38 protein-coding genes, 3 tRNA genes and 1 pseudogene (1 of these 42 only partly in view) are annotated in these 57,671 nt (G+C 37.7%); 35 read left to right on the forward strand and 7 right to left on the reverse strand.

The features are described 5' to 3' along the window. From H628_RS0106155 to H628_RS0106165, 3 genes are all read left to right on the forward strand, one after another. Window positions 1–564, forward strand: a 564-nt coding sequence (locus H628_RS0106155) for a Rib/alpha-like domain-containing protein (protein WP_027825673.1), incomplete at its 5' end; no start/stop codon positions are given. Between the two features lie 104 nt (window positions 565–668). Then, on the forward strand, window positions 669–1,337 hold the full coding sequence (locus tag H628_RS0106160; RefSeq protein WP_027825674.1) for a type 1 glutamine amidotransferase: 669 nt from the start codon (window positions 669–671) through the stop codon (window positions 1,335–1,337). A gap of 84 nt (window positions 1,338–1,421) precedes the next feature. Next, the gene (locus H628_RS0106165) at window positions 1,422–2,678 is read left to right on the forward strand and encodes an ATP-binding protein (RefSeq protein WP_027825675.1); all 1,257 of its coding nucleotides are present in this window, start codon (window positions 1,422–1,424) and stop codon (window positions 2,676–2,678) included. A 131-nt stretch (window positions 2,679–2,809) separates the two neighbouring features. On the opposite strand, the gene H628_RS0106170 is transcribed toward H628_RS0106165, so the two are convergent. Then, a complete protein-coding gene (locus H628_RS0106170) occupies window positions 2,810–3,373 on the reverse strand; it encodes a DUF4811 domain-containing protein (protein ID WP_027825676.1) in 564 nt (187 codons plus the stop codon). Continuing rightward, window positions 3,373–4,848, reverse strand: a complete 1,476-nt coding sequence (locus H628_RS0106175) for an MDR family MFS transporter (protein WP_027825677.1) — start codon at window positions 4,846–4,848, stop codon at window positions 3,373–3,375. Before H628_RS0106175 ends, H628_RS0106170 begins: the two co-directional genes overlap by 1 nt. A 154-nt stretch (window positions 4,849–5,002) precedes the next feature. On the opposite strand from H628_RS0106175, the gene H628_RS0106180 reads away from it, so the two are divergent. Beyond that, window positions 5,003–5,452 (forward strand): MerR family transcriptional regulator, encoded by a 450-nt coding sequence (locus H628_RS0106180; protein WP_236692251.1) that lies wholly within the window; start codon window positions 5,003–5,005, stop codon window positions 5,450–5,452. 408 nt (window positions 5,453–5,860) lie between these two features. Here H628_RS0106180 and H628_RS0106185 read toward each other — a convergent pair whose 3' ends face one another. Then, complete coding sequence (locus H628_RS0106185) at window positions 5,861–6,811, reverse strand: nucleoside hydrolase (protein ID WP_027825679.1); 951 nt, start codon at window positions 6,809–6,811, stop codon at window positions 5,861–5,863. Between the two features lie 149 nt (window positions 6,812–6,960). Between H628_RS0106185 and H628_RS0106190 the strand changes: the two genes are divergently transcribed. Further along, a complete protein-coding gene (locus H628_RS0106190) occupies window positions 6,961–10,857 on the forward strand; it encodes an LPXTG cell wall anchor domain-containing protein (RefSeq protein WP_027825680.1) in 3,897 nt (1,298 codons plus the stop codon). A gap of 156 nt (window positions 10,858–11,013) precedes the next feature. Next, window positions 11,014–13,311 (forward strand): glycoside hydrolase family 68 protein, encoded by a 2,298-nt coding sequence (locus H628_RS0106195; RefSeq protein WP_027825681.1) that lies wholly within the window; start codon window positions 11,014–11,016, stop codon window positions 13,309–13,311. Window positions 13,312–13,964: 653 nt separating this feature from the next. On the opposite strand, the gene H628_RS0106200 is transcribed toward H628_RS0106195, so the two are convergent. Further along, window positions 13,965–15,074 carry an endonuclease/exonuclease/phosphatase family protein gene (locus H628_RS0106200; RefSeq protein ID WP_027825682.1) on the reverse strand — a complete coding sequence of 370 codons (1,110 nt, stop codon included), beginning with the start codon at window positions 15,072–15,074 and terminating at the stop codon, window positions 13,965–13,967. Between the two features lie 147 nt (window positions 15,075–15,221). On the opposite strand from H628_RS0106200, the gene H628_RS0106205 reads away from it, so the two are divergent. The 12 genes and pseudogenes from H628_RS0106205 (at window position 15,222) to alr (ending at window position 31,979) form a co-directional block, all read left to right on the forward strand. Then, window positions 15,222–16,127, forward strand: coding sequence for an ABC transporter ATP-binding protein (locus tag H628_RS0106205; RefSeq protein ID WP_027825683.1), 906 nt, complete (start codon window positions 15,222–15,224; stop codon window positions 16,125–16,127). Continuing rightward, window positions 16,124–17,359 (forward strand): ABC transporter permease, encoded by a 1,236-nt coding sequence (locus H628_RS0106210; protein WP_027825684.1) that lies wholly within the window; start codon window positions 16,124–16,126, stop codon window positions 17,357–17,359. The genes H628_RS0106205 and H628_RS0106210 overlap by 4 nt, the downstream gene beginning before the upstream one ends. 167 nt (window positions 17,360–17,526) lie before the next feature. Beyond that, a pseudogene (locus H628_RS08055) lies at window positions 17,527–17,607 on the forward strand (YSIRK-type signal peptide-containing protein); the annotation flags it as partial. A 105-nt stretch (window positions 17,608–17,712) separates the two neighbouring features. Continuing rightward, a complete protein-coding gene (locus H628_RS0106215; RefSeq protein WP_027825685.1) occupies window positions 17,713–24,699 on the forward strand; it encodes a MiiA motif-containing surface protein in 6,987 nt (2,328 codons plus the stop codon). A 90-nt stretch (window positions 24,700–24,789) separates the two neighbouring features. Next, window positions 24,790–25,239, forward strand: a complete 450-nt coding sequence (locus H628_RS0106220) for an 8-oxo-dGTP diphosphatase (protein ID WP_027825686.1) — start codon at window positions 24,790–24,792, stop codon at window positions 25,237–25,239. Beyond that, complete coding sequence (locus tag H628_RS0106225; protein WP_027825687.1) at window positions 25,232–25,729, forward strand: DUF4145 domain-containing protein; 498 nt, start codon at window positions 25,232–25,234, stop codon at window positions 25,727–25,729. Before H628_RS0106220 ends, H628_RS0106225 begins: the two co-directional genes overlap by 8 nt. A gap of 98 nt (window positions 25,730–25,827) precedes the next feature. Beyond that, window positions 25,828–27,096, forward strand: coding sequence for a C40 family peptidase (locus H628_RS0106230; protein WP_081662461.1), 1,269 nt, complete (start codon window positions 25,828–25,830; stop codon window positions 27,094–27,096). A 140-nt stretch (window positions 27,097–27,236) separates the two neighbouring features. Further along, on the forward strand, window positions 27,237–27,494 hold the full coding sequence (locus tag H628_RS0106235) for a type B 50S ribosomal protein L31 (RefSeq protein WP_006585238.1): 258 nt from the start codon (window positions 27,237–27,239) through the stop codon (window positions 27,492–27,494). 98 nt (window positions 27,495–27,592) lie between these two features. Continuing rightward, window positions 27,593–28,960 (forward strand): UDP-N-acetylmuramoyl-tripeptide--D-alanyl-D-alanine ligase, encoded by a 1,368-nt coding sequence (locus H628_RS0106240; protein WP_027825689.1) that lies wholly within the window; start codon window positions 27,593–27,595, stop codon window positions 28,958–28,960. 9 nt (window positions 28,961–28,969) lie between these two features. Beyond that, entirely contained in the window at window positions 28,970–30,433 is a 1,464-nt protein-coding gene (gene cshA, locus H628_RS0106245) for a degradosome RNA helicase CshA (RefSeq protein WP_027825690.1), read from the forward strand. Between the two features lie 69 nt (window positions 30,434–30,502). After that, a complete protein-coding gene (acpS, locus tag H628_RS0106250; RefSeq protein ID WP_027825691.1) occupies window positions 30,503–30,880 on the forward strand; it encodes a holo-ACP synthase in 378 nt (125 codons plus the stop codon). Continuing rightward, window positions 30,852–31,979 carry an alanine racemase gene (alr, locus tag H628_RS0106255; protein ID WP_027825692.1) on the forward strand — a complete coding sequence of 376 codons (1,128 nt, stop codon included), beginning with the start codon at window positions 30,852–30,854 and terminating at the stop codon, window positions 31,977–31,979. Before acpS ends, alr begins: the two co-directional genes overlap by 29 nt. A 69-nt stretch (window positions 31,980–32,048) precedes the next feature. Here the strand turns inward: alr and cbpA are convergent, their stop codons facing one another. Continuing rightward, entirely contained in the window at window positions 32,049–32,735 is a 687-nt protein-coding gene (gene cbpA, locus H628_RS0106260; RefSeq protein ID WP_027825693.1) for a cyclic di-AMP binding protein CbpA, read from the reverse strand. Between the two features lie 169 nt (window positions 32,736–32,904). On the opposite strand from cbpA, the gene pth reads away from it, so the two are divergent. From pth to lysS, 10 genes are all read left to right on the forward strand, one after another. Next, window positions 32,905–33,462: an aminoacyl-tRNA hydrolase gene (pth, locus tag H628_RS0106265; RefSeq protein ID WP_027825694.1), complete on the forward strand. Its 558-nt coding sequence runs from the start codon at window positions 32,905–32,907 to the stop codon at window positions 33,460–33,462. Next, on the forward strand, window positions 33,463–36,909 hold the full coding sequence (gene mfd / locus H628_RS0106270) for a transcription-repair coupling factor (RefSeq protein WP_027825695.1): 3,447 nt from the start codon (window positions 33,463–33,465) through the stop codon (window positions 36,907–36,909). A 13-nt stretch (window positions 36,910–36,922) separates the two neighbouring features. Then, the gene (locus H628_RS0106275; RefSeq protein ID WP_027825696.1) at window positions 36,923–37,165 is read left to right on the forward strand and encodes an RNA-binding S4 domain-containing protein; all 243 of its coding nucleotides are present in this window, start codon (window positions 36,923–36,925) and stop codon (window positions 37,163–37,165) included. Between the two features lie 67 nt (window positions 37,166–37,232). Then, window positions 37,233–37,607: an FtsB family cell division protein gene (locus H628_RS0106280; protein ID WP_027825697.1), complete on the forward strand. Its 375-nt coding sequence runs from the start codon at window positions 37,233–37,235 to the stop codon at window positions 37,605–37,607. Beyond that, entirely contained in the window at window positions 37,607–37,954 is a 348-nt protein-coding gene (locus tag H628_RS0106285) for a S1 RNA-binding domain-containing protein (RefSeq protein ID WP_027825698.1), read from the forward strand. The genes H628_RS0106280 and H628_RS0106285 overlap by 1 nt, the downstream gene beginning before the upstream one ends. A 24-nt stretch (window positions 37,955–37,978) precedes the next feature. Continuing rightward, window positions 37,979–39,217: a tRNA lysidine(34) synthetase TilS gene (gene tilS / locus H628_RS0106290; RefSeq protein ID WP_027825699.1), complete on the forward strand. Its 1,239-nt coding sequence runs from the start codon at window positions 37,979–37,981 to the stop codon at window positions 39,215–39,217. Window positions 39,218–39,303: 86 nt separating this feature from the next. After that, window positions 39,304–41,388, forward strand: a complete 2,085-nt coding sequence (gene ftsH / locus H628_RS0106295) for an ATP-dependent zinc metalloprotease FtsH (RefSeq protein WP_027825700.1) — start codon at window positions 39,304–39,306, stop codon at window positions 41,386–41,388. Window positions 41,389–41,430: 42 nt separating this feature from the next. Beyond that, window positions 41,431–42,309: an Hsp33 family molecular chaperone HslO gene (gene hslO / locus H628_RS0106300; RefSeq protein ID WP_027825701.1), complete on the forward strand. Its 879-nt coding sequence runs from the start codon at window positions 41,431–41,433 to the stop codon at window positions 42,307–42,309. A gap of 80 nt (window positions 42,310–42,389) precedes the next feature. Beyond that, on the forward strand, window positions 42,390–43,415 hold the full coding sequence (gene dusB, locus H628_RS0106305; RefSeq protein WP_027825702.1) for a tRNA dihydrouridine synthase DusB: 1,026 nt from the start codon (window positions 42,390–42,392) through the stop codon (window positions 43,413–43,415). Between the two features lie 26 nt (window positions 43,416–43,441). Beyond that, window positions 43,442–44,965 carry a lysine--tRNA ligase gene (lysS, locus tag H628_RS0106310; protein ID WP_027825703.1) on the forward strand — a complete coding sequence of 508 codons (1,524 nt, stop codon included), beginning with the start codon at window positions 43,442–43,444 and terminating at the stop codon, window positions 44,963–44,965. A 62-nt stretch (window positions 44,966–45,027) separates the two neighbouring features. Here lysS and H628_RS07410 read toward each other — a convergent pair whose 3' ends face one another. Then, window positions 45,028–45,327, reverse strand: a complete 300-nt coding sequence (locus tag H628_RS07410; RefSeq protein ID WP_236692252.1) for a DUF2785 domain-containing protein — start codon at window positions 45,325–45,327, stop codon at window positions 45,028–45,030. A 202-nt stretch (window positions 45,328–45,529) separates the two neighbouring features. Here H628_RS07410 and H628_RS0106320 point away from each other — a divergent pair. The 7 genes from H628_RS0106320 (at window position 45,530) to rpoC (ending at window position 56,948) form a co-directional block, all read left to right on the forward strand. Beyond that, window positions 45,530–45,604 (forward strand) — tRNA-Gly (locus tag H628_RS0106320). Between the two features lie 42 nt (window positions 45,605–45,646). Continuing rightward, window positions 45,647–45,720 (forward strand) — tRNA-Pro (locus H628_RS0106325). Between the two features lie 59 nt (window positions 45,721–45,779). Continuing rightward, window positions 45,780–45,851, forward strand: a tRNA-Gly gene (locus H628_RS0106330). Window positions 45,852–45,963: 112 nt separating this feature from the next. Continuing rightward, a complete protein-coding gene (locus H628_RS0106335; RefSeq protein WP_027825704.1) occupies window positions 45,964–46,854 on the forward strand; it encodes a YczE/YyaS/YitT family protein in 891 nt (296 codons plus the stop codon). Between the two features lie 102 nt (window positions 46,855–46,956). After that, on the forward strand, window positions 46,957–49,419 hold the full coding sequence (locus tag H628_RS0106340; RefSeq protein WP_027825705.1) for an ATP-dependent Clp protease ATP-binding subunit: 2,463 nt from the start codon (window positions 46,957–46,959) through the stop codon (window positions 49,417–49,419). A gap of 228 nt (window positions 49,420–49,647) precedes the next feature. Beyond that, complete coding sequence (gene rpoB, locus H628_RS0106345) at window positions 49,648–53,286, forward strand: DNA-directed RNA polymerase subunit beta (RefSeq protein ID WP_027825706.1); 3,639 nt, start codon at window positions 49,648–49,650, stop codon at window positions 53,284–53,286. A 14-nt stretch (window positions 53,287–53,300) separates the two neighbouring features. Next, window positions 53,301–56,948, forward strand: a complete 3,648-nt coding sequence (rpoC, locus tag H628_RS0106350) for a DNA-directed RNA polymerase subunit beta' (protein ID WP_027825707.1) — start codon at window positions 53,301–53,303, stop codon at window positions 56,946–56,948. A 46-nt stretch (window positions 56,949–56,994) separates the two neighbouring features. Here rpoC and H628_RS0106355 read toward each other — a convergent pair whose 3' ends face one another. Continuing rightward, window positions 56,995–57,671 carry the 3' portion of a prepilin peptidase gene (locus tag H628_RS0106355; protein ID WP_051237981.1) on the reverse strand. It continues 22 nt past the right edge of the window, so only the last 677 of its 699 coding nucleotides appear in the window; its start codon lies off the right edge, out of view; its stop codon occupies window positions 56,995–56,997.

The raw sequence follows: 57,671 nt of genomic DNA on the forward strand, positions 1-57,671 counted from the left end.
GGTAGTCAAACTTCTGACACTCCAGTTCCTGCACCAGTTAAACAAAGCAAAGATGCTGATACCTACAAGCCTGAAGTTAAGCCAATCAAGGTTGTCCCAGGTCAAACTCCAAATCCTGAAGATGCTATTGGCAACAAGGATAAATTACCTGCAGGCACTACTTATACTTGGAAGGGTAACCAAGCACCTGATACTTCAGTACCTGGTACTGGTTCAAGTACAATTGTGATTACTTATCCTGATGGCTCAAAGAGCGAAGTTCAAGTTGATGTTGAAACAGCTTCAGAAACTAAGAGTAGCGAAGATAAGGCTGCAGCTAACGTAACTCCTGCTGAAACTAAGGTAAATAAGCTTAGAGCTAATAAGCATGCAAATGTTGCTAGCGCTAAAGTAAATAAGGCAAAGCGCGCTTTGGCTAGTCAAGCTAATAAGAAGTTAGCAATTAACAAGCAAAAGCACTTGCCTCAAACAGGTAATCACACTACAGCTTTACAAGCATTAGGCTTAGCTGTAATTGCTTTGACTGGTTTGGCATTTTTCGACAAAAAGAAAAAGCAAGATTAGTAAGAAAATAAAAATCGAATGATTAAGTTCATTCGATTTTTTGTTTATTTAATTGATGCTATAATTACCGTATCTTAAGTAACTACAGATAAGAAGGGCACAAGATGCGAGTTAATGTTTTACAACATACCCCAAATGAAGGACCAGGTGCAATTGCTAGTTGGTGCTATGATCGTGGACATGATATGTATGTCTACCATCCCTACCAATTTGGTAAATTGCCGAGCGCTGAAGAAACCGATATGTTGGTGATCTTGGGCGGTCCGATGAGTCCAAATGATGACTTAGACTGGATTAAGGCTGAAAGAACGCTAATAGCCAAGCTGATTGCCAGTGATACGCCAATTTTTGGTGCATGTTATGGTGCACAACAAATTGCAATGGTCTTAGGCAGTGAGGTTCATAAGGCTCCTCATAAAGAAGTCGGCTGGGCTCCAGTTTATTTAAAGAGTCATGCAATTAACAGCTTGCCAGAAAAGATGTTAGCCTTGCACTGGCATGAGGAAATGTTTGAAATTCCAGATGGAGCGCATTTGCTTTTTTCTAGTGACTTGGTGGAAAATCAAGGCTTTGTTTTTGGTAGTCACGTTCTTGGTCTACAATTTCACTTTGAACCTTTAGCTGATAATGTGCGCGAAATGGTGGTCAATGATGGTGACTACGCCTTGGACCATAATGATTTAAAGCAAACTCCAGCTGATATTTTGAAGCAAAATGTACCAGCTGAAAATAAGACTATTATGTATCAATTGCTTGATTTTATAGCAAAATAAGCGCAAAGAAATTTACGCGCGCGCGAAAAGCGGACGATTAGCTAATCGCCCGTTTTTTGATATAATTGATATGAGGTGTTGTATATGCGAGAAAGCAAAAACCTAGAATTTAAAGAACAGATTACAAATACTTTTTTAAAAACTGTTAGTGCATATGCAAATTATGGAACAGGAAAGATAATATTTGGTAGAGCCGATAATGGTGAAATTGTTGGAATTGATGATCCAGTTAATGCATGTTTAAATATTGAAAATAAAATAAACGATTCGATTAAGCCTAATCCTAATTATGATTTATCAATTGATGAGAAAAATAAATTAGTTATTCTGACTGTTAATAAGGGGACTGATGCACCTTATTTTTATAAATCTAAAGCGTATAAGAGAAATGATAGTGCAACTGTTGAAATTGATTCAGTTGAATTGTCTCGTTTAATTCTTGTAAGCAAAAATATTTCATTTGACAGTCTGATTTCTGCAAAGCAGAATTTGAAATTTGATACACTACAAGAAGCTCTAATTAGAGAGCTAGATATCAAAAAGATAACATCTGATATCTTAGTTACTTTAAATTTGAAAAAAGCAGACAGCGGTTATACTAATGCTGGTGCCTTGCTAGCAGATCAAAATGATTTTCGTGGGATTGATCTTGTTAGATTTGGTGAAAATATTAATGTTATGCTCGATAGACAGAAATATGAACATATTTCAATTCTGAAAGAATATCAATTAGCACTTGAAAAGTATCGTCAATATTATCAACGTGAAGAAATTCATGGATCAAAACGAATTATTATTGAGACAGTTCCAGAAAAGGCTTTTAGAGAGGCGATTGCTAATGCTTTAGTCCATCGAACTTGGGATGTTAATGCTCAAATTAAAGTTTCAATGTTTGATGATCGAATTGAAATTACGTCTCCAGGAGGGTTGCCTGAAGGAATAAGTAAGCAGGAATATTTGGCAGGACAGATTTCAATTTTAAGAAATCCAATTATTGCTGGAATCTTTTTCAGATTAGGTCTAATTGAACAATTTGGTACAGGAGTGCAACGGATTTTTAGTGAATATCAAAATAGTATTGTAAAACCACAATTTTTAATTTTTGATAATTCAATTACAGTTAAGCTTCCAATTTTACAAACAGAGCCAGTTGACCTGAGTGAAAATGAACAAAAGCTTTATCAACTGCTAAAAGATAAAGAGTTGAGTTCAACCGAACTAGTAAAAAGTAGTGGATTTGGTAAGACCAAAGTCTTAAAGCTGCTTAATTCTTTAATATCTGCTGGATATATTACAAAAGTTGGAAAAGGGCGCAGTACCAAATATCGAGTAGCAAAATAAGCGCAAAGAAATTTACGCGCGCGCGAAAAGCGGACGATTAGCTAATCGCCCGCTTTTTCGTCCAAATTGCGAACGAAAAAAGACTAGGAAATTCCTAGTCTTTTTACATGGATTTTTTAAAGGAGTTAACCTTATTTCTTCTGCATTTGTGCCTGCATTTGCTTTTTCTGCATTACAATCATTTGCTTCTTTAACTTAGTAACTTGGTCATTTGAGAGTACCTTCCAAGTATTTGGCACTTCAAAAGTATTTACCCGCTTTTTTAACTGGTTTTCTTTACCTAAAAAGCCAAAGAGTAGTTGATAAAACTTATTTTTGAATTGATAGCGAGTTTCCTTGGTTACAAGCTTAGCAGTAGTGTAGCCTTTTTTTACGATATTTTTAGTCTTGGTATTAGCTTGAGTATGCTTGCTTTTACCATTGTAAACATAAACTTTAGGACCTTTACTGCCGACGTGTTTATAAACTAAAAGATTTAGTTGGCCAACGTTAGCAGTTGGCTTGATTTTTTGTACTTTAGTAGTGGTTTTTTCACTCATTCCAAAATGAGCATTTTCATTGGCCATGATGCCAATTCCGCTAACTAAGGCGAGTGCTAAACCGAGGTAAGCAAAGAGGTAGTGAAATTTAGTAATTGGAATAACATTGAAAATAAAGTAAATTACTAAGCCGATAATTAATAAAAGAACAGCCATTATCTTACCTCCTTACTATTAGTGATTTCATCTTTTTTAGCGATATTGCCTTTTTGTAAAAATAGTGCAGCAAATAGTAGTAAAACTGCAAATACAATTGCAACCATGAAGGCAGCTTTGTAGCCTAATATCACAGCGTCAATAGCCTTATCTTTATATGCTAAAGGATTTTGAGTTAATAGACTCTTAGCCGGAGTATTGGAATTAGCAACATTGGTCAAGACTGAGGTTAAAATTGCAGTTCCAATTGAACCAGCCACTTGGCGGACGGTGTTGTTAACAGCAGTACCATGCGTCATTAAGTTAAGTGGCAAAGCATTCATCCCAGCTGTAGTTACTGTCATCATCATCATCGCCACTCCAAACATTCTAACTGCATAAAAGACCGTGATGTAGATAGTAGGAGTATTAGGACCGATGAATAAGAAGGCGCTTGTACCGAAGATTAACATGACTGCCCCAGTGATAACCATTTGTTTAGCACCATATTTATCAAATAAACGACCGGTGATTGGTGACATAACACCCATGGCAATTGCGCCAGGTAGCAAGATTAATCCTGATTGAAAGGCGCTTTTACCAAGGACATTTTGAATATAAAGGGGCAAAATCATTTCAGCAGCTAGCATTCCCATATAAGCCAAACTACTGATGATTGTACCTAAAGTATATTGACCAGTTTTAAAAACATTCAAATTCAAAAATGGTTCTTCAAGCTTAAATTGGCGAACTGCAAATAAGGCGACAATTGCTGCACCAATGATTAGGGATGCAACTACAGTGGTGTCATCCCAGCCCTTACTACCAACTTCAGCAAAACCGTAAAGCATAATTCCAAAACCAGCAATTGAAGTTACAACTGACCAGAAATCAAGCTTGGGGCTAGTGTTAGGCAAGACATCTTTCATTAAGAAAAAGGCAGCAATAATAACTACTAATATAATCGGAATAATCATGCCGAATAAATCACGCCAAGTGAAGTGATCAACGATATAACCTGATAAAGTTGGGCCAATTGCCGGTGCCATTCCGATAGCCAGACCCATTGTTCCCATGGCAGCTCCACGCTTTTCAGGTGGATAAATCATTAAGATGATTGACTGCATTAATGGCATTGAGACTCCAGCTCCGACAGCTTGAACCAATCTACCTGCAAGTAAAACTTGGAAGTTAGGTGACCAGTAAGCCAGCATTGTCCCTAATAAGTAAATAATTAAGGCACTAATGTACATAAACTTAGTCGATAACTTGTTAATTAGATAGGCACTGACCGGAATCATAATTCCGTTAACTAAGGTAAATCCGGTAGTTAACCATTGTACAGTGCTTGCATCAATGTTGAAAGTTTTCATCATTGATGGGTAAGCAGTGGCTAATAAAGTAGCCGTTAAAATTGTGACGAACGAACCTGTAATCAGCACGGTCATCAATAAAGCACGGTTATATTTGTTACCGTGAATATCAGTTGAAATCATTATTTAACCCCTTTCCTCTTTGTAAAAGACTTAACTTAATTGTTAAATTATCTGACAATTAAAGATTGTAAGTTGAATCAACACATTTGTCAAATAATTTTACAAATATGTCAAAATAAATTAGAATTAAGCTATAATATTTATATTAAGAGATATGAAAGATGGTGACACCATGTTTAACCCGCATACCAATTTTTTGGGAGTAATTAAAAAAGTTCAGCTCAGTATTGGTGACTTAAGCGACGCGATTGGAGTTAGCCAAAGACAGTTGCGCTATTGGGAAGAAAAAGGTTATATCAAGCCGATTGCAGATAATGAAAAAGGGGTACGAAGATACAATTTTTTGATGGTCGGTAAATGTATTATGATTAAGAGCTTTTTAGATGAGGGCTATACTTTGGCTAAGGCTTATGAAAAGACAATTAATGAAACGCAAAAACGTAAAGTCTTAAGCAAGTTTCTTTTTAATCAAAGTAATAACCTAGAAGTTACGGTAACTGATGAAGAGCACTTATATGGTGAGATTGACTTAGGGGTTAAATGTGAAGGTAAAGAACTCTATGGCATTGTCAATGCAGATGGGGTTAAATACGAATTACGGTAAGATAAAAAATAAGATCAAGATTTCCTAGATTTAGGATTTCTTGATCTTTTCTTTTGCTTATTTAAACAAAAAAGGTAGTTCTTGCGAACTACCCACAAACGTCGACGATGGATTGAGTAACCAACTCATCCTTTGCACGTCAATCTTGTTTTTTTATCACAACTACATTATAACATGATGCACGTCTAGAGATTAACCATCTCAATTGTGCTAGGAAGGAGAAATCCTTACTATGAACTTTTACTTGTTTTTTATCATTGTGGTACCTCCAAAGTACCTGAAAAAACTCTTGAAAAGATTTTTAGAAATAATTCTTAAATAATCAAGAGCACTTGTTTGAGAAAATTTTATTCTCAAAATAAGATCAAGATTTCCTGAATTTAGGATTTCTTGATCTTTTTCTTTTGCTTATTTTTTAAATAATTCTTCTAAGCTGTCACAAATGTCGTGGCTCACTTTATCAGCGTTAATATCAATTGCTACTTTAACATTTGGCTTAGCTTTACGTAAATCTTCTAAACGGCCAATTGTTCTACCGCGGCTAGGTCCTTCAGTTTCACAAGTTAAATGCATTGGCAAGAAGGTAAACCATTCTGGGTGAATTGCTGCACAAACCGCAGCTGGATCGTGAAGGCTACCACCATGTAAATATGGTGAATATTTATCATAAATGTGGATGTAGTAGTCAACAATATCAGCGTACTTTTCGCCAACTGTAGTTTGAGTTTCACGCCACTTTTGCGTATCAGCTAAACCGATTGGCGTTTTCATTGTGACATCAAGGCCAACCATAATCACAGGAGTGCCACTTTCAAATAAAATCTTAGCTGCAAGAGGGTCTTGGTTAATATTAGCTTCAGCATAAGGGCTAACATTACCGCGAACAGTCAAGGCTCCACCCATGATGACAACTTGGCCGATTTCATCTTTAAAAGCAGGATATTTTTGTAAAACTAAGGCTAAGTCAGTCATTGGACCAGTAGCGATAACGAGTAAATCCTTGCCATACTTCTTAGTTGCTTCAATGATGAAGTCAATTCCACTAGTAGTTTCAACTTGGCGAGTAGCTGCTGGGATACTTACTTGCCCAATTCCGTTTTCTCCGTGGATATCAGCGCTAACTTCCATTCGGTCGAAGTGGTCTTGGTCAATGGCGTGATTATTTCCCAAAAAGACAGGGATGTCAGTTTTACCTAACATTTGTAAAAGAGCTAAGGCATTCTTAGCTCCTTGTTCGGTGTAGACGTTACCGTAAGTGCCAACAACTCCGATTAAGTCGAGCTCATCTTTTGCAATGGTGTAGGCTAAGGCCATTGCATCATCAATTCCAGTATCAAGGGATAAAATTACTTTTTTCATGGTGAAGTCCTTTCTAAAAAACATCTATTTTAATCATACTATGTTTGGTACATTTTTGCCGTAGAAGTTGAATGTGCAAATTTATTCTTAACTTTTGATAAGTGCTACAATATATTATTGTAAGGGTTTGCATATATGGAGGCAAAGCTATGAATAAAAATAAGTATAGGAATATTTTGATTAGTACAGTTGCGACCGGAGCAGCATTTACTATCGGCTCGCAGCTTAAGACAAACAATGTATATGCAGCTACCACTGATGAAAGTACAAGTCAAAGTACTGATACAGTAGCTACTGCCCAAAAACGTGTGAGTGATGCCCAAGCTAAAGTTGCAAGTAGTCAAAAGGCACTAGACGAAGCGAATCAAGCTGTTAAGGACAAACAAGCAGCCTTAACTAGTGCTCAAGCCAGTTATAATCAAGCGCAAACAGCTACTGCAGCAGCTAAGGCAGCCTTAACTAAAGCCCAAAATGACAAGGAAAATGTGGACAGCGCTAAGGCTAAATTAACTAGCCAAATTAGCACTGATCAAGCAAATGTAACTGCAGCTAATGATAAAGTTACTAACTTAAAAGCAACAGTTAGTCAAAAACAAACTGAATTGACCAATGCAAAGCAAGCAGCTGATGAAAAGGCTACTGCTTTAGCTAGTGCACAAACAGAACTTAAAAATGCTCAAGCAGCCTTAGCTAGTGCACAAGCAGGTCAAAAAGATCTTGCAAGTAAAGAAGCAGCTTTAACTCAAGCAAAAGACAAGCAAAGTAGTGCTTTGCAAGCTTTAACAGCTGCCCAAGCTAAACAAAATAAAGCTGCGCAAGCAGTAACTGATTTACAAAAAGCAGCAGATGCAGCAAAAAGTAAACAAGTTGCTGCCCAAGCAGCATTAACAGCAGCCAAAACTACAGCTGATGAAGCAAATAGCAAGTTAAGTGCAGCTAAAGCTAAATTGGCTAAAGTAACTAGCGATTTACAAGCAGCTAAAGCAAATATTGCTGGTAAAAATTTAGCTGATTTACAAGCCGCTGCCAAGGCAGCCCAAGCAGAAGTTACAAGTGCCCAAACAGCTTTAACAGCTGCTCAAAGTGACTTAACCGCTAAAACTGCCGCCAATAAGGCAGCTCAAGCTGATTTAACTAGTAAAGAAGCTGCCCAAACAGCTGCTCAAGCAGCATTGAAAGAGGCTCAAAAAGAACTTGCGGCAGCTGAAGACAGTGCATCTGACTTTAATTTACCAACTATTAGCTTTACTGATGCTCAAAAGCAAGCTACTCAAGACTTAATTAATGTTGCATTAGCAGATTCTAATAGTGGTGATTCTAAGTATCAGGGCAAGATGGTTATGAATGAATTCTTCAATCCCGGTTATCGCAGTCCTGCCTTTAAGGCTGCCTTTGACAAGTGGGCAGATGCAATGACTACTGGCTTAGAATCATCTTGGGTGGATACGACTCAAGCAGATCAAAATGAAACTGTTGATGTGGCTAATCTAACTGACGACCAAGCTATGAGACTTAGCTATTTCTTGTCTTATCTCTATAACCAAGTTAGAGCAGGCTTAGGCATTACAAAATATGTTGGCGTCACTCAAGTATCAAAGGGTGCCGTTGAATTAGCTAAAAAAGTAGCCATCCAATCTACTGCAGATAACTGGGATAAAACTACTCATGATGGCTATGCTATCCAAAAAGCCATGGAATCAGTGGGCTTTGCCGGTGTTAATGTAATTGGCGCTCCAAAGACTCTAGGAGATACTAGCCAGCCACTTGAATCTGCCGGTTTTAATATGCCAATACCAACTACAATGGCTCAGCTTAAAGAAAATATTGTTGGAGATGTGTTTGGTATGATTTTCAACGATAAAAAATCCAATATGGGACACACCATGTCTTTGACTGGAGTTAGCGGCGTTGATAATACTAATACTGCAGCAAATCACCCAACTTATATCGGCTTTAGCTCTCAAAAGCTAGTTGGTGAAAATGCTGGCTGGGATTACCTCCACTTCGTTCAAGTAACACCATTTCTTTATATTCCAGATAATTATAATAACACCTCAGATTCTGCTAGATTAGTGACTGAAGGAGTAACTGTAGGAAAAAGCAATCCATTAGAAGATAGCTCTGCCCAAAAGACTTTGGTTGCCAAGCAAGCAGCACTTGCCGATGCTCAAATTAAGCTTAATAACGCAAATGAAGCTCTTAAAGCTGCTAAAGATACTGCAAGTGATGTAGCTAAAGCTCTTAATGCAGCCCAAAGCAGTGCAGATGCAGCTCAAAGTGACTTCACGACTAAACAAGCTACTGCTACTACGGCTAGCCAAGCAGTTAGCGATTTCCAAGCAAATAGTCAAAAAGTTAATGACTTAACTAGTCAAGCTCAAAATGCTCAAACTGAAGTCTCAGATTCACAAGCTAGTGCAACAGCTGCTCAAAGTGATCTAGATGCTAAGAAATCAGCAGCTGAAACTGCAGACCAAGATGTTGCTGCAAAACAAGCTGCTTTAACTAATGCTCAAACAGAACTTACTCAAGCAACTGCTGCAAGTGATGCTGCAAGTAAAGCTAGTCAAGCTGCCGATAGTGCAGTTAGCGCTGCCCAAGCTGCTGTTGATGCGATTAAGAATCCAGCAGCAAGTATTGAAAGTTTACAAGCTGCAGTCACTGCCGCAAATGAAAAAGTTGTTAACGCGCAAGCAGCAGTTAAAAGTGCAAATGCCGCAGTTAGCGCTGCTACTGAGTCTGTAAGTAATGCTAATACTGCTTTAACTACTGCTCAAAACGCTGCTAAGACAGCAAGTGACACTTTAGCTAATGATCAAGCCCAGCTTGCCAAGCTTGATAATATTGATCAAGTCATTGCTGATGCTCAAGCTAAGGTAAATGAAAGTGAAAAGCAAGCCCAAACCGCGCAAGCAGCAGTCGAAGCTGCTCAAAGCGACTTAACTAATGCTCAAACTGCAGCAACTACTGCTGAAAACAACAAAAAGCAGGCAGATCAAGAACTGAAAAATGCTCAAAGTGCTTTAGCTGCAGCTCAAGTAGTTGATGATACAGCTAAAAAGCAAGCTAAACATGATAAACTTGCTGGGATTTTAACTCAAATTAAAGATTATCAAACTCAAATGGCTGGTTATCTTAAGGCTGCTCAAGCAGCAAGTGCCAAGTTAAATGAAGTGTTGACCAAGTTGCAACATTTGTTAGCTGATGGTAAATCAGCAGTTAGCGCTAAAGATAGTGCAGCTTTAGCTAAGGTACAAAAAGATGCTAGTTTAGTCGACATTGATGGGGATGCTGAAGTAAGTACTATTAAGGCTGCCTTGTCTGATGCTAAAGTAGCTGCTAAGAAGGCCAATGAAGCTGCTACTAGTCTTGCTCAAAATCAAATGTTTATCATGCTAATTCAAACTGATTTGCAAAGTGAGATTGATAGTTTAACTAGTGAAATTGAAACTGACTTAGCCACAATTAATAATCAAAAGGGGCAAATTGCTGATTTAGCTAAGCAAGCTGAAAAGGGTGAAGAGCAAGCTAAGAGTATTAGTGATCAAATTAAGGCTTTGAAGATTGAAACAACGGAGCATACTGAACCAGCTAAGTCTGAACCGGCAACTCCTGAGACCCAGCCTACAACTAAGCCTGAAGTTGAAACCAAACCTGCTACGACTAAGTCAGTAGCAACTTCAACTGAAAGTGAACCAACTAGTGCTAGTCAAGCTGAAATTAGTGCTAAGAGTGATAAGGCCGAAACACTAAATACAGAAAGTCAAACTAGTGAAGTTACTAAAAACAAATATGTAAAAAATGTAAATGATAAAAATGGCTCAAATGGTCAATCAAAGATGGTAATTGAAGCAAAAGTAAGTGAAAATACAGATAAATTACCAATTATTAATAATTCGCCAAAGACTACTGTAAGTAAGGCTAAGAGTATGCGTAATCATCAACAATTACCACAAACTGGTAATAAAGTTTCACTTTTAACAGTGCTTGGAATGATTTTAACGAGCTTTGGATTTATAGTTGGATTTATGCATAAAAAGAACTAGTAAAAATAGCTTAAATAAGGGCTTCTGATAGATTTCAGAAGTCCTTTTATTATGCTCAAAAGTAAGTAAATAATATGTACATGTGAAATATTGACAAAAATATTTTCGGGGGGGGTAGAATGCACTCTGCAAACAGAAAGATACTTTGGAGGAAATATGGACAAGAAACTAAAAAAAGCCGCAGTTAGTTTAGCGACTTTGGCAGCTACTACTGTTTTAAGTGTTGCACTTAATCAAAAAACAGTAAGTGCCGATGAACTTAACCAAGCTGATGGTCAAAAAGATACCAATAATTCAACAGTTGATAATACTCAAAACATTGAAGGCAAAGTTGCTGAAGCTAAGCAAACAATTGAGAATGCTCAAACTCCAGAAGAAGCTGCAAAAGCACAAAAAGTGGTTGCGCAATCAAAAGTAGCTTTGACTACAATGAATGCCTTGAATGCAATTAAATCCATGAGTGCGTCTACTCCTGATGAAAATTTAAACGATGGTTCACTTGCTCCAGCTAACCACCCAATTAGTGCTGGGGACCCTTCAACTTATAATGCCGATGGTTTAAAGCCAGAAGCAGCTGAAGCTGTAAAAAATGCTGGTATTGATCCAAAGACTTTGACTGATGAACAAAAATTAGCCTTGAATCGAGTAGATTACAGTCACAAGGATGAAACTGGTGCAACTAAGATGACCTATAGCGATTTCCAAAAGATTGCGGAAACCTTAGTAACCAAAGACTCTCGCTATGCAATTCCATATTTTAATGCAAAAGAAATTAAGAATATGCCAGCTGCATATACTAAGGATGCTCAAACCGGTAAGATGGAGCATCTTGATGTTTGGGATTCTTGGCCAATTCAAGAAGCTAAGACTGGTTATGTGGCTAACTGGAATGGTTATCAATTAGCCGTTGCTATGATGGGGATGCCAGGCTATAACGACAATCATATTTACCTTCTTTACAACAAGTATGGTGATAACGATTTAGCTAATTGGAAGAATGCTGGACCAATTTTTGGCTATAATGCAACTGACTTATTGCAACAATGGTCAGGTTCAGCTGTTGTTAATAAAGACGGCTCTATTCAACTCTTTTACACTAAGGTAGACACTTCTCAAAGAGCTAATAATCAAAAGATTGCAAGTGCAACTCTTTACTTAACTGTTGAAAATGGTGAAGTTAAGATTAGTAAGGTTGCTAATGACCATGTAATCTTTGAGGGTGATGGCGTTAACTACCAAACTTATGACCAATGGCGTAAGACAAATACTGGTGCTGATAATGTAGCAATGAGAGATGCTCATGTTGTCGAAGATGAAGCGGGTAATCGTTACTTAATTTTTGAAGCAAGTACTGGTAAGCAAGGATACCAAGGCTTAGACCAAATTTATAATTGGGATAACTATGGTGGCGATGATGCATACAAGATTAAGTCACTCTTTAGATTATTAGCCAACCATGATATGGAATCTCGAGCTAGTTGGGCTAATGCTGCAATTGGTATTATTCGTTTAGACGATAATGAAACTAATCCACAAGTTGCTCAAGTATTTAAACCATTAGTAACAGCTAATATGGTTAGTGATGAAATTGAACGACCAGATGTTGTTAAATTAGGTGATAAGTACTACTTATTTGCTGCGACTAGACTTAACAGAGGCTCAAATGATGATGCTTGGATAGCAGCTGATAAGGCAGTTGGCGACAATGTTGCGATGATTGGTTATGTTTCAGACAGTTTAACTGGCGGTTTCAAGCCTTTGAACGAAAGTGGTGTTGTTTTAACTGCATCTGTTCCAGCTAACTGGAGAACAGCAACTTATTCATACTACGCAGTTCCAATTCAAGGCCAAAGTGATAAAGTTTTAATTACTTCATACATCACTAACCGTAACCATGTAGCAGGTGATAAGTATGAATCAACTTGGGCACCAAGTTTCTTACTTCAAATTAATCCAGATGGAACAACTAAAGTCTTAGCTAAGACCACTAACCAAGGTGACTGGATTTGGGACGAAACTAGCGAAAACGATAATATGCTTGGTGATGAAAATACTGCAGCTTTACCAGGTGAAAAGAATAAGCCTATTGATTGGGACTTAATTGGTTATGGCCACAATGGCAGCTACGGCTACAAGTATGACTACGATTTGGGTCCAGTACTATACAACGAAGATCCTAAGAATAATTATCAATATAACTTAGGACCAGTATTGTACAATGAAGATCCAAAATCAAATCAAGATTCACATTCTCAAGGTACTAAGACTCCTGAAAAGACTAACTTTAAGCCAGAAGCTAAGAAGACTGTATATCCTAAGCGTCTTAACAAGTATAACTATGCTAAGAAGCTTCCTCAAACTGGTGATTCATCACAATTGGCAGTTCTTGCTGGATTATCAGCAATGCTTGCAAGTGTAATGGTTGCGCTTGGCTTGAAGCGTAAAGAAGACTAATTAAAAAATCTAAGAATCCAAGTATATTAAGATTAAAAATATTTACAGCAAAAACGGAAATCTACATTATAGTTGTAGGTTTCCGTTTTTCGTGTTCAAATTATAAAAATGGGGCTGGGGCAAGTAAGGCATTCAGCTGGCTGATAAGACTTGCCATTCAATAATTGACTGCCGTATTTTTTCTAAGCTATAATCATTTAAGGAAAGTGATACAAATCTAATTGGTATCGTTTCCGGTTTTATGATATGTTTTACAACATTACCGTCGTAAGTTATAATTTATTTAACGAAAGCGAAAAAAGAGAGTAGCCTGCCAGCTACTCTCTCTCCAAACCTAATTGGTATCGTTTCCGGTTATGTTACTTTATTAATAATATGCAACAATTACCGTCGCTTTACCACGTTACGACGGTTTTTTGTTGCTTTCTTTTTTTATTGTTATTTTGCAGATATGTTAATACCTGAATTATAGTACTAATAATCTGCAAAAAGTCAGAAAGTGACAAAATCCAGTCCTCCCTTCTTTAGAAAGTTAATAGGAATAATGTAATACATACAAATCCCCTCCTTCCTAAAGAACCGGAAGACAACGCCTTAACATAGGTTTGCTCTTATAATTTTATTTGATTCACTAAAAGCAAACGAGCGTTTTCTTATTTTAAACTAAAGCTCAATTTCACCGGATTGTGATCCGCATAAGCGAATTGAGTATCGATGTTGTAGCTAACAGCTTGGACATTAGGCGAAACCAAGAAGCCATCAACGATGGTGGTATAGGTTACGCCTTTTTTGTATGGAATATCGCTACCGCGGCAGGTTGGCACATCATCCGCATTTTGTGCAGTAATCATTCTCATGCCACTATTTGCTAGGTCTTTTTGACTTAAGACAGCTAGCCAGTCGTGCTCTTTTTGCTCTGACTTAAAATGCGCAACATATTTGGCACCAAATGCATGGTTAAAGTCGCCACCGCAGATGACGTAGTTGCCTTTTTGAATTTCAGTTTTCATAACGTGATTGAGCAGGGCAAGTTGCTTTTTCTTAGATAAACCGCCCTTGTCATAAGCGGACATGTGGCTGTTAATTAAGACCAGCTCTTTGCCATTTTTGACAGGTAAGTGCATAACGTTGAAGCAACGGTCGGGGTCAACGAACTTTTCAATTAAGTTTGAGCTGACAAAGTATTTCCGGCGCTCGCTACTATCAATGTGGTATTTACTTAATGCCAAGATTCCACTCCGAGCAAAGCCATGGGGATTGTTCAGGGGCAAGGCAATATAAGCACTGTGGAAATTCTGGGCAAAGCTGCTACCCATATCATCGAAGGTGTTTTCCGCCATTTTAACCTGGTTAACGCCAAAAGAGCGAGTTGAATTAGTATCTATTTCTTGGAAAAAGGCAAAGTCGGGATTTTGCTTTTTGATTGTGGCAATTGCACCTTTAGTATCAGCTAGTTCACTCGCTTTTGAAACTGCGGTTCCGTATTTTCCTCGCGTTTTGGCCCCATTTTTCATTTCACCAGTATCCATGAAGAAACTGTACTTGGGATTATAAGCACCAAAGCCGACATTATAGGTGGTTAGAGTGTAAGTCTTATCTGTAGCTAGGGTTTTAGCTTGGTTATTTTTGATATGGATAACTTGGTGGTCAGGGATGCGGTAGTAATTAGCCTGCATGTAAATCGCATAGCCGAGTAAAGTGATAATAATGATTGCTAAAAGTCCTAGTAGACTTCGAATTGTATACTTAATTACTTTTTTCATAGTATTCTCCTCAATGGAGCTTATTATACCTATAAAGTTTCTTAGAAAAAAGTATTTGTGGCCATGTAATGGATATCATTACCACCTTCAGCTACATTATTGTTAAACTTAAACTAGAAAGAAATATATGGAAAGAAGGGGAAGAATATGGCTGAACAAACACATTTGGTAATTGACCAAGTTAAGAAAAGCTACCGCACTAAGGAAGTTCTTAAGGGCATTAGTTTTGATTGTAAACCTGGCCAAATTACTGGTTTAATCGGAAAGAACGGTTCTGGTAAAACTACTTTGTTTCACTCAATTTTACATTTCTTAGATTACGAAGGCAAAATCACACTCAACGGTCAGGTTTTTTCTAGTGCGGACTACAATATTGTTGGCTATTTGCCAGAAGAGCGAAGCTTGATGCCAAAACTGACAGTTTTAGAGCAAGTTCGCTATTTGGCTAGTCTTAAAGGAATGAGTAATAGCGATATTAAAGCTGCCTTGCCAGCTTGGATGGAGAAACTGCAAGTTGTTGGTAAGATGAGTGATAAGATTAAGTCTTTGTCTAAAGGAAACCAGCAGAAGATTCAAATGATTGCGACGATGATTCATCAACCTCAGATTTTGATTTTAGATGAACCATTTAGTGGACTTGATCCCGTTAATGTCGACTTGATGAAAGATATTATCTTAGACCAGGCTAAGCGTGGAGCTACGGTTATTTTTTCTGACCATAATATGGATAATGTTGAACGGCTCTGCGATAAGGTGGTTATGATTAATCATGGGCAATTGGTCTTAAATGGCACAATTCAAGAAATTAGAGATAGCTATCCAAAAGAATATCTCTATCTTAAAAAAGCTGGTTTAAACCGTGAGCAAGTGGCAAGCTTGCCAGGTTGTGAATCATTTGTGCAACGCCACGATGGAGTCTGGGCAATTAAGTTAACAGATGAAAAATATGGCCCAGAAATTTTTGACTTGTTATCACATGGAGAATATATTCAAACCTTCAGTCAAGAAGCACCAACTTTAGATCAAATATTTAAGATGGAGGCGGCAAAATGAAAAAGATTTGGTTAGTTACAAAAGAAACTTTTATTAGACAGACCAAAGGAATTACCTTTATTTTGTCAGTTCTAGCTCCAGTAATATTTATAGCAATTTTTTTTGGCGTTATCTTTATTAGCCAGAAGCTAAGTGGTAGTGATAATCAAGTTGATAATGCCATCGTTATTAGTAAAAATTATGCTCCCGTTGTCAAAGATATTAGTAACTTTGAAGTGAAATCTGAAGCTGCAGCTAAAAAAGCTTTAGCAGATGAGGACATTAAAGGATATGTCAAAGTCGATGTTTCAAAGTCTGGTCAAATCTCTGCTTCCTGGCTTGGAAAAGAAGCTATGGATAGTGAAGATAAGGCTAACTTAATGGCTAGCTTGCAAAAATTGCAACAAAGTCTTAACATCCAAGCAGCTGGTTTAACAGCGAAACAGCTGAAAACTTTAAATCAGGGTGTAAAATTTAGTGAAAAGATTAGCGAACATAATGGTTCAGCGAAAGAGGCTACTCAGGCAGATTTAACAGCTAAGCAAGCTAAGAGCATTGCTGCTAATGTCTTTATCTGGCTAACTTACTTTATTTTACTTACTTATATTTCTACGATGGCGCAAGAAATCGCCACTGAAAAAGGCTCTAAGATTATGGAAATTATCTTCTCCAGCATGCGTGGTGGGGATTACTTCGTTGGTAAAGTTTTAGGAGTTTTAGGAGTATTTTTACTTCATGTCTTGGCATATGTTGCTTTGCTAGGCGTTGCAGTTATTGCCGGGCCAAAAATTGAAATGTTTGCAAGCTTTTTCAGGAGTAATCAAGAACTAATTTCGCAAGTAATGAACAACCTTCTTAGCTGGAATTTGGTCTTATTACTACTTTCAGTGATATTATCAATTGTCATCGCAGCCTTTTGTGGTGCCTTAGCTAATAGAGTAGAAGATTTACAAAAAGTTCTTGCTCCAATCATGTATCTGGTAATTATTTCTTTGGTTGCAGCGCCAAGCTTGAGCAGAGGAGATAGCATGTTTGCTCAAGTAATTAGCTGTTTACCTTTATTTTCAGGTTTTATCTTGCCAGGCCGGATTGCAGAAGGTGTGTCTGGTACGCCAGAGTTAGTGATTGCAACGATAGTTTCAGTAGTAACTTTGGCACTAGCCATTTACTTTGTCAGAAAAGCTTATCCAAAGCTGATTTTGCAAACTGATGATGGCAGTATTATTAAGAAAATTAAGCGTTTAAGAGGATAGAAAAAGCTGGTCAAAATGACCAGCTTTTTTGCTACGGCCTACACATGCATATTGGTGGAACCGCTGTCAATAACATGGTATGCTAAGCGTGTAAGCGGTTAATTGGAGTTCATACATATGAGGTGAGAGTTATGAAATTTTAAAAAATAAAAAATAATTTTCAAGAAATCAAAAAACGTCAAAATTGGTCATTTAGGAAGACTTCTATCGGACTATGTTCAGTCTTACTTTCTACCACTTTAATTTGGGGAATTACCAATATCCAGCATAATTCTGCAGTTGTTAGAGCAGAAGAGTCTACAAGTAGTGGAGAATCACTATTTACCAGTAAGCAGAATATTCCCGGAGCCCAAATGGCAACTAGTTATGTGGGAATTAGTTCTGCCGATGGTTCAACACTTAATTTAAATGATGGAAGTGCAATTACAATTACCTATCCTAACTTAGATGGCACTTCTACCAAAACTGATTCACTTCCAATTAGTGGGCTAACTTTAAGTCCCTATGGCTCTAAGAACTTTACTTACTATATTTATAGTAAAGAAAGTCCTAGCAGAATTTTGGTGGATTTGAATTATAACATTACCCAAGGGACTAATACGGTAATTGTAGCTTCATATTCATCTAAATTAGGTAACGGGGTAAACTACAACAACTTCAAGGTTTACCAAGCTCCAGAATTAACTGAAGCAGCTAAGAAGGGGATTAGCATTAAACCTGGTGAAAGCTTACCTGATCCTTCAACCGTAATTGCCAACTATAATACAGTTAAAAAAGGAGCAATGAAAATAGAATGGCAGACCACTGATACCAAGACTCCAGGAGACAAGACTGCTCATTTGAATGTTATTTATAATGGTAGCGGTTCTTGGGGGATGCGCGGTGAAGGTGGTGCTACCTACACTAGAACTTTAGATGTCCCTCTATCTGTTTACTCAGCTAAAGAGCCTAAAGATAAAGTCCCAGTACCAAAAGCTGTTCAAGGTAAATTAACTGATGAATACAAAGAACAAATTAAGAAAAATGTTGAAGCAGTTAACCCTGGCGCAACTGTAACTGTTGATGATCAAGGTAATGCAGACGTAACTTCTGATGGCACTACTACCAAGATTCCAAGCGACAAGACTGTCAAAGATGTAGATAAATCTGCCCTTGATGCCGCAATTAAAGATGGCGACTCAACTAAGAGTAGCACCGACTACATTAACGCTGATAGTAGCAAGAAGAGTGCTTATGAACAAGCTTTAGTAGATGGTCAAAAGTTACTTGATAGTGATTCCGCAACTCAAGAAGAGATTGATGCTCAAGTAGCCAAAATTAAGGCTGCAAAAGACGCCCTTGATGGTAAGGCAACTGATAAGACAGATTTGGATGCTGCAATTAAGAAAGCAGAAGCTAAGAAAGGAGAAGACGATTATAACAACGCTTCAAATGATGCTAAGTCAAAGCTTGATTTAGCTATTCAGAAGGCAAAAGATGTTTTAAATGATGATGGTGCTACTCAAGAAGAAGTTAATAAGGCCATTAGCGAATTAAATGATGCGATTAGTGGATTAAGTGATAGCCAAGCTAAAAATATTCAAGAGCCTTCAAAAACACCGGTACCTGAAGCTTACCAAGGAAACTTAAATGATGAATATAAGGGTAAAGTAACGGATGCTGTTAAGAAGGCAAATGAAAATGCAGATTTAGTTGTTCCAGATGGTGAAGGTAATGTCAAAGTTACTTTCAAAGATGGGTCAACTGCAAGCTTAACTAAAGATCAAACGACCAAAGATGTTGATAAGAGTGCATTACAAACTGAAATTAATGGCTATGAAGCAACAAAGCAAACGCCACAATACTACAACGCAAGTTCTGAAAAGAAAAAGAACTACGATGATGCTAAAACTAATGGCGATACAATCAATGCAGATAAAACTGCTAGCCAAGACTTGGTTGATACTACCACTACTGCTATTATTAATGCCAAAAAAGCCCTTGATGGTAAGGCTACTGATAAACAAAAGTTGCAAGACCTATATGCAAGAGGTAACTCAACTAAAGAAAGCCAGGTCTACACTAATGGTTCTACTAATGGTAAATCAGCCCTTGATCAAGCTTTAACTGATGCCAAGGCAGTACTTGACAATCAAAATGCGACACAAGAACAAGTTGATACAGCAGCTAAGCAACTTCAAGATGCTCAAGATTTACTTTCAAAGAGCCAAGCATTTAATGCTAATGATCCAGAGAAAGTTTCAGTACCAAAGGCCTACTACCAAAAGAAATTAACTAGAAACTTAAAGAGTAAGGTTGAAGCTGAAATTAAAAACGCTAACCCAGATATGGTTGCTACAGTAACTGTCGATGATCCTGGGGATGCTAGTGTTGTTTTCAAAGATGGTTCCAAGAAGTTTTATGACAAAACTGTTACTACTAAAGAAGTTGATACCTCTGAATTGCAAGCTTTAATTGATGAACAGGAAACAATTCATAATTCTGGTAAGTACTTAAACGCTAGCGAAGGTACTCAATCCAATTATGACAATAAGCTTGGAGATGGGATGGATGGTCTAGCAAATCCAGCCTTAACTCAAGATCAAGCAGATACTTTAGCCAACGCTATTAAGATTGCTAAGCAAATGCTTGATGGGTATGAAACTGATAAGACGACTTTGAAGTCATTAATCGATGAGGCACCAAATTATAAGCAAACTGAACCTTACACTACTGCTTCTGATAAAGCTCGCGCTGCATATGATCAAGCTATTACTCAAGGTACTACCTTATACGGCACTAGCGGTTCTACTCAAACTGAAGTTAACAATATGGTTAAGATTATTGAAGACGCTAAGCGAGCTTTACAAGATAGTTCTGATGCTGCCGCAGCCAAGGTTAATAGCTCAGTCAAGAAGACTCCAGTTGGTGATAAAGATAACTTGAATGGCAGTGAAAAAGACAAGGTCAAAGCCGCAGTTAAAGAAGTGAACACCAGCTCTGATATTTCAGATGTGACTGTCAATGATGATGGTAGTGTTGACGTTAAATTTAGCGATGGCTCAAGGGCTAAAATTGATAGTAAATTTACCATTAAAGATACTGATAAGACCGCTTTAAAGAGTGCACTTGACGCCGAAGATTATGTCAAGACTGAACAAACCGTTAATTACAATGGTCAAGATATTAAGATTTATGAATCTGCAACCCAAGCTGCTCGTGACGAATATGACGCTGCCATCGAAGCTGGTAAAAGCGTTTATGGTAATGAAAAGGCAAGCCAAGACGAAATTGATGCCGTAACTAAGCGGATTAATGATGCGGTCAAGGGCTTGGCAAGTTCAGCAACTGATGCCCAAGTTAACTTCAACTATGGTTTCGGCCTAACTCCAGTAATTGACTTAGATAATGTATCAGAAACTGAAAAAGGGATTATTAAGTCTAAGATTGCTGAAGGAAATAAAGGTGACGATGGCCAAACTTTAGTTGATGTTGCTAATACTACAATCGATGCTCAAGGTAATGCTGAAGTGGCTATGAAAGATGGCTCAAAGGTTAAAGTTGATAAGAAGTTCACTGTTCGTGCAGTTGACAAGAGCGTTTTGCAAAAAGACATTGAGCATGCGGGTGAACTTCAAGGAAACACTGAGCAATATAATCGTGCAACTACTGCAGCTAAGACCGCCTTCCAAGCAGCATTAACTAAAGCTAATACTGCTAATGATAATCCAACTTCTCAAGAAGATGTTGATAAAGCTGCCAGTGAACTTGAACAAGCTATGAGTGACCTTATTAAGAGTATTAAGGCAGCTTCAAGTAAGGTTAAGGATCCTGCAACCAAGACCCCAGTTGGTCGCGGCCGTGATTTATATACTAAAGAAGATGACAATGAAAAGGGCAAGATTGAAGCAGCTGTCAAAGAAGCTAATTCAGATGCTACAGTCAGTGTTGATAATGAAGGTAATGCTACTGTAAGCTTGGCTGACGGTACGATTGTGGTAATCGATAAGTCTAAGACGACTAAAGACACTAACAAAGATGCTTTAAGGGATGCATTACAGACAGCAAATAATGAAAAAACAACTGGTGATACTTATAAGAATGCCTCAAAAGCTTCTCAAACAGCCTTTGATACTGCAATTACTAATGCTCAAGCAGTCTTTGATTCTGAAAAATCTAGCCAAAAAGAGATTGACGATGCTGCTAAGTCACTTCAAACTAGCTTCCAAAAGATGCTAACTGAAGTTGAAGGCGCAGCTTCTAAGCTTAATAAAGATGTAGAAAAGACCCCAGTTGGTGATAAAACTAGCGTAACTCCTGAAGAAAGCTCTAGCATTCATGATGAAGTTTTAGCTAAGAACCCAGAAACAATAGTTACTGTTAATACTGATGGTAGCGCTACGGTTCAATTTGGCGAAGACGGTCCAAAGGCGGTAATTTCAAATGATTACACCACTACTAGTGTTGATAAGAGTCAATTAAAGGCTAAATATAACGAAGCTAGTGAAATTAAAGATACTGACCAAGTCAACAATGCTTCAACGGATGCTAAGACCAAGTTTAAAGAAGCTTATAACCATGCTAAAGAAATTTTAGATAAAGCTACTGCTACTGCAGCTGAAGTAACAGATGCTAAGACTAAGTTAGATGAAGCCATGAGCAATTTGGCTAACAGTTTAGCTAGTCAAATGAAGAATCCTGAACAAGTCGCTGTGCCAAAGAGCATTCAAAGCAATATCACTGAAGAGTCTGGTTATGTAGCAAAGATTCAAACAGCTATTAAGACAGCAAATGAAGGTAAAATTGCTGAAAATGGTGTCACTGTTAACACTGATGGTAGCGCAACAGTAACCTTCACTGATGGCTCAATTGCAAAACTTACTTCAAGTCAAACTGTCAAAGACGTTGATAAATCTGCTTTAAATACTGCGGTTAATGATGCAGATAAGGTTAAAGCTACTGCTAAATACTACAACGCAGATTCTGCTTTGCAAGATGCTTATAATGAGCAAATCAAGAATGGCCAAGACATGCTTGCTCGCGATAGCGACAGTCAAGAAGAAATTGATGAGCAAGTAGATAAGATTAATAAGGCTAAAGATGCATTAAACGGAGTTGAAACTGATAAAGAACAACTTAGAACACTTTATGGAACTGTTCCAAGTGTTAAACAAGGTGACGATTATGCTAAAGCTTCAGCCAAAGCTAAGACTGACTTAGAAGCAGCAACTAATAAAGCTAAAGCCATCTTAGATAATGATTCAGCTAGTCAAAAAGATACTGATGCCGCTTATGCTGAATTAGATAAGGCAATTAAAGCTTTAGCAAATAGTCAAGCTGGTTCACTTGATCTTGCCAACATCACCCCAGTTGAAGTGCCAAAGAGTGCTCAAGCTAACTTAAGTGACGACTACAAGAGTCAAATTAAAGCTGCTGTTAAGAAAGCTGACGACAATGTCGACTTAGTTAAAGTTGATAATGAAGGTAATGCCACTGTAACCATGAAAGATGGCTCAACTATCAGCGTAGATAAGTCTAAGACCGTAACTGATGTTGATAAATCAGCTCTTCGTCCATTGGTAGAAGAAGCTGACACCATTAAAGCAAGTGCTAAATACTACAATGCCGACAGCGATTTGCAAACCGCTTACGACCAAGTAATTAATAGGGGTCAAGAAATTTTAACTAGCGATAGTGCAACTAAAGAAGATGTTGCTCAAGCAGTTAGCGATATCACGAAGGCTAAAGCAGCCTTAAATGGTGAAGAAACTAATAAAGAAGGTTTGCGGGCAACTTATGCTAATGCCACTGAATTAAAGGATGGCGATAGCTACAAGCTAGGTACTGCTGCAGCTAAAGAGGCCTTTGACAAGGCATATAGTGATGCTGATAACATTTTGAAGAAAGATAACGCAACTCAAAAAGAAGTTAACGATGCTAACGATGCCTTGCAAAAAGCTATGGCCGGCTTTGGCGATAGTGAAGCAAGTAAGATTGCAATGCCAGATAAGACAGTGGTTCCAAGTTACTATCAAGACAATTTGGAAGATTCAACTAATCCATATGCTCAAAAGATTATTGATGCTATCAAGGCTAAGAACCCAAAGGCTACTGATATTACCTTTAGCGGGGATGAAGCAGTAGTTAAGTTTGAAGATGGTTCACAAATTGGTGTGAAGAAGATTAACTTGATTAGTAATGTATCATTTGACGCTTTGAAGCCTTTAGTTGATGAAGCAAATGACGTGATGGAAAGCGTTAAATTTAAGAATGCTGATAAGCCATTACAAGATGCATACAAGACTGCTGTAAACGAGGGTAGTCAAGCTCTTGGCGATACTAAACTTGATCAAACTGAAGTTGATAACTTGGTAACTGAAATCACGAATGCCAAGACTGCATTAAACGGTGTTGAAGTAGATAAAAGTGGATTGGTAGATGCTATTACTAAGGCCGAGCAAGCTAAGACTACTGATAAATACACTTATGAAACTGATGCCAACAAGCAAGCATTTGATAAGGTTTTAGCCGATGCTAAAGCAGTAAATGCCAAGACAGATGCTAGTCAAACTGAAGTTAATACTGCTAAAGATGCTTTACTTGGTGCAATTGATAAATTGGCAGGAGAAAAGCCAGTTGAAAAAGCTGACAAGAGTGGATTGGTAGATGCTATTACTAAGGCCGAACAAGCTAAGACTACTGATAAATACACTTATGAAACCGATGCCAATAAGCAAGCATTTGATAAGATTTTAGCCGATGCTAAAGCAGTCAATACTAAGAGCGATGCTAGTCAAACTGAAGTTGACACTGCTAAAGATGCTTTACTTAGTGCAATTGATAAATTAGCAGGAGTAAAGCCAGCCCCAACCCCAGCCCCAACCCCAAGTCCAGTAGTTCCAACTACTCCATCTAAGCCAAGTGTTGATAAGAGCGGTTTATCTGACTTAGTCGATAAAGCTCCTGATACTCGCAAGGGTAACGACTACACTGGCGCAAATGAAAGTGCCCAAAAGGTATATGATGATGCAATCAAGGAAGGTCAAACAGTCCTTGATAATTCAAATGCTAGTCAAAATGATATTAATGAAGCCAAGACGGCAATTGAAACAGCTTTGACTAACTTGACTAATAATAGAAAGCCAGTTGAAGTTAAAGTTGCTCCAAAGCCAGAAGTTAAAGTAACTCCAACCAACTTGCCAAAACCAGCAAAGACAATCAAAGCACCTAAACCAGTAGCAATTCCGAATAAGAAGTTGCCACAAACTGGTGTTAAAGATGCAAGCCTTTTAGGTTTTGTTGGAATTGCAATTGCCGGATTAATTACATTATTTAGCTTTAATAAAAAGCATGAAAAATAAGCTGAATAGCTAGCAAGAATACTCAGGTGAAGTAATTCATCTGAGTATTTTTTTGGTAAAATGGACTTAATTAATTCAGGAGGTAAGTTAATGGATCGCAGTGAAAAAGTTGTCTTAACCAACATGTGCATGGTGTATGATGGTAGCAAAATTTTAGTAGAAAACCGCGTCAAAAAAGATTGGCCTGGGGTAACTTTTCCAGGAGGACATGTTGAACATGGCGAATCAATTGTGAATTCGACAGTTCGTGAAGTAAAAGAAGAAACTGGACTAGATATTAAAGATTTAAAAATTTGTGGCGTTAAACAATTTTTTGATGATGATATTCGGACAATTGTCTTTTTATTTAAAACAAATCATTTTGCTGGTAAATTACAATCTAGTCGTGAAGGCGAAGTTTTCTGGATTGAACGCAAGGATTTAGAAAATTATCAACTAGCTGATGGTTTTGCTAGCATGCTAGAAATTTTTGAAAATGACAATTTAAGCGAAAACTGTTGGTATTTAAAAGACGGTCAGTGGACTTATAAGAATGAATAAAGTTACTTATCCTGAATTCTCAGAACTAATCAACTACTATCAAACGCTTACTGGCGATGAGCTAATCATGAAGCAACAAAAACAACTGCTCAAAAGTTTGCGCTTAGCCAAAAAAGGAGATTATCAACATGCTTTAGCCGATTTACGAACTGAAGCGGAAAAGTTGTCTGAAAATTGGCTACTTCGAAAAAGTATCAAGCCTGATACAACTTTTAGTCAAAATATAAACTTATTGCGCCATAGTAGAATTAATCAAGATAGCATCAATACTTTATATGAAGTTAAAGCTGCTGGTAATAAGGCGGTCCATGAATTGGCAGCAACCAAGGCGGTTTGTCAAAAGTGTTTTTATGACTACTTTAAAGTTTTACGTGAATATGCCAAATTAACGACTAAACCAGCAAGATCATTTATATTAGAGAAAGTTTTATTAGCAATTTTGCTAGCTATTTTTATCTGGTTTTTATTGAAATGGGGCCAAGCTAGTTAATTGGGCAAAGATATTTCCCCTTTTATTATTTACGATATATTCAGATGCTAGTATAATTACATTAAGCTTTAAAGAGCTATATTGGGGAGGAAATATGTATGAATTTTAAAAAGATAGCTAGCTGCGCTGCAGTTATTGCAGGTCTTTTGGGAGTTAGTGCTGGAGTAACTCACGCTGCAGATACTACCAATCAAGGGATTCTTTCCGTTAAATATAATGGTAAAGGTGGAGTGGCTTTACTAGATTCAAATGGTCGCTACCAAAACCAATATGTTTATAATGGGTCAAGATGGCGATACTTTGCTAAAGCTACTATTAATGGCCGTGAAATGTATCGTTTAGGTACAGACCGTCAATGGATTCCTGCGGATTATAGTGATATTTCTGGTGCATCAGGGAGTAATCAAGCTCAAGCAACAGGAGCTTCACAAGCTAGTGGTGTTGTTTATGTAAATTATCAAGGCAAAGGCGGAGTTTGCTTACTTGATAGTAACGGCCACTACCAAAGTCAATATGTTTATAATGGGTCAAGTTGGCGCTATTTTGCCAAGGCAACTATTAATGGCCGTGAAATGTATCGTTTAGGTTCAGATCGTCAATGGTTGCCAGCAGATTACACTGCTGGATTCCAAAATCCAAATCCATACTACCAAGTTCAATATGAACAAATTAAGCCTTCAATTTATAGTCCTGGTTACACAATCGGCTATGGCTATGAAGGGATTAAGACTTGGTATGTAATGCGTAAGTTGGGTACTTTTAATGGTTATGCTAACTACAACTGGGCTACTGTTAACGCTGTTAAGAGATTCCAAGCTAGTCATGGATTACCTGTAACTGGTAAAGTTGACCTAAATACTTGGGTGAAATTAGGCTTTAATAAAGATGCTTGGTTTGCAATTGATAGTTACATTGCTCCACTTGGTGCAGGTAAAATGTCTTCAAGAGCTGATCACATTAATGCAATGATCAATCAAGCATATAAATACATGGGGAAGCCATACATTGTTGGTGCTTCATCTAACCCAGAATATGGTAATGACTGTTCTGGCTTAGTTTTACAAGCATTATATGCTGGTGGAATTAACCCAACTTCAATTTCTTCAACTCAACATGCATTTCCTGGTAATGAATGGAATTCACGTCGCTTATGGGCAGATTCAAGACTCAAGACTGTTCCTCTTTCACAAATTCAAAGAGGAGATTTAGTCTTCTACTACCAACCAGGTACTAGAACTATTTGGCACGTAGCACTCTATGTTGGTAATGGCCATGTTATTGAAAGCTGGCCACCAAAAGTTGGAGTTGGTGCATTAAGAGATAGAAACCGTTCAATTATTGCGGGTATTAAGCGACCATTTATTTAATAAAATATGATAAAAAGGCTCTCAATAGAGGGCCTTTTTTGCTCGAAATAATTGCTTTTATTTAGAAAAGATGGTATTCTTATCTAGTCGTATTAATCTATGGTCTGAAAGAATGACTATGGCAAAGGAGAATAGAAAACATGAAACAAGGAATTCATCCAGATTATCAACAAGTTGTTTTCATGGATTCAGCAACTGGTGCTAAGTTTTTAGCAGGTTCAACTTTAAATCCATCAGAAACAATTGAATTTGAAGGTAAGACTTATCCATTAGTACGTGTTGAAATTTCTTCAGATTCTCACCCATTCTACACTGGTAAGCAAAAGTTTGCTCAAGCAGATGGCCGAATCGAAAAATTCAACAAGAAGTACGGTCTTTCATCAAAGGAAAACAAATAATTGTATCATTGCAATTAAGCAGTCCTTACCGGACTGCTTTTTTCTTATGATACTGGGCTTAGTCCATATTATTTTTTAGTTATAGAGGTTTTTTAAGTATGAAAATGCAACTTGCGGAAATCGCTAAGGCGCTTAATACAACAATTGAAGGTCAAGATAATCCAGTCATTTGTTCTGTAACGTTTGACTCAAGAAAGATTGATGAAAATGCTTTATTTGTTCCTTTAAAAGGGGAACGTGATGGCCACGATTTTATTAATTCAGCAATTGAAAATGGGGCAGTTGCTGCTTTATGGGAAAAGGGTCATGATAATAAGCCCGAAAACTTCCCTGTAGTTGAAGTCGAAGATACGCTTCTTGCAATGCAAGCGCTAGCTAAGTATTACCTTAATAAGGTAAATCCTACTGTTGTTGGTATTACCGGTTCAAATGGTAAGACTACTACCAAGGATATGTGCGCTGCAGTTCTTGCCAAGCGTTTTAACGTGCATAAAACGCAAGCCAATTTTAATAATGAAATTGGTGTTCCAATGACAATCTTAGAAATGAAGCCAACAACTGAAATTTTAGTGCTTGAAATGGGGATGGATCGTGCGGGCCAATTGCACCATTTGAGTGAATTAGTTCGTCCAGATGTTTGTGTAATTACTATGATAGGTGAAGCACACATCGAATTCTTTGGCACTAGAGACAAAATTGCAGATGCCAAGATGGAAATTACTGATTTCTTAAAAGAAGATGGAGTCTTAATCTACAATGGCGATGAACCACTTCTAACTGAAAGAGCAGCTAAATTAGCTCAAAGTAAGACTACTTTCGGTTTTAAGAGTGATGATACTATTTATGCAACTGAATTTAGAAGTTATATGCACCATGCATCTTTTGTAACTAATTCTTCTGATCAAAAATTCTCAATCCCAATGATTGGTAAGCACAACGTTTCTAATGCATTAGCTGCCATTAGTGTGGGCCATCACTTTGGTGAAACTGATGATGAAATTGCTTCAAGTTTATCTGAATTTGTACCAACTGCTAATCGGATGCAATGGCGCAAAGGTGATGTTGGTGAAGATATTATGGATGATATCTATAACTCTAACCCAACCGCTGCTAAGGCTGTATTAACTAGTTTTGGTCAAGTTGAAGTTAAAGAAGGTGGCAGAAGAATTGCTGTTTTGGGTGATATGCTTGAATTAGGTGAAGCTAGCCCTAAACTTCATGCTTCTCTTGCTTCTAAGCTTGATCCATTAGTAATTAACGAAGTTTACTTATATGGACCTGAAATGAAGAACTTAAAAGAAGCAATCCAGGATAAATACGACGCTAAGAATTTGCATTACTATGAACAAGATCAGATGCCAAGAATGATTTCTGATTTACTATCAGATATTCACGAAAATGACATTGTGATGCTTAAAGCTTCTCATGGAATGCATTTAGACAAAGTTTTAGACAGATTACTTTAGGAGAATTTCGTGAAGTTTACAGAATTAGGCTTAAATGATGCTTTATTAAAAGCAATTAAACGTAGTGGGTTTGAAGAGGCAACACCAATTCAGGAAAAGACTATTCCTTTAGCCCTTGCAGGTAAGGATGTCATCGGCCAAGCACAAACTGGGACTGGTAAAACAGCTGCCTTTGGTTTACCCATTTTACAGAAAATTGAAAAGGGTCATGACCATATTCAAGCTTTAGTAATTGAACCAACTAGAGAATTAGCTATTCAAACCCAAGAAGAACTTTACCGCTTAGGTCGAGATGAGAGAGCGAGAGTTCAAGTGGTATATGGCGGGGCTGATATTGGCCGTCAAATTAAAGCTTTGAAGCAAACACCAGCAATTTTAGTGGGTACTCCAGGTCGAATTTTGGACCACTTAAAGCGTAAAACAGTAAAATTAGACCAAATTAAGACAGTGGTTTTGGATGAAGCTGATGAAATGCTTGATATGGGCTTCATTAAGGATATTGAAAGTATCTTAACTTACGCTAAGAATCGTGAACATACCTTACTTTTTAGTGCAACAATGCCCAAGCCTATCTTAAGTATTGGGGAAAAATTTATGCATGATCCTGAAATCGTGCAAATTAAGTCTAAAGAATTAACTGCTGACTTAATTGACCAATACTTTGTTAGAGCAAAAGAATTTGAAAAATTCGATATTATGTGTCGTTTGATTGATGTTCAAGCACCAGATTTAGCAGTGGTCTTTGGTCGAACTAAGCGCAGAGTTGATGAGTTAACTCGTGGCTTGGTTGCACGTGGCTACAATGCTGCAGGTATTCATGGTGATTTATCACAAGCCAAGCGAATGAGCGTTTTACGCCGCTTTAAGGAAGGTAAACTTGATATTTTAGTCGCAACAGACGTTGCAGCTCGTGGACTTGATATCTCAGGGGTAACACACGTTTATAACTATGATATTCCACAAGATCCTGACTCATATGTTCATCGCATCGGTAGAACTGGTCGTGCGGGCAAGAATGGTATCTCAGTTACTTTCGTGACGCCAAATGAAATTGGTTATATGAGAACCATTGAAAACTTAACCAAGAAAAAGATGTCACCACTTCGGCCACCAACAGATGACCAAGCTTTACAAGGACAACTTGCAGCTGCTCATAAGCAAATTGAAGACTTAATGCGTGGTGATTTAACTAAGTACACTGAATCAGCAAGTGAACTTTTAGATAACTATTCAGCTGTTGACTTAGTTGCGGCATTTTTGAAGAACCTTTCAAAAGATTCCGAAGAAATTAAAGTTAAGATTACCCCTGAAAAGCCATTACCATACAAGGGTAATAACCGCCGTCGTCATCACTCAAGTCGCAATTTTAAGCATGGAGATCGTAATGAACGTTATCGTCGTCGCGATAATTCTCGTCGTTCAGAACGACACCATGATTTCGTAATCAAGAAAAAGAAAAATCGTGATAAATAGTTAAAAAACTGACTTTGATACTGCATCAAGGTCAGTTTTTTGTATAATAGTAACAAAGAAGGTGGCAAAATGCTTCGAGGAATTGGGACTGATATTACCCACTTAAGTCGATTTACCAAAATGACAAATCAAGTCTCATTTGCAAAAAAAGTTTTGACAAAAAAAGAATTTGATATCTATCAAAAACTTTCTGGAAGAAGACAAGTAGAATTTTTAGCTGGCCGCTTTTCAGTTAAGGAGTCTTTTGCCAAAGCTTGGGGTACGGGCTTAGGCAAAGTTAAATTTCAAGATGTTGAAACCTTACCTGCAGCAAATGGCAGGCCCATAACTACAAGCACTTTGTATCATGGTAAAATTTTAGTAAGTATAAGTCATGATTTAGATACTTGTGTCACCTTTGTAGTATTGGAGGATTTTGATGGTACCAGCAATTCATCGGCCCGCTGAAGTGAAGGTTAATTTGCGAGCAATCAAAGATAATTTAAAAGCTGAATTAGCACATTTAAAACCAGGTCAAAAGTTATTTGCAGTTGTAAAGGCTAATGCTTATGGTCATGGAGCAGTTAAAGTGGCAAAGCTAGCTGCAAGATCTGGGGCAAGTGGCTTTTGTGTTGCAACACTTGATGAAGCAATTGAGTTACGTGATGCCAGTATTGTTGAACCAATCTTGGTATTAGGAATTACCCCAGCCAATGAAGCTCCACTTGCAGCCGCTCACAACATTTCTTTAGCTGCGCCTAGCCTTGAGTGGCTTGAATCTGCCCAAAAAGCCTTAGCGAATAAAAATCAAGTATTGAAGATTCATTTAGCAATTGACTCTGGAATGGGAAGAATCGGTTTTAGTGAAGATCATGAATTCATTGTTGCTAATAAGTTATTAAAAGATAACCCTAATTTCTTCGTTGAAGGGATGTTTGCACACTTTGCTAGTGCAGACAGTAGCGATGAAAGTTACTTTAACTACCAAGTGAAGCGATTCAATCACTTGAAAGAACTACTAACAGTTAAGCCTAAGTGGATTCACATTGCTAATACTGCTGCTAGTATCTTTGATAAGGATATTAAGTCAGATATAGTTCGCTTCGGGATTGGCTTATATGGTTTAAATCCTTCATCTAACCCAGATTCAGCAGATTTAGCTAGTCATATTGAACTAAAGCCAGCTTTAAGTGTAGAAAGTGAATTATCTTTTGTTAAGCAAATTCATGCAGGTTATGGTGTAGGATATGGTTCAGAATTTGTTGCTGATGGGGACCAATGGATTGGAACTGTTCCAGTAGGTTATGCTGATGGGATTATTCGTGCTTTATCAGGCTTTAAAGTTAAAGTTGGATCAGACTTTTGTCCGATTGTTGGGCGCATTTGTATGGACCAATTTATGGTGCTTTTGCCAGAGAAAAAGCCAGTTGGTACTAAAGTAGTTATTTATTCTGATCAAGAAGCAGATCCTAACTTTATTAAAAGGGCAGCTGATTATACTAACACGATTCACTATGAATTAGCTTGTCTTTTAAGTGATCGTTTGCCTAGAACTTATCATGAATAAACAAAAATTTTTATGTAGTAAAAAGGCCACCTAATTATTGATTAGGTGGTCTTTTAGTTAATATAAATCTTAGAAGTTGAATTGATCTGGATCTTCGTCTTTTCTAATAGTAGTTCCAGTCTTAAGATCTTCAATTTCAGCTACTACAAAGCCTTTACGTTCAAGCTTGTTAACAATAGCCTTTAAAGTGTCTTCGCTAACACCATTTGGTAAAGTGAATAAAGTCCGGCGAACATAGTCGGCAGTCCCTAGATTACCATCAAGTGTCAAAACTGAAGACAAGTTAGTGTATTTAGAAATAATCTTGGTCATCTTGATTAAGTTGCCGCGATCATTATCAGATAAAACAGTTAAGACATAGGAACTAGAATCTAAGTTCCATGCGTCACTTAACATTGAAAGCAAACGGTTGTGAGTCAAAATACCATAGAATTTGTTATCTTCATCTAAAACAGTGATGTAAGGTAAGTCTTTAATAGTAAAGAAGACTTTGAAAAATGGTGAATCAACCTTAATAGTTTTAGTTGCATTCTTAAGTAAGTGAGTAACTGGTAAAGACATATCGCCACCTTGTGACTTGTGACGGTAAATGTGCATCTTGTAGATATTACCTCTAAAAATGGTACCGCTGTCATCTAAGATTGGAACACACCGGTAACCAGAATCTTCAAGAACTTTAAGTGCTTCTTCTAAAGTAGCCTTTTCATTGACTGTAGTTAGGTAATCTTTTTTGTAAACTAAAGACTTAATCAGCATGAGGTTTCCTCCATAGTAAATATTTTAAGATAATTATATCACAACCAAATTAATTAAATAAAAATTAAAGCTTGAGATTTGCTTAAATTCTTAAATAAGCTTCCCTTTAGAAAAGCCAGCTGCTTTGTGCTAGAATAGTAAAGACAAAATTTAGAAAGTTAGGTTAATTATGAAATTAATTGCTGGATTAGGTAATCCTGGTAAAAAATACGATCGAACTAAGCACAATACTGGTTTTATGTGCTTAGATCAATTTATTAAAAATAATTCTTATAGCTTGAATCAAAATAAGTTTGAAGGGCTCTTTACTAAAGAAAAGATTGCTGGTGAAGATGTAATTTTGCTTGAACCTCAGACATATATGAATGAATCAGGACGCTCAATTGCACAAGTAGCTAACTTTTTCAAAATTGATCCAAGTGATATTTTAATTATTCAAGATGATATGGATATGCCAATTGGCAAGATTAGAATTCGTGCTAATGGTAAAAGTGGCGGCCATAACGGAATTAAATCAATTATCCGTGATTTGGGGACAGAAAAGTTTAACCGCCTAAAAATTGGTATTCGTCATCCTGAGAATACGACTGTCGTTTCATGGGTTTTAACACCATTTAATGCCGAACAACAAAAATTAATGGATACAGCCTTTACTACTAGTGAAGACATTATTGCTGATTTCATTAGTGGCAAAGATGCAGGTTATTTGATGAATAAGTATAACTAAATGAATCTAAATGAAATTATCGCCCAAGATCAAGAATTGGGCGCTTTTTTAGTCAAAACAAATAAAGTTGAGAAATCATTATTAACAGGAATTAGTGAAAGTAGCTTACCGCTTTTAGTAAATCAACTAGTTAATCAAGACAAGTCTTTAATTTTAGTCCTTGAAAATGAAAATAAGGCTGAACAAGTCTTAGATAACTTGAGTGGGATTTTGGACGAAGAGCAGGTAGCTTATTTTCCAGTTGATCCAACACTTGCTACGCAAAAGGCAACAGCTTCACCTGATGAATTAAGTCAGCGCATTAAGGCTTTGACTTTTTTGGCGTCTGGGAAAAGTGGAATTGTTATTACTTGTTTGCAGGGCTTGCAGTATGAATTAGCGCCTAAAGAGCAGTATTGTCAAACAAGTTTAAGCTTTACTAACGGTGAAGAAGTCGAATTTGAAAAATTAGCTACAACTTTATTTAATTTGGGCTACCGCAAGGAAGCACAGGTTGCTCGACCAGGAGAATTCTCACAAAGGGGGGATATTTTAGATATCTATCCTTTAGATTTTGAAAATCCAGTTCGAATAGAATTCTTTGGCGATGAAGTTGATACTGTCAAAAATTTTGATGTCAATACTCAGCGAAGCTTAACTGATTTAACAACAGTTGATATTGCCCCGGCTAGTGACCGGATTTTTACTAGTAGTGACTTAAAACGAGCTTATAATCAGCTCAAAGATGCTGGAGTAGATGAAAGTGAATTAGGTGATCTAGCTAAGGGGATTTTACCAGATAATTATAGCTTTTTAGTTGATTTCTTATTACAAAAAAAAGTTAGTCTTTTGTCTTATCTTGCTGATGATGGCTTAGTGATGTTTTATGACTGGCCGGTAATTAAAAAGCAGGGCAAAATGATTGATGATCAAAATGCGGACTTTTTAGCCGAAGAAGTTGCCAATCATCAACTAATTGCCGGTCAAAAGTTGCGACTAGACCTCAAGCAAGTCTTAAAAGATCAACATTCACGCTTATATCTTTCGCTTTTTCAAAAAGGAATGGGTAACTTACGCCTGGATCAATTACTTAATTGGACTAATCGAGTCCCTGAGCAGTTCTTTAGTCAAATGCCAATGATTAAAACCGAGCTAAATAAGTATCAAAAGCAAGGCTTAACTGTAATCTTGCAAGCTGATAATTTGCAAAGAGCCAAGCAAATGCAGTCAAATCTAGCTGATTTTGATTTGGATTTTCCACAAGTAAAACCTGATAATTTAAAAGTAGGTCAAACTCAAATTATTGTTGGGCAATTTAACCAAGGTTTTTATTTACCTAGTGTTAATTTGATGTATTTGACGGAACGGGAATTATTTAATCAAACTGTTCATAAAAAACGAAAAATTTTAAATTTAGAAAACGCCCAGCGCTTGCGCAACTATAATGATCTTAAACCTGGTGACTATGTTGTCCATATTAATCATGGGATTGGACGCTTTGAAGGCATCCAAACCTTAGAAGTCGATGGGCAAAAACGAGATTATATTACAATTACTTATCAGCATCATGATCAATTATTTGTACCAGCAGATCAGTTATCGCAGGTTCAAAAATATGTTGCATCAGAAGGTAAAAGACCACATATTAATAAGTTAGGTGGTAGTCAATGGGCAAAGACTAAGCGTTCAGTCCAAAGTAAAGTCGAAGATATTGCTGATGATTTGATTAAATTATATGCTGCTCGTGAAAGTGAAAAGGGTTTTGCCTTTTCTAAAGACAATGACTTGCAAAGAGAGTTTGAGGCTGCATTTCCATATGTACCAACACCTGATCAAGAACGCTCGAGTGAAGAAATCAAGCGTGATATGGAAAAGCCACGAGCAATGGATCGATTGTTAGTTGGGGATGTTGGCTTTGGTAAGACTGAAGTTGCGATTAGAGCAGCCTTTAAGGCGATTCAGGATGGGAAACAAGTAGCCTTTTTAGTTCCAACTACCATTTTGGCTCAGCAACACTTTGATAATATTAGCGAGCGTTTTAAGGACTTCCCAGTTAATGTTGCATTACTGTCACGTTTTCAAACAAATAAAGAAAGTAAAGAAATCTGCGAGCAGCTCGAGGAAGGTAAAATTGATTTAGTTGTTGGTACGCATCGGTTATTAAGTAAAGATGTCGTTTTTAAGGACTTGGGCTTGTTAATTATCGATGAGGAACAGCGGTTTGGCGTTAAGCATAAAGAACGACTCAAGGAATTAAAGAATAATGTTGACGTTTTAACCCTAACCGCAACGCCAATTCCGCGGACATTGCATATGTCGATGGTGGGCGTGCGTGATTTATCAGTCATGGAAACACCACCAGTTAACCGGTATCCTGTTCAAACTTATGTGACTGAACAAGTTCCAAGTGTTGTTCGACAAGCTTGTTTACGTGAAATGGAACGAGATGGCCAAATATTTTATTTACACAACCGAATTGACGATATTGATGATAAGGTGATGGAACTTGAGCAGTTGCTTCCAGAAGCTAAGATTGAGGCAATTCACGGCCGAATGACAGAAAATCAAATGTCAGATATTCTTTATCGCTTTTTAAATAAAGAATTTGATATTTTGGTAACAACGACCATCATTGAAACTGGCATTGATATGCCAAATGTTAATACCTTAATCATTGAAAATGCAGACCACTATGGTTTAAGTCAGCTTTACCAGCTGCGTGGCCGAATTGGCCGGAGTGCCAGATTAGCGTATGCTTACTTCTTATATGCCCCTAATAAGGTTTTGACCGAAGTTGGGGAAAAGCGCCTAGAAGCTATTCGTGACTTCACTGAATTAGGTAGTGGCTTTAAGATTGCAATGCGAGATCTCTCAATTCGTGGAGCTGGAAATATGCTAGGCAAAGAGCAGCATGGCTTTATTGATAGTGTTGGTTATGACCTCTACGCTCAGATGCTAGATGATGCAATTAAAGCTCGCAAAGGTAAAAAAGCTAAACCTAAGAGTAATAGCGAAATTGAGTTAGGCCTTGAAGCTTATATTCCTGATGAGTACATTAGTGACCAAGAGCAAAAGATTGAATTTTATAAAAAAATCAAGCAAGTTGCTAGTGATGAACAAATTCAAGCAATTGAAGATGAATTGCTTGATCGTTTTGGTGATTATCCTAAAGCTGTTGAAACTTTGCTCGATTTAGCAAAATTAAAATTAGTAGCAGATTGTGCTGGTATTGATAAAATTATTAAGACTAAGCAAATTATAAAAATTGAATTTAATTCAGCTGCAAGTTCCCATCTAAAAGGTCCTAACGTCTTTAAGGCATTAGAACACGTGTCATTACGTGCGAAAGTGGCAGAAGCATTTGGCCACTTGGTTGTAAGTTTGGACGCTAGTCAGGTTAACTTGCGGATTTTATTCAAGGAATTAACTACCTTTGTCGATGCAGCAGGTGAGTTAATAGAGCATTAGAAAGGAAAAGAAGATGAGATTAGATAAATTTTTAAAAGTATCACGTTTAGTAAAGCGGAGAACTGTCGCTAAAGAAATGGCTGACCAAGGTCGAATCGAAGTTAATGGTCGTGTAGTCAAATCTAGTTATGATGTTAAGCTAGATGACATTATCGTAGTCGGTTATGGTACCAGACAAATTAAAGCTAAAGTCTTAAATATCAGAGAAACTACTAAGAAAAATGAAGCGAGTGAATTATACGAGTTAATTGATTAATGACTTTTAGTCTTGAAGTTGCTATACTTAGCTTAGATTTATTAGTTTAATTAAGGAGGGATGCAAGATGCAGAATCGACCACATTTATATAATTCAATGAGTCGTCAAGAACAGCTACTTAAGGCTAAGCGCATTCGAAATCGTTATATTAAAGAAGTTCATCGGGTGCGACGTAATCGCTATTTAGCTCTGTTTCTTTTAATTGTAGTTATATTTGGAGTTCAGCTTGCAATTAATCTGTCAACTACTCATCGAATTAAGGGTCAAATTGTAGCAACTAAGGCAGCCCTCGTGAAACAAAAGAAAGTTAACAAGAAATTGACTAATCAGCGAGATAATTTAAAAGATCCTGATTATGTTGCTAAGTTAATTCGTTATCGCTTCTATTATTCAAAGAAGGGCGAAGAAATTTATAACGTTCCGGAGAATTCAAAGAATTAATGAAATATCAACTAGGACAAAGAGTTACTGGTAAGATTAATAATATTGTGGATTATGGTCTCTTTGTGAGTTTAAATGGTGTTTCTGGGCTTGTACATGAAAGTGATTTTGGTGCAAACTGGGAGCGAGAAAAAGGCCATTTTCAAATTGGACAAGAAGTTCGGGTAGTTATTACTAAGCTTGAAAAGCATAAAGTAGCTTTATCACTTAAGCGAGTCAACGATAGCGACTTGGTAGATCCAACTAACCAGTTTAGTGACTTGGCAGCTAGTGATTTTGAAACTACCCTGGCCAATTTAGTTGAACAAAGCCAGTCAGAGATTAAAAAGCTAAAAGATGACCTTTAGGTCGTCTTTTTTTGAAGAAAGATTATGAATAAACTAGATCAATTTTTAAACTTAATGCAGTTGGATTTGACTAGAGAAAAACTGGTAGTAGCAGTAAGTGGAGGTCCAGATTCGATGGCATTAGTTGATATGTTGAAAGACCAATATCAACTAGTGGTGGCCCATTTTGATCATCAATTGAGACCGCAAAGCTATTTAGAAACTAGTTTACTAACTGAATATTGCCAAAAGTACAATTTAGAATTGGTAACTGAAAAGTGGCAACATGGTCCGCTTCAAAGTGGTATTGAGGCTAAAGCGCGTACTGCAAGATATGAATTTTTAAAGCGAGTTTGTCAGCAAAAGCAAGCAAAATATTTATTAACTGCTCACCATAGTGATGACTATTTAGAAAATATTTTAATTAAACTTTTGCGCTCTGGTGATATTAATGAAATGGCATCTCTTAAGTTAAAAGGAAAAATGGGCAAGATAACAATCTTGAGGCCATTAATTTTTTATCAAAAAAGTGAATTACTAGCTTATGTTAAAGCTGGTGATTTACCATATATTGACGATGAAACCAACTTTGAAGATGATACTTTAAGAAATCGGCTGCGACATTATGTGGTACCAAAACTAAAGCAGGAAAATCCAGATTTAAGTGACCAAACGCGTCGATTTGCTATGCAAGCAGAAGTTAACAATGAATTTGCCGAAAAAATTTGTCAGCTCTTGCCACTTGAACCCTTTTTGGGACAATGGCGAATTCAAAAAAATAAGCTGGCTGATTTTTCTTCAGTAGCAATTCGACGCTATTTCGAGTTGCAAATCTATCGTCATTATCATCAGCGCTGTCATTTAAATGATGAACTGACTGCGGGAGCTTTTAGTTTAATAGCATATCAGAATTATTATTATCTAATAAATCAAGCAGAAATTAATTTTACAGCGCAAAAAAAAGTTGTTTTAGAAAGACCTTTTTCTTTTAGTGGACGCAGGTATTTGTTAAGCTTAAATAGAGAAGCTGGTAATTTAATTGCCAAATTTTCAGCCCCTAAAGAGCTGACTTTTGGATCAATCAAAGCGGAAAAACTTCTTTTAAAAAATGGACAACATGCTAAGAATAAGAAGTTTTTTGCTCAAGCACAAATTCCGGCTTTGCTTAGGAGTCAGGCATTGACTTTTTTTGCACAAGGAGTACCTGTTTGGGTAGAAAATAGTTATTGCAATCAAATAAAAAGTAAAGATTTTCTTACTTACTACCTTTTTCTACTAAATTAGCTTTAAGTAAAGTAAAATATTAGGTAGATGGCTAGAATTATGTTAGAATTTCTTACGTAATTCTAAGAAACTTCGTGGAGGTTTTCATGAAAAATAAACGGAATCGGCTTTTCACTAATGGCCTTTTCTATATCATTGTATTCCTACTACTTCTTTGGGGCATTAATTGGGCCCTTGGTGGTGGTAAAGCTGCTGGTTCAACCGAGAATATTAGTTATTCTCAATTTGTAAAGCAATTAAAAAATGGTAAAGTAAAAAGCTTTAGTGTACAGCCCGCAAATGGAGTATATAGCATTTCTGGTAGTTACAAAAAAGCTCAGAAATCATCAAGTAAGACTGCTTCTTATGACTTTTTAACAGGAAATAGTTCAAAGACGGTTTCCGGCTTCAATACCAACATGCTACAAAACAATAGTAGTGTTAAAACTGTTGAATCTTTGGCTACTAAATATGGTGCTAAGATTACGGCACAAGGTGAATCACAATCTGGATCATGGATTGCTACTTTGATCACTGTTGTCCCAACAATTTTCTTCATCGTTATGTTCTGGATGATGATGAATCAGTCTGCTGGTGGCGGTGGCCGTGGTGGTGTGCTTAACTTTGGTAAGAGCAAGGTTAAGCCAGAAGATCCAACTAAGAATAAGGTTCGTTTTTCAGATGTAGCTGGTGAAGAAGAAGAAAAGCAAGAATTAGTTGAAGTTGTCGAATTCTTACGTGATCCATCACGTTACTTAAAACTCGGTGCTAGAATTCCATCTGGGGTCTTACTTGAAGGGCCTCCAGGTACAGGTAAAACTTTACTTGCACGTGCTGTGGCTGGTGAAGCTGGTGTACCATTTTATTCAATTTCAGGTTCTGACTTTGTCGAAATGTTCGTCGGTGTCGGTGCTTCACGTGTTCGTGACTTGTTCGAAAATGCCAAGAAGACTTCACCAAGTATCATTTTTATCGATGAAATTGATGCCATTGGTCGTCGTCGTGGTAATGGTGTTGGCGGTGGTAACGATGAACGTGAACAAACCTTGAACCAACTATTAGTTGAAATGGATGGTTTTGAAGGTGATGAAGGTGTTATCGTCATGGCCGCAACTAACCGTTCAGATGTCTTAGACCCTGCTTTACTTCGTCCAGGTCGTTTTGACCGGAAAGTTTTAGTGGGTCGTCCAGATGTTAAGGGACGTGAAGCTATCTTACGTGTCCACGCTAAGAACAAGCCTTTAGCAGATGATGTTGACTTGAAAGAAGTTGCTCGTCAAACTCCAGGCTTTGTTGGTGCTGACCTTGAAAACGTCTTGAACGAAGCTGCTTTAGTTGCAGCAAGAAGAAATAAGACTGAAATTACTGCTGCTGATATTGATGAAGCTGAAGATCGTGTAATTGCTGGGCCAGCTAAGAAGGATCGGATGATTTCTGATGAAGAAAGAAAACGGGTTGCCTTCCATGAAGCCGGTCACTCAATTTGCGGTTTGGTTTTAAGCGATTCAAGAACAGTTAGAAAAGTTACAATTGTTCCACGTGGCCGTGCAGGCGGATATAACATCATGCTTCCTAAGGATGATCAATTCATTTTGACTAAGAAGCAATTGATGGAACAAATCGTCGGCTTGATGGGTGGTAGAGCTGGTGAAGAAGTCGTTATTGGTGACCGTTCAACTGGGGCATCAAATGACTTTGAACAGGCTACTGCAATTGCTCATAGCATGGTAGTTAACTATGGTATGACTGATGAACTTGGCATGGTTCAACTGGAAAAAGAAGGCCAAGTTGAATATGGCGTAAAGCCATATAGTGAAGCTACCGCTGCTAAGATTGACGAAGCAGTTAAGAAGATTTTGGATGAAGCTCATAAAAAGGCAATCGAAATTGTTAAAGATAATCGTGAAAAACATAAGTTGATTGCTGAAGCATTGCTTAAGTATGAAACTTTGAACGAAAAGCAAATTATGGCTTTATACAAGACTGGTAAGATGCCAGAAACTGACCAAGATCAATTCCCTAGTGAATCAAAGGCTTCAACTTATGAAGAAGCTAAGGCTGCTATGGAAAAGAAAGAACATGAAAAAGCTCAACCTGAAGCAAAAGCTACTGAAGTTGAAACTAAGTCTGAAGAATCAGACAAAGAATCAACTAAGGTAGATAAGGCTGATAATTCAGAAGAGCAAGATTAAAAAATAGAGCCGCAAAGGCTCTATTTTTGTGAGGAAAAGGTTATGGATTATTTAGTAAAAGCAATTGATAAAACAAAGAACTTAAGACTTTTGACAATTAGTGCCAAAGATATGATCTTTGAAATGCAAAAGCGCCAAGATACTTGGTCAGCTTCTAGTGCAGCCTTAGGTCGAACTATGCTGGGAGCAACACTGCTTGCAGCTGCTAGTTTGGTAGAAGATGAAGAACTAACAGTTCGTTTGCTCGGCAATGGCCCAGTTGGCGCCTGCGTTGTGACTGCTAAAAGTGATTTTACTAGTAAAGGTTTTGTACAAAATCCGCATATCGCTTTACCAGCTAGAAGCGATGGTCATATTGATGTTAAAAAGGCTGTTGGTCAAGGCTGGCTTCAAGTAACTAAGAAGCAAGGCGTTGGTGAGCCGTATACAGGTGAAGTACCAATTGTTTCTGGTGAAATTGCAGAAGACTTTACTTATTACCTAGCAAAAAGTGAACAAATCCCAGCCGCAGTTGGCCTTTCTGTTTTTGTAAATGCCAATAATGAGATTGGAGCAGCTGGAGGTTTTATGCTTCAAGCTCTTCCAGGTGCAAGTGATGCTTTGATTAGCGAAGTGGAAAAGCGAATTAAGGCTTTACCTCATATTTCAGAGCTTTTGTTAGATAAGACTAGTCCTGAAAAGTTAGCAGAAATGATTTTAGGACCAGACTTGAAGATTTTAGAAAAAGATCCAGTAGCCTTTAAGTGTGATTGCTCAAAAGAAAAATATGGCAAAATGTTAGCAACTTTAAAGACTAGTGATTTGAAGCAAATGTTAACTGAAGATCATGGAGCAGAATTGACTTGCCAATTTTGTAAGGAAAAGTACCACTTTTCAGCTGATGAATTAAGTGAAATTATTGCAAATAAAGAAGAAAACTAGCTTTTTAAGGCGTCTAAGTTTGAACTTGGCGCCTTTTCTGGTATGATATTAGGGTATTTAAAAAGGGAGAAGTTGTAACAGTGACAAATAGCTGGAAGATTCGAGACATTACGATTCCCAACCGCGTTGTCGTTGCACCGATGGCAGGTGTGTCTAACGCTGCATTTCGGGTTGTTTGTAAAGAATTTGGAGCTGGCCTTGTTGTTTGTGAAATGATTTCTGACCATGGGATTATTTATCGCAATAAGAAGACTCTTGATATGCTTCAAGTTGCTCCAAATGAACACCCTATGAGTATTCAAATTTTTGGTGGGACTGAAGAAACTTTACTTGAAGCTGCTCAATTCATCGATCAAAATACAGCAGCTGACATTATTGATATTAATATGGGATGTCCAGTTCCTAAAGTAACTAAGACTGATGCTGGTTCTAAGTGGTTACTTGATGCTAATAAGATTTATCAAATGGTTCATAAAGTAGTCCAAAATGTTGAAAAGCCAGTTAGTGTTAAGATGCGTTTGGGCTGGGACCGTAAGCATATTTTTGCAGTAGAAAATGCCTTAGCTGCTCAAGAAGCAGGAGCTAGCATGTTAGCTATGCATGGCCGGACTAGAAAACAAATGTATCAAGGTGAAGCAGATTGGGAGACCTTACATGAAGTAGCTAATGCCTTAACAATTCCATTTGTTGGTAATGGGGACATTACTAGTCCTGAATTAGCGAAAAAGATGATTGATGAAGTTGGAGCAACAGCAGTCATGATTGGCCGTGCTGCTTTAGGTAATCCATGGGAAATTAAAGACATGGTGCATTACCTGGAAACAGGAGAAAAGTTGCGTCCACAAACAGTTCGTGAAAAAATAGAAACTGCTAAGCATCAACTCGATGGTCTGGTAGAATTAAAAGGAGAGAAGGTTGCTGTCCCAGAATTTCGTCAGCAAGCTGCGTATTATTTGAAGGGAATTCCCCGTTCAGCCAGAACTCGTGCTAAAATAAATGAAGTATGGACTCGTCAAGAAGTGTATGATTTACTTGATGGGTTTGTGGAAGACTATGAAAAGCGTGAAGCAGCCAAGTTAGCTAGACAGCAAGCAAAGGAATCATAAGTAACGAATAACGGAGGATTTATAAATTGGCAAAAAATGAATTAAATGACCAATTAATTGTTCGTCGCCAAAAGCTTGAAGAATTACGCGAAAGCGGTCTTGAGCCATTTGGTAGAAAGTACGAAAGAACTGATTTAGCCCGCACTTTAGATGAAAAGTACAAGGGTGAAGATAAAGATGAATTAAATGCAGACATGCCACAAACCAAGATTGCTGGCCGTATGATGGCTAAGCGTGGTAAGGGTAAGGTTGGTTTTGCTGATCTTTACGACCGTACTGGTAAGATTCAAATCTACGTACGTAAAGATATTGTTGGTGAAGAAAACTACCAAATTTTCAAAAAGTCCGATTTAGGTGACTTCTTGGGAATTGAAGGGGAAGTTATGAAGACTGATACTGGTGAACTTACTGTTCGTGCTCACCACGTAAGCTTCTTATCAAAGGCTCTTCGTCCACTTCCTGACAAGTACCATGGTTTACAAAATGTTGAACAAATTTATCGTCAACGTTACCTTGACTTGATGACTAACCATGATTCATACATGCGTTTTGTTCACAGAACTAAGATTATTCAAGCCATCAGAGATTACTTGAACAGTAGAGACTTCTTGGAAGTTGAAACTCCAGTACTTCATAATATTCCAGGTGGTGCAGAAGCTCGTCCATTTATTACTCACCACAATGCTTTGGATATTGACTTATACCTTAGAATTGCCTTGGAATTACCACTTAAGCGTTTGATTGTTGGTGGTATGGAACGTGTCTACGAAATTGGTCGTGTATTCCGTAATGAAGGTGTTGACACTCGTCACAACCCTGAATTTACTGAACTTGAAACTTACTGTGCCTACTGGGACTTCCATGATGTTATGGACGAAGCAGAAGGTATTATTAAGGCTGCTGCTAAAGTAGTTACTGATGATGGTAAGGTAAATTACCAAGGTACTGAAATCGACTTAGGTAAGCCATTTAGACGTGTTCACATGGTTGACTTAATTAAGGAACAAACTGGCGTCGACTTCTGGAAGCCAATGACTCTTGATGAAGCTAAGAAGGTTGCTGAAGAACACGGAATTCATGTTGAACCATTCTGGAAGGTGGGCCACATTATCAACGCCTTCTTCGAAGAATTCGGTGAAAAGTCAATTGTTAACCCAACATTTGTATATGGTCACCCAGTTGAAATCTCACCACTTGCTAAGAAGAACGCTGATGATCCTAGATTTACTGATCGTTTCGAAATCTTCATTATGGGGATGGAATATGGTAATGCCTTCAGCGAATTGAACGACCCAATTGATCAAAGAGAACGTTTTGAAGCTCAAATGGCAGAACGTGATGCAGGTAACGATGAAGCCGATGTTATTGATGAAGACTTCGTACGTGCGCTTGAATACGGTATGCCACCTACAGGTGGGTTGGGAATTGGTATTGACCGTTTGGTAATGCTTTTGACTGATGCACCAGCTATTCGTGATGTATTGCTCTTCCCAACTATGCGTCCTGAAAGAATTCATGACGAAGAAAAAGACATTGATTTAGATAAGTAAAGATAATGAAAATGACTAGCATTGAGCTAGTCATTTTTTGTTAGGTGAGAATTTTCATCTTTTTAATTTGTAAGTTTTGTATTCCACAAACTAAGCTGCTGCTTAGTAATTTTCTTATTCTTAAAGCCGTTGATAAAAATAGTAGCTAAGCAAGAAAATTCATCATAATCTAAATTTCTATCTATATTCTTTAAGAGCTCGTCAGTTGCCTGAAATAAATCTTCAACTAACTGGGAAGAAAAGTTCTTTTGTTTAATTGCTTCACTTAAGGCATCACAACAATGCGGAAGTGCATCTATCCAGCCATATTCTGGAGTCGATGCAGTAAAGTCATGTTCTGTTTTTAAATATTTGATTAACAATATGGTTCATTAAAAAGTTTAGTTCATCTGTTTTATATGAAACTTGAGAAAAATTGAGCTTTTGCTTGAGGGCAGCTAGTGTGTTCATAGATAAATAGCTCCTATTTTTTATATATTACATTATCATAAATAACAAATTTTATAAAAAAGTGCTTGCAAAAAATTTCCGCTATGGTATATTAATAGATGTGCTAAATGACATGCGGAAGTAGTTCAGTGGTAGAACATCACCTTGCCATGGTGGGGGTCGCGGGTTCGAATCCCGTCTTCCGCTCCACGAGATGAGGATTCACATTAGTGAATCCTTTTTTGTTAGCTTCGGGAAATAGCTCAGTTTGGTAGAGCGCTACGTTCGGGACGTAGAGGTCGCAGGTTCAAATCCGGTTTTCCCGATAATTATTCAAAAAAGTCTTTGCAAATTTAGTAAGGTTTGCTATAATAAACTCTGTTATGCGGAAGTAGTTCAGTGGTAGAACATCACCTTGCCATGGTGGGGGTCGCGGGTTCGAATCCCGTCTTCCGCTCTACTAGATAAGGATTCACAATCGTGAATCCTTTTTGTTTTACTCAAAAAGTATATTAATTATTTTTTCAGACCGCCTTTGATATAATTATTAAAACAAAGGGGGTCTTTTTTTGAAAGAAAAACTTAATTTTGGTAATCTCGCTCTAAAAACTTTAATGTCAATTGTCGGGGTAACAGTTTTATCAATTGGAGCCACTTTCTTACGTGGTGGTAATGTTGGGCTTGATCCATTTACTGCAATTAACACTGGAATTTCCAATAAGCTAGGTTTAGGATTAGGGATTTTCCAGTTATCAGTTAATTTTGTAATTTTCTTACTGATTTTATGGCTTGACCGCAAAAAAATTGGAATTGGAACTTTTGTTAATATGATTATGGTAGGATTTGAAATTCAATTCTTTACTCAAATCTATAATCAACTTTTCCCTGAGAAGATTACTTTCTTGGTAATTGTGGCTGACACAGTTATTGGATTACTTCTGTTTACTTTAGGTTCATCTCTTTATATGGGGCCTAAATTAGGAGTTGCACCATATGATGCAATTGCGCCAATCTTTTCTGAAAGATTCAAATCTTCATATAAGATAACTAGAATTATCCAAGACGTATTATTTATGGCTGGTGCTTTAGCATTTGGTGGCCCAGTTGGCTTTGCGACGATTATTGTAGCCTTCTTTACTGGACCATTGATTACTTGGTGGAATGAACATATAAGTGATCCACTAGTAGCTTTTATTGATCACTTGACTCGTCCAGATACTAGAAATAAGGTTACCGTTCTTTTATCTGCAATGGGACGCAGAACCTATGAATCGGTCGCTAAGACTTATGAAGCAACTGAAATCATGCAGGCAAAGTTAGGACGCTATTCTAATTCTGACTTAAAGACTCAGCAAAAGATTGCCCGTCGTAATTTAGCCAACTCTAAGCAAACTTATGAAAACTATCTTGCTCAATATAAGATGATTGAAGAAGAATTAAATAAGAGAAAGAATCAATAGTTAATTAGGGTAGAATATTTAACCTAATGAGTAATTTGTTTTACATTAGAAATAGGAAAAAGGTACAATAGTCTAGTTAATTCTTTGAGAGGCGGCGATGATATGGAAAATTCTTATAGTCAAAGTGCTAATGAAGTTTTGAAGATTGCAAAAGAACAGGCACAACAATTTCAGCATCGAATGATTGGAACTGAACATGTCTTGTTGGCTATGGTAATTGAATCAAAAGGAAATGCTGGTAAGCTCTTGCGCCGAATGGGTGTCACTAGTTTAGCGATTCGCGAAGAAATTCAGCATTATACTGGCAGTGGCTCAGCTTCTAAAACTACTTATATGGAAATGTCGCCACGCTTAACTCTAGCTTTGAATTTTGCCCAACGAGAAGCTAGAAAAGATGGCTTTTCTGAGATTAAAACGTTGCATATTTTACTTGGCTTAGTGGCGACTCCACAAATATTGTCGGGGATGATTTTAAAGAACTTGAATATCGATTTAGATAGTTTGAGAAAAGAAATATCTTTGACTTTAAAAGATAGTGGAGCAATCGAAAAGCCAGCTAATAATAGTTTTATGGATCAAATGATGCCAAATGATAATTCAAATAACAATAAATCATTAGCAGCAGTTACAGTTGATTTAAACCAACGAGCTAGAGACGGAATGATTGATCCAGTATTTGGTCGTGACACTGAAATTAAGCGAGTAATGCAAATTTTGGCTAGACGAACTAAGAACAACACTGTTTTGGTTGGGGAACCTGGTGTTGGTAAGACCGCGATTGCTGAAGGAATTGCTTATAAGATTGTTCATCGAGATGTACCTGATATTTTACTTGATAAGCGGATTCTTTCGTTAGATATGGCTAGCTTGGTTGCTGGGACTAAGTATCGTGGTGAATTCGAAGGCAGAGTTAAGAAGCTATTACAAGAAGTTAAAGAAGCCGGTAATATTATCTTATTCTTAGATGAATTACACACTATTATTGGCGCTGGTAGTGCTGAAGGTGCGGTAGATGCATCTAACTTATTGAAACCTTCACTTGCACGTGGCGATATTCAATTGATTGGTGCGACAACTTTTGATGAATATCAAAAATATATTGAAAAAGATCAGGCTTTAGCTCGTCGTTTTCAACCGGTTAAGGTTAGTGAACCATCAAAGAAACAAACCTATGAAATTGTTGAAGGCCTTAAAGCTAAATATGAAAGTTACCACCATGTTAAATATACTGATGAAGCAATTACTGCTGCAATTGAACTTGCTGCACGCTATTTAACTAATCGCTTTTTCCCAGATAAGGCGCTTGATTTAATTGATGAAGCAGGTGCTAGTGTCAAAATTAAGAATACTGTTGGTAGCGATCCTCGCTTAAAGGAACTAGAAGCGCAATTAACTAAAATTAAGCAAGATAAAAAGACCGCAATTGAACAGCAAAACTTCTCTAAAGCTGCTAGTTTACGTGATGATGAAGAAAAGCTTCACCAAAAAGAAGCTAAATTAGTTGAAAAATTACGTGCGAAAGCTATTAAAAATGCAGTTGTGACTGAAAGCGACATTGCACAAATTGTTTCTGATTGGACTGGTGTACCAGTAACTGAAATGAAGCGTGATGACACTAAGAAATTAGTAAATCTAGAAAAGAGTTTACATAAGCGCGTAATTGGACAAGATAAGGCAGTGAGTGCAGTTGCTAAGGCTATCAAGCGTAGTCGCAGTGGAATTAAAGATGAAAAGCGACCTATTGGTTCTTTCTTATTCTTAGGGCCAACAGGTGTTGGTAAAACTGAATTAGCAAAGGCAGTGGCTAGTTCAATTTTTGGTGCTGAAAGTGACTTAATTAGAATTGATATGTCAGAATATGCTGATGTTGTTTCTGCAAGTAAGTTAATTGGTGCGGCTCCGGGTTATGTAGGCTATGAAGAAGGCGGCTTTTTAACTGAAAAAGTGCGCCGGCATCCATATTCAGTCGTCTTACTTGATGAAGTAGAAAAAGCCAATCCTGAAGTCTTTAATTTGCTTTTACAAGTACTAGATGATGGATTTTTGACTGATGCTAAGGGTCGAAAAGTTGACTTTAGAAATACGATTATTATTATGACTTCTAACTTAGGGTCTAGGTCATTAGTCAGTGATAAGACGGTCGGCTTTATGGCTAGCGATGTTGATTTACAAAAGCAAACGGCAGCTAAAGTAGCTACGGCTACTAAAGAATTCTTTAGACCAGAATTTTTGAATCGAATTGATGAACAAATTATCTTTAATCCATTAACTAAAGCTGATTTACGTAAGATTGTAATTTTACTTACTAAACGTGTAACTGAACGCTTAGCTAAGAAAGATATTACTTTGAAGTTTTCAAAGTCTGCCTTAGATTTGATTGCCCAAAAGGGATATGATCCAGAAATGGGAGCACGGCCACTACGTCGCCAAATTCAATCAATGGTTGAAGATAAGCTATCAGATATGTTGATTACAGGTGAGCTTGCTTCTGGACAAATTCTTAAAATTGGAGCTAGTAAGGGCCATTTGAAATTTAGTGTTTCAAATCAAACAAAAGCCAAATAAATCCCGAGTTTATAGGGTTTTGTAGTTGACAAAAAAGCCTGATTTTTGCTATAATTAGCCTTGATTTTCCAAAAAGGCTGATATTCAGTAGCTTGCTGATCTATTGTCCAGTAAGCTGATAAGAACAAAAACGACAAAAAGTGTTGTTTTTGTTTTTTTATGCTCAAAAATACCAGTTTTTTAATTTGTAACACAAATGTAATATTTGTTTTCTTTACGACAGAAAGGATGTTTTCCTTGGACGGACATTTAGTGAATTACGGTCAACACCGGACAAGACGTAGTTTTTCTCACATTAAAGAAGTAGTTAAATTACCTAATTTGACTGATGTACAAACCGAATCATATAAGTGGTTCTTAGATAAGGGTATTAGTGAAGTCTTTGAAGACGTAATGCCAATTAATGACTTCTCTGGTAAGTTATCTTTGGACTTTGTTGGCTACAAGCTTCAAGAAGCTAAGAGTACTATTGATGAAGCACGCCACCATGATGCAAATTATGCTGCTCCACTTAGAGTAACTTTGAAGCTTACTAATCATGAAACTGGTGAAATTAAGACGCAAGACGTCTTCTTTGGCGATTTGCCATTAATGACTAAGTCAGGTTCATTCATTATCAACGGTGCTGAAAGAGTTATCGTTTCACAACTTGTTAGATCACCTGGTGTTTACTACAATAGCGACTTTGACAAGAACTCTCGTCAAATCTTCGGTGCTACTGTAATTCCTAACCGTGGTGCTTGGCTTGAATACGAAACTGATGCTAAGAACATTTCTTATGTACGTATTGACAGAACTAGAAAGTTGCCTATTTCTGTTTTAATTCGGGCACTTGGCTTTGGCTCAGACAGTGAAATTCAAGACATGTTTGGCTTGAGTGATACTTTGCAATTCACCTTAGAAAAGGATGTTCATAATAATCCTGCAGATAGCCGTGTAGCTGAAGCATTGAAGGATATTTATGAAAGACTTCGCCCAGGTGAACCTAAGACTACTGATTCATCACGTTCACTCTTATTTGCACGTTTCTTTGACTCACGTCGTTATGACTTAGCTCCAGTTGGTCGTTACAAGATTAACAAGAAGCTTTCACTTAAGAATCGTTTACTTAACCAAACTTTGGCAGAAACTTTAGCAGATCCAGATACTGGTGAAATTATTGCCAAGAAAGGTACTGTAGTTACCCACGAAGTAATGGATACTCTTGAAAAGTACTTAGATCGTGATGACTTCAAGATGGTTACTTACACCCCATCTGAAGAAGGTGTAATGCAAGATCCAATTACTGTTCAAGAAATTAAGGTCTTCTCAAAGGTTAACCCTGAAAGAGAAGTTAAGTTAATTTCAAACGGTCACATTGCAGCTGATGTTAAGTACATTACTCCAGCTGATATTTTGGCATCAATCAATTACTTCTTTGTTTTACAAGATGAAATTGGTACTACTGATGATATTGACCACTTGGGTAATAGACGTATTCGTCGTGTTGGTGAACTTTTACAAAACCAATTCAGAATCGGTTTGGCAAGAATGGAACGTGTTGTTCGTGAAAGAATGTCAATTCAAGATCCTGATACCGTAACACCACAACAATTGATTAATATTAGACCTATTGTTGCTAGTGTTAAGGAATTCTTTGGTTCATCACAACTTTCTCAATTTATGGACCAAAACAACCCATTAGCCGAATTAACTAACAAGCGTAGAATGTCAGCTTTGGGGCCTGGTGGTTTGTCAAGAGACCGTGCTGGTTATGAAGTTCGTGACGTGCACTATACTCACTATGGTCGTTTATGTCCGATTGAAACACCAGAAGGTCCTAACATTGGTTTGATTAACTCAATGGCTACTTACGCAGTTATCAACAAGTATGGTTTCATTGAAACACCATACCGTCGTGTTTCTTGGAAGACTCACAAGGTAACTGACAAGATTGACTACTTAACTGCTGATGTGGAAGATAATTACATCATTGCTGGTGCTAACACTCCACTTAACGAAGATGGTTCATTTAAAGAAAACCTTATCTTAGCTCGTTACAAGGATGACAACCTCGAAGTTACCCCAGACAAGATTGACTACATGGACGTTATTCCTAAGCAAGTTGTTTCTGTAACTTCTGCATGTATTCCATTCCTTGAAAATGACGACTCTAACCGTGCTTTGATGGGGGCTAACCACCAAAGACAAGCGGTTCCTTTGATTAATCCACATGCTGCTTTAGTTGGTACTGGTATGGAATACCGTGCTGCTCACGATTCAGGTGACGCCTTAATTGCTGAAGCTGCCGGTGTAGTTGAATATGTTGATGCTGATCAAGTTAGAGTTCGCCGTGAAGATGGTACTTTAGACAAGTACATGCTTGAGAAATACCGTCGTTCAAATGCCAACAAGAACTACAACCAAACTCCTAACGTTAAGAAGGGTGAAAAGGTTGTTGAGGGCGAAGTAATTGCTAACGGTCCATCAATGGCTGAAGGTGAATTAGCTTTAGGTCAAAACCCATTAATCGCATTCATGACTTGGAACATGTATAACTATGAAGATGCCATCATGATTAGTGAAAGAATGGTAAAAGATGATATCTACACTTCAATTCACATTGAAGACTACGAATCAGAAGCACGTGATACCAAATTAGGACCTGAAGAAATTACTCGTGAAATTCCTAATGTTGGTGAAGACGCACTTAAAGATTTAGATGAACAAGGTATCGTTAGAATCGGTGCAGAAGTTAAAGACGGCGACATTTTAGTTGGTAAAGTTACTCCAAAGGGTGTAACTGAATTATCAGCTGAAGAAAGATTACTTCACGCCATCTTCGGTGAAAAGGCTCGTGAAGTACGTGATACTTCACTTCGCGTACCACACGGTGGTGGCGGTATTGTCCAAAACGTTGAAGTCTTTACTCGTGAAGGTGGAGATGAACTTTCACCAGGTGTTAACACTATGGTTAGAGTTTACATCTGTCAAAAGAGAAAGATTCAAGTTGGGGACAAGATGGCTGGTCGTCACGGTAACAAGGGTACTATTGCCGTTGTTGTTCCTGAAGAAGATATGCCATTCTTACCAGATGGTCGTCCAGTAGATATCTGCTTGAACCCAATGGGTGTGCCATCACGTATGAACATTGGGCAGGTGCTTGAATTACACCTTGGTATGGCTGCTCGTCAACTTGGTATTCACGTATGTACTCCTGTATTTGACGGAGCTAACGAAGATGAAGTATTCAGAACTTTACGTGAAGCTGGTATGAGTAAAGATGGTAAGACTGTCATTTATGATGGCCGTACCGGTGAACCATTCCACAACCGTGTTTCTGTTGGTATCATGAACTACTTGAAGCTTGCTCACATGGTTGATGACAAGATTCACGCACGTTCAATTGGGCCTTACTCACTTGTTACTCAACAACCACTTGGTGGTAAAGCACAATTCGGTGGACAGAGATTTGGTGAAATGGAAGTTTGGGCCCTTGAAGCTTATGGTGCAGCTTACACCTTGCAAGAAATCTTGACTTACAAGTCAGATGACGTTGTAGGACGTGTAAAGGCATACGAAGCAATTGTTAAGGGTGAAAGAATTCCTAAGCCAGGTGTTCCTGAATCATTCCGCGTTTTGGTTAAGGAATTACAATCATTGGGTCTTGATATTCGTGTGCTTGACATGGATCACAAGGAAATTGAGCTCCGTGACATGGATGAAGACTCAAATGAACACTTGAATATCGATACTCTTTCTCGTTTAGCTGAAGAACAAGAAAAGAAGAAGTTGGCCGAAGAAGCAAACAAGTCTGAAGAAGAAACTTCTGAAAAGACTGAAACTAGTCCAGTAAATGAAGCTTCTGATGATTCCGTTTCTAAGTAGTAGGGGGTTAAACTTTGATTGACGTAAATAAGTTTGAAAGTATGCAAATTGGTCTTGCTTCTCCAAACAAGATTAGATCTTGGTCATACGGTGAAGTTAAGAAACCTGAAACAATTAACTACCGTACTTTGAAGCCTGAAAAAGACGGTTTGTTTGATGAAAGAATTTTTGGCCCTTCTAAAGATTGGGCTTGTGCCTGTGGTAAGTACAAGGGTATTCGTTACCGCGGTATCGTCTGTGACCGCTGTGGTGTTGAAGTAACCTCTTCAAAGGTTAGAAGAGAACGGATGGGGCACATTGAGTTAGCGGCCCCTGTAACTCACATTTGGTACTTTAAGGGTATTCCTTCAAGAATGGGTTTAGTTTTGGATGTTTCTCCAAGAGCGCTTGAAGAAGTAATCTACTTTGCTGCCTACATCGTAATTGATGCTGGTGATACAGACTTAGAACCAAAACAACTTTTAACTGAAGCAGAATATCGTGAACAAAAAGCAAAATTCGGTAACCGTTTTGAAGCCAAGATGGGTGCTGAAGCAGTTAAGGAATTATTGCAAAAAGTTGACCTTGAAAAAGAAGTAAAGGCTTTAAAGAGTGAATTACAAACTGCTACTGGTCAAAAGAGAACTAGAGCTATTCGTCGTTTGGATATCTTAAATGCCTTTAAAGATTCAGGCAATAAGCCTGAATGGATGGTAATGGATACTGTTCCAGTTATTCCACCAGATTTACGTCCTATGGTTCAACTTGAAGGTGGTCGTTTTGCAACTTCTGACCTTAATGATTTATACCGTCGTGTAATTAACAGAAATAACCGTTTGAAGCGTTTGCTTGATTTACATGCACCAAACATCATCGTGCAAAACGAAAAGAGAATGCTTCAAGAAGCTGTTGATGCATTAATTGATAATGGTCGTCGTGGTCGCCCAGTTGTTGGTCCTGGTAACCGTCCACTTAAGTCACTTTCACACATGCTTAAGGGTAAGCAAGGTCGTTTCCGTCAAAACTTGCTTGGTAAGCGTGTTGACTACTCTGGTCGTTCAGTTATCGATGTTTCACCAAAATTGAAGTTCTACCAATGTGGTGTGCCACGTCCAATGGCTCTTGAATTATTCAAGCCATTTGTAATGCATGAACTTGTTAAGCGTGGCGTAGCAACTAACATTAGAAATGCTAAGCGTAAGATTGACCGTGAAGATGATGATATCTGGGACATTCTTGAATACGTAATTAAAGAACGCCCAGTTCTTTTGAACCGTGCACCTACCTTGCACCGTTTGGGTATTCAAGCCTTCGAACCAGTTCTAGTACCTGGTAAGTCAATTAGACTTCACCCACTTGCTTGTGAAGCCTACAATGCTGACTTCGATGGTGACCAGATGGCCATCCACGTTCCACTTTCAGATGAAGCTGTTGCTGAATCAAGACTTTTGATGCTTGCAGCTCACCACATCTTGGCACCTAAGGATGGTAAGCCAATCGTAACTCCTGGACAGGATATCGTTTTGGGTAACTATTGGTTAACTCAAGCAGAACGTGGCCGTGAAGGCGAAGGTATGATCTTCAATTCACCAGCAGAAGCAATTATGGCATATGCAAATGGTGACATTCACTTCCACACTAGAATTGGTTTAGCTGCTGATTCAATGCCTGAAAAGACTTGGCCAAAGGGTTATGAACATGGGGTCTTTGTAACTACTTATGGTAAGATGATTTTCAACCAAATCTTCCCTAAGGACTTCTTCTATGTAAATGATCCAACTCAAGAAAACTTAACTCATCCATTAGATGTTAAGTACTTCTTGAAGCCAGGTGAAGACATCCATGAAAAATTAGATAACATGGATTTAGGTACACCATTTAAGAAGGGCTTCTTGTCAGATGCTATTGCAGCCATTTACAAGGAATACAAGGTTCAAAGAACTTCTGATTTCTTGGATGACATGAAAGAACTTGGTTACACTGCATGTACTACTTCTGGTTTAACTATCGGTATGTCTGATATCCCTATGGTTAGAGACAAGGACGATATCGTAGCCAAGGCCCACAAGAAGGTTGATGTGGTTTCTAAGCAATTTAGACGTGGTTTGATTACCGAACAAGAACGTCACGATCGTGTAATCAGCATTTGGAATGCATGTAAGGATGAAGTTCAAAACGAAGTGGCTGGTATCTTCGATCCACGTAACCCTATTTCAGTCATGGCAGACTCTGGTGCCCGTGGTAACATCTCAAACTTTACCCAGCTTGCTGGTATGCGTGGTTTGATGGCCGCTCCTAACGGTGGGATGATGGAAATCCCTGTTACTTCAAACTTCCGTGAAGGTTTGACTGTTTTGGAAATGTTCATGTCAACTCACGGTGCTCGTAAAGGTATGACTGATACTGCCTTGAAGACTGCTAACTCTGGTTACCTTACTCGTCGTTTGGTTGATGTTGCTCAAGACGTTATTATTCGTGAAGCTGACTGTGGTACTGATCGTGGCATTACTGTTCATGCAATCAAGGAAGGCGACGAAATGATCGAGCCATTATTCGATCGTTTAGTTGGTCGTTACACTGCAAGAAGTGTCTTTGATCCAGAAACCCATGAAGTTCTTGCTGACAAGGGCGTTTTGATGGATGAAGACTTAGCACAAAAGATTGTTGACCGTGGCGTAACTGAAGTTACAATTCGTTCCGTATTTACTTGCAACACTCAACACGGTGTATGTCAAAAGTGTTACGGTATGAACTTGGCTACTGGTGAAGAAGTTGAAGTTGGTGAAGCAGTTGGTACTGTTGCCGCACAATCAATTGGTGAACCTGGTACTCAGCTTACTATGCGTAACTTCCACAATGGTGGTGTTGCCGGTGCTGAAGATATTACTCAAGGTCTTCCTCGTGTGCAAGAATTGTTTGAAGCACGTAACCCTAAGGGGCGTGCTACCATCTCAGAAGTTACTGGTGTAGTTACTGCAATTGAAGAAAATCCAGCAGAACATACTAGAGAAATTACTGTTGAAGGTAAAACTGATACTAGAACTTACTCAGTTCCTTATACTGCAAGTGTTGCTGTTGGCGAAGGCGATAGTGTGGTTCGTGGTGACAAGTTAACTCTTGGTTCTATCGATCCTAAGGAATTGATTAGAGTTCGTGACGCTTTAACTACTGAAAAGTACATCTTAAGCGAAATCCAAAAGGCCTACAGAATGCAAGGGGTAGAAATTGCCGACAAGCACGTCGAAGTAATGGCTCGTCAAATGCTTCAAAAGGTTCGTGTACTTGATCCAGGTGAAACTGACATCTTGCCAGGTGAATTGATGGATATCGGTGAATTTAAGGACAGAAATAAGGAAGTTATCATTTCAGGTGGTATTCCAGCAACTGCACAAAGTGTAATCTTGGGTATTACTAAGGCCGCTCTTGAAACTAACAGTTTCTTATCAGCTGCTTCATTCCAAGAAACTACACGTGTTCTTACTGATGCCTCAATCAGAAGCAAGAATGATCCACTTCTTGGTCTTAAAGAAAACGTTATTATTGGTAAAATTATTCCAGCCGGTACTGGTATGCCAGTTTACCGTTCAATGGAACCAGCAGCAGATGTTGAAAAACCTCAAGCTGTGTACTCAATTGCTGATATTGAACGTCAAATGGCAGAACAAGAAAAAGATAACAAGTAAAATTAAAAAGGGACGACTCGTTGTGAGTCGTCCCTTTTTTTCATAGTTAAATAAGCTGAACTACAATTAGACTAGCGATGACAAATGGAATGAAGGGTAAGCTAGTCTTGGAAAAATTAATTTTTCGATTTAGTCCGAAATAAACTAGTACTAGAAGAGAAGAAATTAAAAATGCAAGATTAGCATAAGTTTGACCATAAAAGCACGCGATTAAAACATAAATTAGTAAATCTCCTAAGCCCATTTTTTCGAGATAGACCAAGATACTCATTGCTGAGAACATAATTAATAAACTAATGCTGTCTAATAAAGTCAAACTCTTTAGGTTTAGAAGAAAAGTCGTAGCACTAATAATAGCAGGAACTATTAAAAGAGCAGTCAAAAATTCTTGATGATGCAAATCTAAAATAGCAATTAAAAAGAAGAAAAATAAAAAAACAAGTTCGAAATAAGAGAAAAAGTTACTATAGTCAATTTTCAAAAAGTAAAAGCCACCAGCTAATTCAAAATAAAAAAGTTCTCTTGGGATTTTTTTATGACAATAATGGCAATAACCCTTTAAAAATATAAAAGAAACCAAGGGAATTAAGTCTAGAACACGAAGGGTCTGATGACAATGATTGCACTTACTTCGTGCTGTCAGGTTAATCCCATTTTCAGCTAGTACACAAGCAAAAGAAGCAATACAAGTTCCAATAAAAAAATTAGTTATTAAATAGAAAG

This window comes from Lactobacillus psittaci DSM 15354, assembly GCF_000425905.1.
Classification (GTDB): Bacteria; Bacillota; Bacilli; order Lactobacillales; family Lactobacillaceae; genus Lactobacillus; species Lactobacillus psittaci.

Bases quoted from the DNA above. Each gene is read 5' to 3' on its own strand.
- mfd (WP_027825695.1), top strand. From the start codon at position 33,463: ATGAATCTAAATGAAATTATCGCCCAAGATCAAGAATTGGGCGCTTTT.
- H628_RS0106180 (WP_236692251.1), top strand. From the start codon at position 5,003: ATGAAAGATGGTGACACCATGTTTAACCCGCATACCAATTTTTTGGGA.
- H628_RS0106175 (WP_027825677.1), bottom strand. From the start codon at position 4,848: ATGATTTCAACTGATATTCACGGTAACAAATATAACCGTGCTTTATTG.
- cbpA (WP_027825693.1), bottom strand. From the start codon at position 32,735: ATGCTGATTAAGTCTTTAGTTTACAAAAAAGATTACCTAACTACAGTC.
- H628_RS0106285 (WP_027825698.1), top strand. From the start codon at position 37,607: ATGAAATATCAACTAGGACAAAGAGTTACTGGTAAGATTAATAATATT.
- H628_RS0106220 (WP_027825686.1), top strand. From the start codon at position 24,790: ATGGATCGCAGTGAAAAAGTTGTCTTAACCAACATGTGCATGGTGTAT.
- H628_RS0106165 (WP_027825675.1), top strand. From the start codon at position 1,422: ATGCGAGAAAGCAAAAACCTAGAATTTAAAGAACAGATTACAAATACT.
- rpoB (WP_027825706.1), top strand. From the start codon at position 49,648: ATGTTTTCCTTGGACGGACATTTAGTGAATTACGGTCAACACCGGACA.
- H628_RS0106235 (WP_006585238.1), top strand. From the start codon at position 27,237: ATGAAACAAGGAATTCATCCAGATTATCAACAAGTTGTTTTCATGGAT.
- H628_RS0106195 (WP_027825681.1), top strand. From the start codon at position 11,014: ATGGACAAGAAACTAAAAAAAGCCGCAGTTAGTTTAGCGACTTTGGCA.
- H628_RS0106160 (WP_027825674.1), top strand. From the start codon at position 669: ATGCGAGTTAATGTTTTACAACATACCCCAAATGAAGGACCAGGTGCA.
- hslO (WP_027825701.1), top strand. From the start codon at position 41,431: ATGGATTATTTAGTAAAAGCAATTGATAAAACAAAGAACTTAAGACTT.
- H628_RS0106230 (WP_081662461.1), top strand. From the start codon at position 25,828: ATGAATTTTAAAAAGATAGCTAGCTGCGCTGCAGTTATTGCAGGTCTT.
- H628_RS0106200 (WP_027825682.1), bottom strand. From the start codon at position 15,074: ATGAAAAAAGTAATTAAGTATACAATTCGAAGTCTACTAGGACTTTTA.
- tilS (WP_027825699.1), top strand. From the start codon at position 37,979: ATGAATAAACTAGATCAATTTTTAAACTTAATGCAGTTGGATTTGACT.
- H628_RS0106205 (WP_027825683.1), top strand. From the start codon at position 15,222: ATGGCTGAACAAACACATTTGGTAATTGACCAAGTTAAGAAAAGCTAC.
- H628_RS0106185 (WP_027825679.1), bottom strand. From the start codon at position 6,811: ATGAAAAAAGTAATTTTATCCCTTGATACTGGAATTGATGATGCAATG.
- acpS (WP_027825691.1), top strand. From the start codon at position 30,503: ATGCTTCGAGGAATTGGGACTGATATTACCCACTTAAGTCGATTTACC.
- H628_RS0106210 (WP_027825684.1), top strand. From the start codon at position 16,124: ATGAAAAAGATTTGGTTAGTTACAAAAGAAACTTTTATTAGACAGACC.
- H628_RS0106340 (WP_027825705.1), top strand. From the start codon at position 46,957: ATGGAAAATTCTTATAGTCAAAGTGCTAATGAAGTTTTGAAGATTGCA.
- H628_RS0106280 (WP_027825697.1), top strand. From the start codon at position 37,233: ATGCAGAATCGACCACATTTATATAATTCAATGAGTCGTCAAGAACAG.
- H628_RS0106170 (WP_027825676.1), bottom strand. From the start codon at position 3,373: ATGGCTGTTCTTTTATTAATTATCGGCTTAGTAATTTACTTTATTTTC.
- pth (WP_027825694.1), top strand. From the start codon at position 32,905: ATGAAATTAATTGCTGGATTAGGTAATCCTGGTAAAAAATACGATCGA.
- alr (WP_027825692.1), top strand. From the start codon at position 30,852: ATGGTACCAGCAATTCATCGGCCCGCTGAAGTGAAGGTTAATTTGCGA.
- H628_RS0106225 (WP_027825687.1), top strand. From the start codon at position 25,232: ATGAATAAAGTTACTTATCCTGAATTCTCAGAACTAATCAACTACTAT.
- ftsH (WP_027825700.1), top strand. From the start codon at position 39,304: ATGAAAAATAAACGGAATCGGCTTTTCACTAATGGCCTTTTCTATATC.
- H628_RS0106275 (WP_027825696.1), top strand. From the start codon at position 36,923: ATGAGATTAGATAAATTTTTAAAAGTATCACGTTTAGTAAAGCGGAGA.
- H628_RS0106190 (WP_027825680.1), top strand. From the start codon at position 6,961: ATGAATAAAAATAAGTATAGGAATATTTTGATTAGTACAGTTGCGACC.
- H628_RS0106240 (WP_027825689.1), top strand. From the start codon at position 27,593: ATGAAAATGCAACTTGCGGAAATCGCTAAGGCGCTTAATACAACAATT.
- H628_RS0106215 (WP_027825685.1), top strand. From the start codon at position 17,713: ATGGCAACTAGTTATGTGGGAATTAGTTCTGCCGATGGTTCAACACTT.